The organism is Legionella worsleiensis (assembly GCF_001467535.1).
GTDB lineage: Bacteria > Pseudomonadota > Gammaproteobacteria > Legionellales > Legionellaceae > Legionella > Legionella worsleiensis.
This window is the reverse complement of sequence record NZ_LNZC01000002.1, coordinates 115,161-172,831: the sequence shown is the minus strand read 5'-3', so window position 1 is coordinate 172,831 and position 57,671 is coordinate 115,161. Positions and strand designations below refer to the sequence as shown.

Here is a 57,671-nt window from a genome sequence, read left to right as displayed (position 1 = left end):
TAAAACATAAGAATCAGAATTCCCTTTTTCCAGATTACCCTCTGCCGCTGTGAGGAAAAACAAATAGTTCGCTTGCGAAGAGCATGCCACCCCGCAAAAAAACACTAAAGCCAAAGTTAATAATTTTTTCATGAGGTTATCCTTATTGGAAACGTGTGGACTAAAAACCGATTTAAGTCGATCAAAGAAGATTTTTCGATGATACGTTTTAACTATAGCAGAATAATTAAATGATTTTTGTAACTCCCCAGGTCATTCCTCGCTGCGCTCGGAATGCCCTGGGGAGTTACTGATTTTTTAAATTCATTTGATAAGCGATCAAGCTTCCTCTTCTCGCCAATACACCTCATGCAAATGATGGTAAAAATCTGTGCGATAACAATCAGGTCAATACACTCATCGTTGGTTAAAAACATGGTGTTCCAGCGAACCTAAAGAGCACTTACAGGTTTTGCATGATTATACTTGAACTTAATCCTGGTCTGCTTCATAGTAGGCCTTTTAAATAATTAAGGCAGGGAAATTATGGCTCGCTATTTGATTATTGCTGCAAGCAGCGCTATTGGTCAGTCCGTTGTTGAACTTCTCAAGAATCAGGGAGATGAAGTTGTTACTACTGCGCAAACCAACGAAAAAATTACCCCCGATTTTATTCTTGATGCTGCTGATTTTAATGCCGTAGATAAGGTATTTGAGCAAGCAGGATCTCTCGATGGAGTAGTTAATTGTGCGGGTTCTTTATTACTCAAAAGTGCTCATGCGACCAGTTTTGATGAATTCCAAAAGACAATTAATGCATCTTTAACTACTTCATTTGCTACTGTACGTGCCGCTGGTAAACGAATGACTCAGGGGGGATCGGTGGTATTGATTTCTTCTGCTGCAGCATTGACCGGATTGGCAAACCATGAAGCCATAGCAGCAGCTAAAGCAGGGGTTATTGGTTTGGCGCAATCTGCTGCCGCAACTTATGCCTCCTCTCGTTTACGTATTAACGTTGTGGCACCAGGTATGGTTAAATCGTCATTGACTCATGCGCTGCTCAGTAATGAATTAGTTGCCAAAGCTTCTATTGCAATGCATGCCTTGGGGCGGGTAGGTGAGCCTTGCGATGTAGCTCGAGCTGTTTTATTTTTCCTGAATCCTTACAACAGCTGGGTAACAGGGCAGGTACTTGCGGTAGATGGCGGTTTAAGTTCTATTCGTCCCAAGCTTAAGATGTAATTTTATTTTCTTTCAGGACAAATGATGACGAGATTGTGCTTTATCTTGGGTGACCAACTGAGTGAGTCGCTTCCTTCACTTGCCGCAATAGACAAGGATAAAGATGTTGTTTTTCTTTGTGAAGTGATGGAAGAGGCCACTTACGTCAAACATCACCCTAAAAAAATCGCTTTTATTTTTTCTGCGATGCGTCATTTTGCTGCTCTTTTGCGAGCAAAGGGTTATAAAGTGCGGTACACCCCTTACGATGATGTGGCCAATACCGGTTCTTTTGAGGCGGAGCTGGTTCGTCTGATAAAGGAAGAAACAATTTCCGAGGTACATATAACCCATCCTGGCGAATGGCGGGTTTTGCAAAAAATTATTGCATTAAAAGGTGGTATTGCAATTCCTCTGATTTTGCATGAAGACGCTCGCTTTTTAAGCACGATAGCAGAATTTAAGTCCTGGGCAAAAGGGAAAAAACAATGGCGTATGGAGTACTTTTACCGAATGATGCGCCAAAAACACAGTATCTTAATGGATGATCACGGCAGGCCTGTGGGCGGCGCATGGAACTATGATGAGCAAAATAGAAAAAACGCCAATCACATTAAAACATTTCCCGAACGACTAGTTCATCCTTTGGATGAGGTAACTTTGGGTGTTTTAAACTTGGTAGAAAAGCAGTTCTCGGATCATTTTGGCCAATTACAACCCTTTAATTTTGCGGTAACTCGTGAGCAGGCACTCGCTGAAGCGCATTATTTTATCGAACATTGTCTGGAGTTTTTTGGTGATTATCAAGACGCCATGCGCACACAGGAAGTCAATTTATATCATTCCAAATTATCCTTTTATTTGAACGTGGGGCTTTTGTTGCCTATGGAATTATGCCGTATGGCCGAAGACGCCTTTTATCATCAATCTGCGCCTTTGAATGCGGTAGAAGGATTTATTCGTCAAATTCTTGGTTGGCGAGAGTACGTTCGTGGTCTTTATTGGCTTTTAATGCCCGAGTACGCCCACAGAAATTATTTGCATGCGCAAAGATCATTGCCGGCACTCTATTGGGGAGGCGAAACTAAAATGTTTTGTATGCAGGAGGTTGTGCGGCAAACGAAAGCAGAAGCCTACTCTCACCATATTCAGCGGTTAATGATTACGGGTAATTTTGCTCTGCTTGCAGGCTTGAATCCTCAAGAGGTATGTGATTGGTATTTGGCGGTTTATGCTGACGCATTTGAATGGGTAGAATTACCTAATACTTTGGGTATGGCTTTATATGCAGATGGAGGGGTAATGGCAAGCAAACCTTACGCTGCAAGTGGTAAGTACATTCAAAAAATGAGTAATTTTTGTAAGTCTTGTACCTATAATCCCGCTGATGTGGTAGGAGAAAAAGCCTGTCCTTTTAATTCCCTCTATTGGAATTTTATGGACCAAAATCAGGAACAATTGAATAATAACCTGCGCTTGCGATTTGCCTATCTTAATTGGGCTAAAATGACCGAGGAAAAGAAAACCGCCATACGCTCCAAAGCCGCTCAAGTATTAACAGCTTTGGATGCTGGACAATTATAGTAGTGAAAAAGGGGCGGTGAGATGCTTTTATTAACTGATAATTACTGGATTCCCGGCAAGATAATGCTCGTCTAATTCTTCTCCGTGTTTCCTAAAAAATGGAATGTGTGGTGTTTCATCTCGTACTTTGAAAAACGACACGGCCTTGTAGGTCATTTTTGCCCATGGGTCGCAAATGACCGCATTTTCACCCCAGGTAAGAATATTCAAGGGATCTGATCTTTTCTTTCTGCCGATGACGACCATTTCATGATGTTTCAAGTGCACGGCTTCGACCCTAACTTCTGGGCAGGTTTCTTCGATGTTGCATACCGCAAAAAACGTCATTTCGCCGCATTGAGCAGCTTGTAACAGCGGGAACAGAAGAGAGGCCTCCAGTTGTTGTGCTGCTATCATGTTCCTAATAGTAAACAATAATAGAAGTTGTTCTTCATAAATTTCCTTGGGCAACGCTTCGACTACGTCTTTTCTGTTTAGAGCGCCAAGAGGAAATCGTTTGTTGATTGCTTCAATTGCCAGCCCGGCAAGCCCAGTGTTGCGGGTGAGTTTGGATGGTTCGTTTTCAAACATAAAAAAAGCCCTTTTAAAACAAGATGATAAATTTAATTACGCCAGTTGCATGAGTTTTTCTGTTGCAATACTTAAAAAACCGCAAATTATCACCACACATATGATGAAAAAATATGAACCATACCGCTATAAAATAAAGCGATAGGCGTGTAAAAAAAAAGCATTATATGCTAAAATAACCCTATACCGTAGCGAATTATAGGCCGTCTATGCTTGTAGAACTTTTGTCTCGTATTCAATTTGGTTTTAGTATCGGTTTTCACATCCTGTTTCCAACTTTAAACCTGGGTCTTGCCGTGTTTCTGGTCATTATGGAAGCAGCATGGTTGAAAACAAGAAATCCCGCCTACCTTGAAATATGTAAACTCTGGACTAAAATTTTTGCGCTGACCTTCGGTATGGGGGTTGTTTCGGGAATTGTTCTGGCTTATCAAATAGGGACCAATTTTGGGCCATTCATTACCCAATTTGGTAATGTTCTGGGTGCATTATTTGCGTATGAAACGCTTACAGCTTTTTTCCTTGAAGCAGGATTTTTGGGCGTGATGCTCTTTGGATGGAAAAAAGTTCCTCCACCACTGCATTTCATCGCAACACTTTTGGTGACTATAGGCACAACCATTTCTGCATTTTGGATTATGTCAGCAAATTCCTGGATGCAGGCTCCCAGCGGATATCAACTGGTTGATGGTAAATACATAGTAGACAGTTGGTGGGCGGTGGTCTTTAATCCCACGTTTATTCCTCGCTTTATTCATATGTTGTTGGCCTCCTATGTGACCACGTGTTTCGTAATCATGGCTGTTTCTGGTTATTATTTTCTTAAGGATAAATTTAAAGACACAGCCAAAATAACCCTGAACTTTAGTTTATGGGCAGCGTTGATTTTGGTTCCCTTACAAATTGGCATTGGTGATGTGGTGGGTATTAATGTTCATCATTATCAGCCATTGAAAACCGCAGCTATGGAAGGTGTCTGGCAAACGCAAAAAGGTGCCCCTTTGGTACTGTTTGCTATTCCGTCTCAACAAGAACAAAAAAACTTTTATGAAATTTCCATACCTAAACTTGCCAGTCTGATTAATACTCATGATTGGGATGGTGAGCTGGTTGGTCTAAGCTCCGTGCCACCTGCGGAGCAGCCCCACATGCTCCCGGTGTTTTTGACATTTCGTCTTATGGTAGGTATTGGTCTTCTGATGCTTTTGACCGCTGTTGTTGGGGTTTATTTGCGGTTTAAAGGCAGGTTGTTTAAAAGTCCCTGGTTTTATAAGTGGAGCCTGGCTTTGGCACCGGCTGGATTCATCGCCAGTATCGCCGGGTGGTTAACCGCTGAAATCGGCAGGCAGCCCTGGGTGGTTTATTCCCTGATGAAAACTAAAGATGCGGTGTCTTTTGTCGGCTATGAAGAAGTACTTATCTCCTTTACTCTGTTGATTGTCGTCTACGGAATTGTATTTGGATTCTATCTGTACTACCTCTTTAAACTCATCGCCCATGGACCGGAACAATTAAAAGAAGACGATATTGAATATCATGCATTCCAGTACATGACCGATATCCCCGAGGAGAAAAAATAATGCTGCCACTTATTTTTGCTGTACTTCTTGGATTTATTATCATCATGTACGTGATCCTGGATGGTTTTGATTTAGGGGTAGGTATTCTTTTTCCTTTTACCGCAAATGAAAAAGAGCGTGATGTGATGATGAATTCCATAGCCCCGGTTTGGGACGGTAATGAAACCTGGCTGGTTTTTGGCGGCGCCATGCTTTACGGCGCATTCCCCAAGATCTATGGCATATTATTACCCATTTTGTATATGCCTATTATGCTCATGTTGATAGGTTTGATCTTTCGCGGGGTTAGTTTTGAATTTCGTTTTAAGGCTAAAAAAACAAAACCAATCTGGAACTGGGCATTTTCAATCAGTTCTGTTGCGGTTGCATTTTTTCAGGGAGTCATTCTGGGTGCTTTTGTGCAAGGTTTTTCCATCGAAGAAACTTCCATGACCATCAATAACCCCGATTGGTTAACCCCATTTAGTTTGTGCACCGGGATTGCATTAGTGTGTGGCTATGCGCTCCTTGGGGCGACCTGGATGATAATCAAAAGTTCGGGACGAGTGCAACGTAAAATGATCCATCAATCAAGAGGACTATTAATTCTCGTCAGTTTGTTTCTGGTGTTTGTGAGTATTTGGACCCCATTGCATAGTGATGAAATTTTTCATCGTTGGTACAGTTTTCCCAATGTTTTTCTGCTAAGCCCATTGCCTTTGCTGGCTTTGTTTGCCGTATTTAAAATTTGGCAGAGTCTGGACAATGGCAACGAATACAAACCATTTATTTACAGTATTGTGTTGTTTTTGTGTGCTTACATTGGAATAGGTATCAGTGTTTATCCTTATTTAATTCCCCATCAGATCACGCTTTGGGAAGCCGCAGCACCCGATTCAACGCTGGTGTTTATCTTAATTGGCGTTATCATTATGTTGCCTATACTTTTGGCCTATACCTTGTATGCGTATTATTTGTTTCGCGGCAAGTCGGGAGAAAATTACCATTGACAGGGTCTGATTGTTTGGTGCCCTGTTTAATTCATCAGGGCAATATATCCGTTGAGATAAGCAGCAAACAGCAGCCAAATCAGGTAGGGTATTAATAACCATATCACCAGTCTGTTGTTTTTTCTCGCTTTAATGAGCAACAGCAGGTTCAAAATAATCAAACCAACCAGCCAAAACGCACTTAAAGTAACCCAATGCAAGCCAAAAAAAAGCGGTGTCCATGCCCAATTCATCACCATTTGTGCCACAAAAAGCGCTGTTAACGTATTCGTTGAATTGTTTTTGTCATGAGCGAAGACAAGCAGGGCTACAAGAGCAAGAAGCGCATACAACAGACTCCAAACTATTGAAAAAACGTATCCTGGAGGGGTTAAAGGGGATTTTACCAGATTCGCATACCAAGGATAAATATTGGCTTGGGTGATTAGACCCAAAAGAAAACCAATACTTTCAAAAAGTACAACCAATAAAACCAGTTTTGTAAATGAGTTAAAGCGCATGGTTAATTCTCCCTATGAGGTATTATTTACTTTTTTTTATTTGTTCGTAATAGTCCAAGGCTTTAGTTCGTGCTTCATTATGTTTAATGATGGGTTTTGGATAATTGATTTTGCGGTAAATTAACGGTGCATTCTCAGACTCCCATGGCGCATGAATGATGTCGTTATTTAATGAAGCCAGTTCTGGAACCCAACGGCGTATATAAGCACCTTGGGGATCAAATTTTTGGCTTTGCAGTACGGGGTTAAAAATACGAAAATAGGGTGCTGCGTCCGCTCCACAACCAGCGACCCATTGCCAACTGGCACTGTTATTGGCTAAATCCGCATCAACTAATGTGTCAAGAAACCAATCTGCCCCTACACGCCAATCAATAAAAAGCCCTTTGGTTAAAAAGGAAGCAACTATCATTCTTACTCTGTTGTGCATATACCCAGTAGCCCATAATTCTCGCATTCCTGCATCGATTATAGGGTATCCTGTTTTTCCTTGTTGCCATTGTTTTAATAAGGCCGCATCGTTATGCCAGGGGAACGCATCAAATTCAGATTTAAAATTTTGATAAGGCAGGGTGGGTACGTGATAGAGCAGGTAGTAGGAAAATTCTCGCCACCCGAGTTCTGATAAAAAGTGTTCGGCTCCAGCCAAATTGGAATGAGGATCTGTTTTTGCGTGCTCAACCGCTCGTAAAATAGTCCAGGGACTGATTTCACCAAAGTGTAAATGAGGTGAAAGATAAGACGTGGCTTTTTTTTCAGGAAAATCTCTATTGATTTTATAGCCATTAATCTGGTGGGAAATAAAGTGTTCAAGCTTTTTAAGGGCACCTTCTTCACCCGGTGTCCAAAATTCTGGAAACTGCGAAGCCCAATTGAGGCGTGGCAACAGATTCCAATCGTCCAGTACATCACTGGCTATTTCAATTGCAGCGGGATAATGGGTAACTACTTGCGCTGGCTTGGAAATCAGTTGTTGACGACAAGTTTTCCAATAGGGGGTAAAGACTTTAAAAAATTCACCATTTTTATTGTTGAAGGTCCAAGGTTCATTGAACAAGCTGCCATTAAAACTATGGACATCAATACCTGATTCTTGCAATTTTGCCTTAATGCGTTTGTCACGCTCTATAGTGTCAGGTTCATAGCAGCGATTCCAGTAAATGGCGTCTATAGTGATTTGACTGCGCAAGTCTGCAAGAACATCCATTGGATTGCCTTTACGCAGAATAAGCTTTAATTGGCCCTGAGTATTTAAGGAGTGACTTAGTGCCTTAAGACTGTGATGAAGCCACCATGCTTGCGCCTCGCCCAGCACACTGTTTTTATCATCCAGAATGTAGATAGGGATTACGTGAGTGTGTTGGGTACAGGCAGCAAAAAAAGCCGGGTTATCCGTTAATCGTAAATCCTGTCTAAACCAAATTAATGCGGTACTCATGCTGTCCTCATTTCATGTTTTGGGGCGATCTTGCGGTTATTTGCGTCGAGGCAAAAAAACGAGCTCTAGCCTTCAATTCTGCCAATTGAATTTGCGCATGCAAGCTATTGAGTTGAACCTGGGTGGTTGCTTGCTCTCGTTGATTGACCAGAAATAAAGTACTGTCTCCCTGGTAAAACTTTTTCGTTTCCCCTTCTTGTACCTTTAATGCCAGTCGCAGTTCTTTTTTAAGTAAAGATACCTGGCGTATGCCTCGGTTAATTCCTATCAGAATATTGGATAATTCATTGTGTAATTGTTCATATAAAAATTTCTTTTCAACTCGAATTTGACGTAATTCGCTTTCTGCCTGGATCAGATTCCCTTTGGCTTCTCTTTGCAATAATGGAAATTTAAAGGATACACCCACCATCGCTGCCTGTGGAATTAATAAAGGATATCCTCCTGTTCCATTTTGCTTGAAGGTATAAGCGGTTGCATCCAGTTGGGGTAATAGCTCATTGCGTGCCTGATTGCGTTTTAGCTTCATCATGTTGGCATAAAAGTTAAGTTTTTTAATTCCAGGATGCTCTATTAAGGGCAAACCAGATCCAGTGGGCGATTTGGTAGGTTGAGCCAAAGCGGGTAAGCTTGTTTCTTCTGGGATAAGAGGCTTGCCTCTAGGGTTACGAAAATACAGGGATAAATTAATACTCGCCTGTTCAAATATCATCTGACCCTGGTTGAGTAATTGTTCTCGCTGGATGATTTGTTGTAAATTTTCACTGACTGCAAGTTGAGGCAAATCACCCTGCTGTGCTTGTTGTTCAATCGCATGTTGTCGTGTTTCTGCCAACTCTAAAAGTTGCTTAAAGGTTTTTAACTGAAGTCCTGCCTCAACCCATTGCCAATAGGCTTTAATGGCTTCCTGATATATTTTAATTTTTATTGCTTCAGCATCTTGCTGTTTCATGAGAATCAATTGAGCAGATGAGAGTAATCCGGTTCGCTCTTTATCTATTAAGCGGTCACGAACCAGTGGCAATGAAAGTCCTGCTCTGTATTCTCCACCGGAGTTGGTTAAAAAGTTTTGATAGTAAATAGGCCAGTCTCCCTCGCCATTTCTGTAGCCAGCAAATAATTTGACCCCATTGTAAAGGGTAGGTACAGTGAATTGAGCATCGCCGTAATTATTAATGTATCCCCCCGCCGGTTGCGAGCGGGTAGTGGCTTCTAACATGGGATCAAATTGTCCCTTCGCATTGACCAGGACGCCGCTTGCCTTAACCACTTCAAGATGAGCTATTTTAACCTGGGGATAGTGCAGGTCTATGCTTTGCAACACGTCCTCGAGGCGTAATGCGGGTGGTTTTTTTGAGGCATGCCCAAACGCAGAACAGATAAGGACTAGAATCAATCCGCTAAGGGTGAATAATGTTTTGAACGGTTGTGATTTCCTCATGAACCAGCCTTCTGTGCCACGCTTTCAGGAGGAAACCCATTAAACTGACGCCATAATTCATACCATAAAGGAACCTCGCCCAGTTGCACCCAACCATGGACACGTACCCCTTGTCTTAAAAAGGCGGGCTCAGGCCACGGTTCATCCGGAACGATAACGGTTCGAAACTGTCCCATGCCATTATCTGTAGGATCTATAAATGCTACACGGCCACCAAAAGTACCTACAGCGATTTGCGGCCAGCCTCTGAATTGAATTGCCGGCCATCCTTCGAACTGCAGTCGTGCCTTTTGATTTAGTCTAACGAATGGAATGTCATTACCATCTATCCACAGCGCAACGGCTCTGGAGTCCGTTTCAGGAATGATTTGCGCCAGTATTTCACCTTCTTTAACCACTACACTTTCCTGGCCTGACAGGCGTTTAAAGATAATACCTGGAACATGCGCTTTAATCAGCTGAGTTTGCTGCCTTGCGATACGTACATCGATATTTACCTTGTCAATATTGGCTTGTGCCAGATCGTTTTGATACTTTGCGTATTCAATTTGTGCCAATTCGTATTGCCGTTTTGAGTTAATACCCTGTTGATATAGGTTTTTTTGTCTGTCTAAATTTGCTTTGCCAGCGACTAATGATTGTTTCGCTGCTTCAATACGCATTAATAGAGCTTCTTTTTCTAACTCCAATCGTTTAAGCAGTTCAGGATCGTTGTCAGTAATTTCGACTATTGGATCGCCTGCTTTAACCTTTACTCCTTCATCGACAAACCATTTTTTTATTCTGCCATAGATAGGGGAGTTGACCGTGTGTAACCGTTCAGTAGGTGAAAAAGCGATGACTTGCCCACTACCCAGGGCAAATTGTTGCCAGGGAGTGAAACTTAGGAACAGGATTAAAACAAGCAATACGAAAAAAATAATCCTGGCTATCTTGCGGGGATTGGGTAATTTACCAATCATTTGATAGGCATGAAGTTTCATGAGAGCACCAGACGGTTAGATAGAGAGCTCATGTTGGGATACAAAGTGACAATGATTAACAGAGTTTTAGGCAACTGTGTTAAATGAACAAGCAGCAAATCAACATCCTGCGGAGCCAGTCGGTCAAAGAGGTGATCGATAATAATCAACTGCGGCTTGGCAAGCAGGGCACGAATCACCATCAATTGAATGAGTTCACGTTCGGTAAACACGCTTTCCCAATCATAAATCATTGTTTTTAAGCCATCAGGTTGATTCATTACCTTGTCCATAAGTTCAAATGAAATTAACAGTTTTTTAAGGTTCTGTATGGAAAATGGTGTTTGATTCAGTCGTAAATTGTCATAGATACTGCCAGCAAACCAGTCTTTATCTTTAAGCAACAGAGTATGTTCACGCAGAGAGCGCCTGTATTCCTCGTTGCACAGAGTATCGTTGATGTAAACGGTCAGCTCGCTACTGGGTTTAAAGCCTAACAGAAAATCGATGACAGATTTTTGTTTTTGCGTTTCATTCACGCAAATTAACAGAGGGTTTTCATGAGTTGCTGAGGCTTTTTGTTGGTGGTCAGCGATTATGGTAATGGTGTTTATTGGAAGAATCAGATCGCCTAATTCGGTATTGATGCGTTCGGTTGGAAGATTTAAAACCGTATCGATTTTGTGCTCGGACGCAACCAGATCGTAATAATTTTCCAAAAGAACCCCAAATCGTTTGAATGCATAAATCAAAGCACCAAGGACGATTTCAGCAGCGACTAACTGGCCTAGACTTAACTGGTTATTAATAACAAGATAGCCTCCCAAACCAAGTAAAATACTACTGGCCAGTGCAGAAAGCAGATAAAAACCAATTTGATGTTTAATGAGTTGTCTAAAATGCAGGTTGCGTGCTTTTAAAAATGCCACCAAACGCCTGTCGGTTTGTTGGGTTGCGTAATGATGATAATGATTAAAACGAAATAAAAAACGATTCGTAAGGAGTTCCTCAAGCCAGGCGCCAATCTGATGTTTTTCAGCACATTCCTTTTCGGCACTGGCCAAGCCTTTGCGATAAGGTAAAAATACAATCAGCAGGATGCTTAGTACGATAAATCCATCAAAAATAAGAAATAGAGGATGATACAAGAGCAGTAAAATAAGACCAAAAAAAAGCTGTAAACTGAGGTTGATGCCATAGAGCAACAAACTGGCTAAAGCTTTATTAATAGTAACCACCTCAAAAAAACGATTAACGAGTTCTGGGCCGTGATGCGATGAAAAATTATCCAATGATAAATGAGTAAACTGACGGGAAAGATTAAGGCTTATCCGCACCATTAATTTTTGTTGAATTACTTCAACAATAATGATTTGCCAAATATTAAGGGCCCCCAAAGCAACCATTAATACCAGAACCATCACACTCAGGGTTAGAACCGGTTGCAGTAATTTACCAAAGGCAATCAGATTAACTAAAGTTTGTGCTGCAATCGGAATACTTAAGCTCAAAAAACTGACGATTACGCTTATCATGACAATAGATGAGATGGTCGCTTTATCCAAAACCTCAAAAATAGAGTTCATTTCCTGTTTCATCTAATGCCCAAGCTCCCTTGATTAGTGTTTCAATTTATCCATGATAAAATACTCCAGGGAGTCAATTGCTTTATTTGCCGCATCTTTTTTAATCAAGGATACATGAATGTCCTTTAAAGGGGGCAAAAAATAATCGTCCAATCGGTCGAGATAATTTGGAATCATACTGCGCTGAATGGCAGTGATTCCCAGCCCCGCTCTTACTGCGGCCATTTTGCCAGTATAACTTGTACTGCTGAATGCAAGGCGCCATTTAAGGTGGTGTTGATTCAGCGATTCAATAACGTTACCTCTGTACACACAGGGTGTTGGGGAGAGAATTAATGGAATAATTGATTTTTCATGCAAGGCAGGAAGCAGTTCTTTTTTTCCTACCCAGTCAACCGGTTCATTCCAGAAATTGACGCCCTCAGTGATTTGGTCTTTTTCATTGGTTTTTATCAAGATAAGATCAAAATCTCCTTGATGAAACCGTTCAATTAAATTCAAGGTTAAATCGCATTCTACATTGAGCATGATTCGGGGGTGAAGTCTGGAAAATTCAACCAGAACATCCGAAAGGATCATGGATGCGAAGTCTTCGGGTAAACCAAAGCGTAGCTCACCCTGGAGTTCAGGTGTTTTAAACCTGTCCAGTGACTCTCGGTGCAGTTCGTAAATGCGTTTGGCGTAGCCTAAAAAAAGCTCGCCATCGGGAGTCAGGGATAATTCTCGTCCACGGTTGATAAGCTGTTTTTCAATCAGATTTTCCAGTTTAGCGATTTGCTGGCTTATTGCCGATTGGGTACGCCCCACCCGAACAGCCGCTTTAGTGAAGCTCTGAGTTTCAGCCACCGCTAAAAAACACTGTAAAGTTACCGTATCCAATGACATTAAAATTCCTGATAGCAAACACACTTAATTTTTTAACTGTATAAGCGTGTCTAATGTAGATTTATTGTAGCAAAACACTTTCTAATACGAAATCATCCAACAGCCTTGTTTGCGATTTTTTAAGTCTTTTTTAATTTATATCCTCTAAAACCGTTTTGGCATAGTGTTTATTGCCTTTGTTTTTTTCGCCATCTACGCCAACCCCAAAAGCTTAAGAGTATTAATACAATGAATGCAAAACCACCAAGTATGTAATAAACGGTTAATTCGCTGGCACGTTTCATCGCAATTTCTTTTTGGACGTTTTCTTCGATTTCACCTGAAGATAAGCTGGTAAACGTGCCATTTTGAAACGCTACTGCGAGATTTCCGGTGAGAAGTCCAAGTTTATAAGAATCGTTTAACAGGCCAAGCGCAAGCCCTAATTCTCTAGGTGAGTAACCGTAAAGGATGAGTTGCGTCAAACCTGCTTTTGTTTCTGGACTACGAATATTGATAAATCCAACATCCTGAATTTTGCTAAATGCATTGATAAAAATTGAATTATCAATTGCTCTCAGTGTCGGGTTTGATGTGGTGTTGAGATTATCAGTTAATTGTGACATGGTTTTTTTAAGAGTATCAATGACCGGGCTATTGGTGACACCCGCATCGAGATAAACCAGATTATGTGTCTTTAGGTTATCATTAAGAGACTGTGTATCGGTTATTTTCAGGGAAGTGTTGTTAGTGAGCATCATTGAAAAATCAATCATGCTTTTGATAAGTTGTTGGTCTTGATACACGCTGGGATCTGCCGGTAAAACCAGCAAAACGTCACCGTCCATAAGTGCAGGATAGGATTTAATCTGCGCACTAGGGGGGGTATCGGAGCTTGAAAATTGCAGGGTGCTGTTGTCATCAACAGTGCCCCACGCTTGACTTAAATAATCTCGAGTGCAAAAGGCTTCCGATAAGATAAGGGTGAATGTGACCGTGATGGTGTTTTTTCCCATTTTTAATTGTTTGGCGGGCAAATCCACTTCCATTCTATTCGTTTGGGCTGAATTGGGTTGCAGCACCGCACCATCAACTGGAAACCCATTAACAGAAATGCTGATTGTTGAGGCTTTGTCTTTTTGTAAAAAAGGGCTATGGCTGTAACTTAAAAGCAGTTTAACGGGCTGATTAGCGTATTGAGCGGAAAGATTAAACTGATAATTGAGCTGGCTTTGACCTGAACCAAAAATGATTGCATCGTTGTACCCCAGTTCTTTAAACGAGATTTTAGTTTTTGCTTTAGGCTCGGGCGTTGTTTGCGCTAAAGGTTCTGCAATAAAAAAATAGGGATTGTTTACCATAAAATGCATTTTGCGGGAGTTTATGGCTTCTACTGCGGTTAACAACCCGTCTTGATTATTTGCCGAAATGACCAAGGTTGGACTTTGCCCACTGGTGCGTAACCAGATGAATCCTTCTTTTTCGTGCAAGGGAGTTCCGTCATTTTTAACCCAGGTAGCGTTTTTTAATTGCAGTAGTTCGGGAGTACCTAATAATGAAAAATCAATGGATTTTGGTGTTCCAATAATAACTTTAGGTCTTTTCGTGTCCGATGAAAATAACTCCTTAATGGGGTGTGCATCAATTTCTACTCCACGCCAGCTCGCTTCCTTAGCCAGCACGTTAGAAAAATTAAAATAAGGTGCAAAGTCAGCAGCTTTTAGCTCGTTGGGAAGATAAAACGAAATTTTGTCTGGAAAAGGGGCATCTTTATGAATAAAAGGATAGGGGAAGTCTTTCAATCCCCAGCCTTTTTGCTGTTCTGTAAAATGATAGGTAATGGTAGAATTTCCCGCTAAAGTAACCCAATTGCCTGGATTTTCTGCATCTTCACAGACTTGATTGCTCAGTTTCAGGTAGGCTACAAGTCGAACGGTAGTGATTTTGGGCGTTATGTAGTTTTTAGGAATGGTCATTTTCCATAAAACAGGTTGATCTTTAGTGTTGTCGAGCTGCATGCTTTCTACAGGAGTATCGCCTACCATTAGAGTTAATGACGAGGCATTTTGCAAAAGAGGCGAGAATTCGATTAACAGATTTAAATCAAGACTATTGACCTGCCATTGTTCGGGAACAGGAATATAAAAAGTATAGGATGGTTTATTTCCCTCAAGCACCGCAGTGTCTATCTTTGACAATTGATTCAGAGTAAATGTTTCAACGGACGATAGCTCAGATAACTTTGAGGCATCTGCCGCAAAGACAAAAGAACCAAACAGACAACCAAGCAACAGGATATAAAAATCTTTTAATCTAATATTCATTATTTCTGGCTCGTCCATGAATTAATTGTTACTTTATACAGAATATACTAAAAACTCAAATGAGATAATTAGATGAGCAAAGCAAAATTAACAGGATATGTATTCCTGTTTCTTTGTATTGCAGGGATCATGATTTATTCTGCCTTGGAGAAAACACACTCTGTTCAGCGGGATATCCCAACTTTGTTCAATTTCTATTATACCTATAAAGACAGCGATCCTTTAAAAGCCAAAGAAGCTCTTGATCTAATTCTGAAACAGGATCCGACTAATAAAACAGCACTGTACGCTAAAGGTACCTGGTTTATCCAGCAGGGCGATACCCATTCGGCTTTAATTTTCTTAAAGGAATATAATACCTTGCATCCCAATGATGCGGTCATTGAGCTGGAATTAGCGAAATTATACATCATGCTGAATCAGCTTAATGAAGCAAAGCCTTTCCTTAAAAAATTAATCACATCCAACAAGCCAGACGTTAGAAAAAAGGCGACTGTTTTTTATCAGACCCTTTTTCCACAAGAAATCCTTCAAGTCCCCCAAACACAGTTAACTTCTTACATAGAACCAGTCTACATCAAACCCAAACAAGATTTTAAACCTTTGTATGCAAAGGTAGAGGAAATCATCAAGCTGCAGCCTGAATCCGCACGTCGATATTTGCTCATGATTCTTGCTATGGATCCTGAACAAAGGCAAGCTTATTTAAAACTGGGTTATCTGGAATTGCAACAGAATAACACCGATAGTGCGCTTGGTTATTTTCTTAAAGCGTACGCACTAAAGGCAAGTGCTCGGCTGGCATTACAGATTGGGTATCTCTATGCCTTGAAAAAAGACAAGGATAAAGCGCAATACTTTTTTAATTACTGCACGTTGAAGGGTAATGCACAATTAAAACAACTGAGTTCAAAAGCTCAGGAATATTTAGAAAACAATAATTTTGTAAATCAAAATGGTCTGATTGCAAGCATACCTCTTAGCCCAGAAGACATTCTGTGGAATCGTTTTTATACAACCAAATCCCTGCACCCTGAAGTCGCATTAAAAACCATCAATACGCTATTGGCCATGCATCCTGATGATCTACGCACTCTAAAAGAAGCAGCCTATTTTGCTGTAGCGCAAAAAAATACCCAATGGGCATTGGATCTCTGGTTGCATGCTTATCAACTAGAAAGCAATCCAGAATATGCTTTGAGCATTGCTTATCTGTACGATGCCCAGCAAAATAAACCCAAAGCCTTCCATTATTTTGATCTGGCTTCGCAGACGGCAAATAAAGACATCAAAACCAAAGCTGAATTGGCTATGACTAATATGGGGGGAAGTCAGTTTAAATTCTTGCCTAATCCTTATTTTGTTGAGTTTTACTCTGCGCCTTTTTATTTTAGCCGTTTTGATTTAGGAGTTTTACCGACTATAACTCGCGCAGGTATCACCTTAAACGAAACGCATCATACCGATGCTTATTTGACTTGGCGCAGAACCAAAGATAATCGCTCGGGAACGGCACAGGATTTACTGATTCAAAATTCTATTTCCCAGATTTTTGAGGATAATGTGGCCATATATGCGGTTGGTCTGCGTACTTATCCCTGGACGACTCTGCCGCTGCAATTATTTGTAGAGGCAGGACAAGCAGAAGATCTGGTTTACAGAAACAGACCCAAGTGGAAAAATGATCTTAGAGGCGGTTTGGTCTATTTTAATGCCTGGGGCGAACTTCCGACCTGGACGGAGCGATTGAGCTTTCCGTTCAAATGGATAGCTTCCCTATATGCTGATGTGATTTACTATTCTCGTTATGATGATAACATTATAGGAACATCATGGTTTCGGCCTGGGCTTAGAGTCGCCACTTTTCAAAGCGCATCGTTAGATTTTTATTTGGCGAATTATTTAATTCTTGATAAGAATAAAGAGTTTTATAATAACGTGTATGCTCTCGGTCCGGGAATGGCTTTTAAACCAACAAACAGGATTAATGTACTTTTGCGGTTGGAGTCTTTGCAAAACTACTACATACCAGTGAGTAGCCCAACTCCAAATCCTTACAGATCGAAATATTACAATAATTTGGCTATGGCTGAAATTTATTTTCGTTTTTAATCAACCATAATAAGTAACATAAACGGTGTTTTTAACTTTGAGTTGGCCATGCCTAGTGAATTTATTTTATTCATCTATTTTTTAATGTGGTATTTTCTGGTAATTCTGGCCTGCCTGTTTATTATTTCAGGAATTGATGATCTTTTTTTTGATGCATATTACTGGATAAGATACCTTTTTCGCTTGTGGAAAACCCGTCATTACAAACCACTAACCTACGAACAACTGGCAGCAAAACAAGAACAAATGATAGCAGTGCTTGTTCCTTGTTGGCATGAGGCTGGGGTTATTGCGACCATGCTTAAACACAATTGTTACTCAATTGATTATTCCAATTATTATATTTTTGTGGGCGTTTATCCTAACGATCCTGAAACCGTAAAAGAGGTTCAAGAGGTTGCCAGTCAAATTAAAAACGTTCAATGCGTTATTGGTGAAAAACCAGGGCCTACCAATAAAGCGGCAAATCTCAATGGCGTATATCAATACGTCAAGGAATTTGAAAAAACATTACCGTCTCCTTTTAGCATCTTTGTTTTTCATGATTCAGAGGATGTGATTCACCCTATGTCTTTTAAGCTTTACAATTATTTAATGCCTCGTAAAGAAATGATTCAAATTCCAGTATTTCCGCTGGTAGTGAACTATTGGAATTTTACTCATTGGCTTTATGCCGATGAGTTTTCAGAAATACACACCAAAGACATTGTGGTTAGAGAAGCGATTCAAGGTCACGTGCCCTCTGCGGGGGTGGGTACTGCTTTTTCACGCCATGCTTTAAAATTGCTTGAAGACCCTAACACCCATACGCCATTTGCCATAGACTCCTTAACCGAAGATTATAGGACTTCATTAGCCATTAAAATGCACGGTTTGAAGCAAATATTTGTTGCAGAGACTATATTACGCATGAAATGGCAACCTAGAGGCTTTTTTCGCAAAGGTTATGTCCAAAAGCCGGTACGAGAGTACATTGCAACCCGTGAATTATTTCCTTTAGAATACAAAAAAGCAGTCAGACAAAAAGCTCGCTGGATTATTGGTATTGTATTTCAGGAATGGCAGAGTACAGGATGGCCTAAGTCATGGATAATAAAATTTACTCTGGCACATGACAGAAAAGCCTTTATTACCCATTTTATTAATGGAGTGGGTTATTTTGTATTTTTTTTCTGGTTAATTTATTCTTTGTGCACTTATGCAAATCCTCAATATCCCTCTTTGCAAGAACAATTGAATTTGCACCCTTGGGTTTGGGATCTCATCGTAATCGTTACCTTTATCATGATTGAGCGCTTAATTCAGCGAATGATTGCCGTAAGAAGAGTGTTTGGGTGGATTCCCGCATTTTTATCCATCCCTCGCTCTTTTTATGGAAATATCTTAAATCTTCATGCTTTGATTCGCGCTTACCATGTTTATTATTACACCCCAAAAACTCAGGCCTCAAGCAAGCAACCCACATGGGATAAAACAGATCATCAATTTCCCGGTAGCCATCTCCTTACTCCCTATAGAAAGAAATTGGGTGATTTATTGCTCGAGAATAAACGAATTAGCAAGACTGATTTGGATAAAGCTATTATCGAGCAACATAAGACGGGTATGCTTTTAGGACAAGTATTGATTAAAATGAAACTCATAACAGCACATGAATTGCTGCAGTTGTTATCTACTCAGTACAAACTGGATTTAGTGGGTAAAAGTACGCTAAAAGACAATAAAGAACTTTCTATCCCTAAACAGTTGATTGATTGGCTGCTTGAACGAAATGCCGTTCCTGTTTCTTATAATGAAAGCAAGAATATTTTGACCATAGGTCTTGAAGATCCTACCAATGAGTTATTGATTGAAAAAATCATCAACCACGTCAGACCTTATAAAGCTTATTTTGTTCTAATAGACCCGGGCTCTTGAGTATTAGAATAGCTTTTCTTGCAAAAACGATACAATACGTTCAGCTGCGTGACCATCACCATAGGGAGAGACTCCCCGAGACATTTGGGCATAGAGTTTTTTATTCGTTAATAATTCATTAACCGTTCGAATGATTTCGTTTTGTTCGGTTCCAACCAAAAGCCCAACGCCTTCTGAAATAATGGCGGGTCTTTCGGTAGTTTTGCGCAATACGAGTACGGGTTTTTTTAAAGCGGGAGCCTCTTCCTGGATTCCCCCTGAATCTGTGAGGATCAACAAAGATTTATTCATCAAATGCACAAACTCACTGTAGTTGAGAGGCGGTAATAAGTGTATGCCGGGTCTGTTGTTAAGAAGTGAAAAAATATCATGTTGGACATTAGGATTGGGATGTACAGGTAAAATAAAATTAAGATCCTGGTGTTGATGGGATAGTTCAATAATTGCCTGACATATTTGTTTAATCTGTTCTCCAAAATTTTCCCGACGATGAGCGGTGACAATGATGATATTAGACCACTGTTGGAATGAGTTGGTGTCTGGAATAGAATCGAGCACCCAATAAAGCGTGTCTATCACTGGATTTCCAGAAACAATAATGTGAGCGGGATCTATGTTTTCTCGGATTAGGTTGTTCTTTTCTATTTCTGTAGGAGCAAAATGCCAGGTAGCCAAGGGGGCGGTGAGTATCCTGTTTATTTCTTCAGGGAAGGGTTCTCTGGAATTATAGGTACGCAATCCTGCCTCAATATGACCAAATGGAATATGGTGGTAAAAAGCAATTAAAGATGTAATAAAAACAGTGCTGGTATCCCCAGCTGCAAGCAGCGCATCAAAGTGATTATTTTTTACCAGAACATCGAGCTGTTTGCACAGGTTGCCCGTTAGCTCACCTAAAGATTGATTGGTTGTCATGCAGTTTAAATCTGCATCGGGTTTTAAATCAAACAGCGCTAACATGTTGTCTAGCAGACTACGGTGTTGCGCTGTGTTAATGAGAAACACATCCGCCCATGATGATTGTTTTAGCCTGGAAATAATGGGCGCCATTTTGATAAGCTCAGGCCTTGTTCCAATAACGCAGCCAATTACCTTCTTTTTTTGTTTGCTCATAAAATACGTCCCTTTGTCTGTCCTGACTTTAACTATAGTTTATTCCTGCTTTTTATCATGCACCACCTGCGATGATTTTTACAGTCCCTTTGTTATTTGTCTGGTTTGGAGTGAACACCTGGTCAGTATTTTCATAATATCCATAGCGTTATTAGAAACGCTAATTATAATATTAAATATTTTTAATTTTACTTATATCAGTTTATCTAATATATTTCAGCTGTGGCAAAATAATTTCTAATGGGGATTAATGTGAGTAATGTGTATTTAATTTTTTGTGGCCTGATGCTGGCTTGCCCATTTTTTGCGCTTTTCTTGTGCTCTGTTTTGACTCTGTCGAGCCAAATTGCGGCTCGATGTGCCGGATATTTAATGGGTGCAGGATTTTTGGTCGGAGTTGGATTGCTGTCTTATATCTCCTGGTTCAATGATTCTGTAACCAGTTTATTCATTACCATTAATCCGTTGAACGTGTTATTGAGTTGTCTGGTTTTGTTGGTTAGTTTTATTGTGCATCGATTTTCTTTGCGATACATGCACGGTGACAGACTCTACAGACGTTTTTTTCTTCTTTTGTCCGCATTGACCTTAACAGTACTGCTTATGGTTCTTGCTGATAATCTGTATTTATTTTGGGGTTCCTGGACATTGTCCAATGCGTTTCTTGTCATGCTGATGGTTCACAAAAAAGAGTGGATTGCATCCAGACAATCTGGTTTGTTAGCTTTTTATACCTTGGGATTAGGCAGTATTTTGTTACTGGTTGGGTTGATTTTATTGGCTGTAAGTGATGCTACATGTTCTTTAGACGTTGTGAATCAGCTAAAAACAGATCACATTTTCCTCCATTCTGTTTCATTAGGTCTCATTGTGGTTGCGGCACTCACCCAGTGTGGTTTGTTTCCTTTTCATCGTTGGCTCATCAGTTCCTTGAATTCGCCAACCCCTGTCTCTGCTTTAATGCATGCCGGACTGGTCAATGGTGGTGGTATTCTTCTGGTTAAATTCGCTCCCTTAATGATGGCGCAACAGGGATTGTTATATGTTCTTTTTATCGTGGGAGCAGTTTCAGCAATCTTGGGTACCGTTTGGAAATTAATGCAGCATGACATTAAACGAATGTTGGCGTGTTCTACCATGGCGCAAATGGGTTTTATGATGATGCAGTGCGGTGTGGGTTTATTTGCTGCGGCTATTGCCCATTTGTGCTGGCATGGTTTGTTTAAAGCGTATCAGTTTTTAAGTTCAGGTTCGGCAGTGAAACAGCAGAAATCAGCGGTCGTTGAGCTGCCTGCTTCTTTTATGATGGTCGTTATTTCTTTTGTTGGAGGTCTTTTGGCTATGTCTACTTTTGCCTGGGCAACCAACAAGTCTTTTACGATTTTTGATGCCAGCACTTTTGTTCTCTTTTTTGCCTTTATTGCTGGCTCGCAGCTGATGCTCACCTGGATTCGCACCTACCGAACTCTTTTTAGTGGAGTTACTGGATTAGTGCTTGCTGCACTTTCAGGGTTGATGTATGGCATGAGCATTCATTTGGTTGAATGCTTAATTCCAGGCATATCGACACTGCAAGCGCCACAGCTTTCAACCGTTCATTGGGTCATTATGAGTTTGTTTGGGTTTTTATGGTTAGCATTTAACTTCGGGCTGTATCAAAAATCAGGTCAATCAAAATTAGGATGCTGGCTTTATATGACTTTATTTAATTCAAGCCAGCCCTCTGCAAAAACGGTGACTGCTTTGCGCAGCGATTACAACTACTAAACGCATTAAGGAGAGTTTTTATGACCAGTGCAAAAATGTTAACGAGACGAGATAAATCTGAGACTGAAGTTAAAAAAACAGGAGCAACCCGGCATCAGGTTAAAACTACAGCTATTGAAATACAGGCTCTGGTGCACAATGCGGCCAAGAACATCGCCCCTGTTTGGCCTCTCGAAACGTTTATTGCGTGTAATCCATTGCAAGGCTTTGAATCACAATCTTTTGCAGATGCACTTGCTCAAGGCCAGTTCAGACGTCAAAGTGCTGAACGAAATCCTGGATTGGAAGACGTTAATCTGCAAATGATTAAATGGTGTGGTGGTTTTTTTGATGCAGGGCAGGGCAGTATTGATATGCCCTATCGTGACAAAGGCTTTTATTATGGTTTTTTAAAATTAGCGGCTTTTGACAAGCAGTTGCATCAAAATAAAAAAGAAGCGAAACAATGGCTCCAACAACTTCCTGAATCCGCAGAAGAGGCCATCAAAATCTGTCTGTTGCGGCTTAATGTGGTTTCGGGTCAAGAAGAAGTCTTTTTGTCACAAACATTGCGCTATCTTCCGGGTTGGGCGGGCTTTGTAAAATGGAAAACCGATTGGCAAAATGTAAAAAGACCACAAGAAAAACAAGTGACTCTTGCTGATTTTCTTGCCGTTCGCCTGGTTATTACCTGTTTGCTTTGGCCTGATGCAGCTAAAGAAAAAAAAAGTCACGCAGAAAATGGTTCTTTGGTGCAAAAAATCCTGGCGCAGTTACAACATAACGAGGCATCTTACAGGGAAAAATTATTAAACGTACTTTTGCCCGAGATAAAGAACGTCGGCGCACGTATTCCTCGCCAACAGGCTCAGTTAGTCTTTTGTATTGATGTTCGCTCTGAGCCATTTCGCAGAGCTGTAGAGTCTCTAGGACAATACGAAACATTGGGTTTTGCCGGATTTTTCGGTCTTCCTGTGCGTATTGATGAATTTGATAGTGATAAAAATAAGGAATGTTGTCCCGTTTTGTTAAAACCCAAATACTCCGTTAAAGAAATGCCCGCTGCAGCAAATAAGGATGATTTCGAGCGTTATCAGCGAGGAAAGGCATTTATAGGTGGGTGTAAAAATCTGTATACCCAGCTAAAGCAAAATATTTCAACTCCCTTTGCTTTGGTAGAATCCTTGGGACTTTGGTGTGGTTTGACTATGGCTCTAAAATCGCTATCGCCAACATTAAGTACCCGATCATTATCAGCCATCAACAGATGGTTCAAACCGGCTGTGCCAACCAAAGTGGCTTTTGAATTATGTGAAACCGATAAGGAGCAGGGTTTGTCCTTGCAAGAGCAAATTAATTACGCTGAAACGGTGCTGCGCTTAATGGGGCTGACATCTGGATTTGCCAAACTTATCATCCTGTGCGGGCACGGAAGCAGTACTGAAAATAATCCCTATGCTTCAGCCCTGGATTGTGGTGCATGTGGTGGAAATCATGGCGGCATCAATGCTCGATTACTGGCTTCTATTCTCAACAAACCAGAGGTGCGCAGGGGATTGGAAGACTGTGGAATGCACATTCCTTTGGATACAGTGTTTTATGGGGCGCTGCATAATACCACAACAGACGCAGTTGAACTTTATGCCGATGGTGTAACAAAAACGGTTTATCCAGAGCTGTTAGCTCAGTTACAAGAGGATTTAAAGACGGCACGTTGGATAACCAACAGGGAGCGTGGCGATAAGTTAAACAGTGATGCGCCTTGTGAAGACATTTTACGCAGAAGTATGGATTGGTCTGAAACACGACCTGAATGGGGTTTGGCACGCAATGCGGCGTTTATTGTTGCTCCCAGATCATTGACTAAAAACGTCAGCCTGGATGGCCGTTGTTTCTTGCACTCTTATCGTTTTGATGAAGACAGTGAAGGAACTCTACTTGAGACGATTTTAACCGCTCCTATGGTCGTAGCCGAGTGGATTAATACCCAATATTTGTTTTCTACCCTTGATAATGTGGCTTTTGGCAGCGGCAGTAAAGTGACTCATAATGTGGTTGGAACTGTTGGCGTGATGCAGGGCAATGGTAGTGACCTGATGCACGGGCTTCCCCTGCAATCAGTAATGAGTAGCGATACAGTTGCCTATCATCAACCGCAGCGCTTGCAAACTGTAGTTTATGCTCCCAAAGAGCTGGTTTATCAGGTCGTTAAAAAACATTCCATTTTGACCACTTTATTTTTAAATCAATGGGTCTTTTTGTTGGTGATAGATCCCAATGATCAGGGGGTTTATCAGTTGAGTCCGGCAGGCGAATGGCATTTGGTCAATTAGTATTGGGGAGAGAAGAATGAGTATTGTCAAAGTTCAAGAACGAAAAGACATAGGAATCAATTTACATCCTATGAAAAAAATTGAGATTATTGTCGCTGGCGATCAGGAGCATTTTATTACTTCCATGATGGAAGAGGCCTGTATTAGCGGATTTACGCTGATACGTAATATCTCGGGTAAAGGGCATCATGGTTTTCATGAGGGCAAGGTGATGTTCAACGAGAAATCTTCTTTGATTTTATTTATTGCTGTAGCACCTGAAGAAGAGATAGCTACTTTGGCTTTGGGAATGAAAACCTTGTTTCAGAATCAGTCTGGCGTTATGTTTGTCTCTGATGTTTCGGTTGCCAGGCTTGATTATTTTCATACGATGAATACGTGATCATGTATTATAAAAATCATTGTGTTTTATTAGCATCAAAACATCAAAAAGAGCAGGCAATCGCCCCGCCATTTGAGAAGGTTTTATCTTGTTCCTTAGAAGTGCTTGAATTTGATACCGATCAGTTTGGTACGTTTACAGGGGAGATTCCTCGGGTTCTAAGCCCTTATGAAACCTGTTTGCTTAAAGCCAAATCAGCAGCAGAACAGCACGGTTTTTCTTGTTCTGTTGCCTCTGAGGGAAGTTTTGGGCCTCATCCCTTATTACCTTTTATTGCCAGTGCTCAGGAAATAATGGTGTTTGTTGATAGGGAGCATGACTGGGTTATTGCTGAGCAATTAGTCAGTCAAAAAACAAATTACGCAATGCAAACGATTAATCAGAAAACCGATATTGAGCCTTTCTTGCATCAGGTTCAGTTTCCATCGCATGGATTAATCGTTCAGTTACAGTCTGACAAGCGTGTGCTTGCGAAAGGAATTAAAGACAGAGATCTCTTGTTTCACCATTTGACGGCAGGTTTTCAACATGATGATGAGCTTATTGTAACCACCGATATGCGGGCTATGATGAATCCTCTGAGAATGGAAGTCATAGGCGAACTGGCAAATAAACTAGCCTTAAGGATTGCTTGTGTTTGTACTCAATGCTCCAGTCCTGGATTTGGGTTTAAATCCACACATGGTGCACTTCCTTGTGCTTGTTGTGGATCTGCAAGTTCATTTTATGCTCAAGAGGTGTGGGGATGCATTACTTGTGATCATCAAGAGTACAAGATGCGAAAAGACCAGTTGCTTGAAGCCGATCCGGCTTACTGCAACTATTGTAATCCTTAGCGTTTTTTCTTTGCGCCCAGTGCTGTTAAGCGGGTTCGTGATGGGTTATGATGCCATTTTTTTTAAAAGAAGCACTTATGAAGAAAGGTTTGTTACTAATTAATCTGGGTACCCCAGATTCAACAAATAGTTCCGACATCAAGCGTTATTTGCGCCAATTTCTGACTGATGGGCGTGTCATTGATTTGCCGGCGCTGCTGCGTTATTTTTTGGTTTATGGATTAATCGTGCCGTTCAGATCCAAAAATACCGCCCATGCGTATCAATCAATATGGACCCCTCTAGGGTCTCCTTTGAAAGTATACAGCCAGGATTTAGCAAAGGTAATGCAACAGATTTTGGGCGATGAGTACACGGTGGCTTTGGGCATGCGTTATGGCAATCCATCTATAGAGCAGGCTCTTGGCGAATTAGCCTCATGTCAGGACATTACCGTTTTACCCCTCTACCCCCAGTATTCATCAGCTGCTACAGGTTCTTCCATAGAAGAAGTGATGCGTATTTTAGCTGCAAAGCAAGTGATTCCTTCACTGCGCATTATTCGTGATTTTTATAATCATCCGGCATTCATTACCTCCCAAGCGGCAATGGTTCAGGAGCATTTAACCAGTCAGCATCATGTTTTATTCAGTTATCATGGAATCCCTGAGCGCCATATTCTCAAAGGTGGATGCCAATCTGTATGTTCGCAAAATTGCCCATCAATAAACACCAATAATCAGGGTTGTTATCGGGCACAGTGTTATGCAACCAGTCTTTTGTTGGCACAGCAATTAAATTTAAACCCGGGTCAATACACCACATCATTTCAGTCACGATTGGGGAAAACGCCCTGGATAAAACCTTATACCGATGAGGTGTTGTCTGAACTAATCAAGCAAGGAGTTCAACATCTTATTGTGGCGTGTCCCTCCTTTACGGTAGATTGTCTGGAAACTTTGGAAGAGATAGGGATGCGCCTTAAAGAACAATGGATGCAACTCGGTGGCAAGGAATTTATTCTGGTTCCTTGTTTAAATGCCAATCCTCAATGGGCCAAAGCGTTGATTGACCTGATTCAATAACATCGTTTTCTTATTCTAAAAAGGCCTCTGTGAAGAGGCTCAGTTATTAAATAACAGACAAGCCTCTGATTGGTTTATCTCACAGAGGAACTGGCGCTGCTTGAGTCTGATCCTGGATTTGAGTAGGTTAATCTATCGTTTTGCTCATCAGGATTTAATAAAGACATTCCCGATTCCTCTCTTAGAGTCGATCTCAGTACTGTGTTGAGCATGTCATCAATTCCCCCGGCATCATCACTTGTTCTCTCAGATGGGTGGGTAAAAAATCGAGGGAATTCACGGGGTAATGCGGTTTTTATAAAGCTATTGTTGATTAATAACTCAAGATAACTGAGGAGATCCAGAGTTTCTTCATAGGCTTCTAAAACTCCTTTAATGAGATCTGTCTGTGACGCACTATGAGGCGTTGGCGTGGTGTGTTGCCTCGCTTCTATCAGGGCTTTTTTGAATTCAGGCAAAGTACCCCAACATCCTTGCTCATAAAATTCTCGGCCAAAATTACGCCTGATTTTTTTTTCTATTTTTGCTGTATTACTTAATTCAATACCATCAAGAGCGTTTAGTGAGGCAATCCAGAACATTTGCGCAGTCGCTCCTCTTTGTCCTGAAAGGGGCTGAACGGCCAATTCAATTAGTTGATGTAATAAATGATGGTCTCGTCCTTCATCTTTTCGCAAATCAATTCCATGTTCTTCTCGTGTTTCATGAAGGGCGGTTACTAGAGGATGTTCTATAAAAACATTAAAGTCATTTTCAATTAAACGACTCACCATCTGTTGATAAACCTGATCGCGAAACAGCGTTCCAACAAATTCCTGGACGCATTCATACCCCAGATCTGGAACTGGTTTTCCAACCTCAAGAGCTAAATGCTTTTCTCCTTTAGTGACCAGAATGTCCTGGATTCCGGCAGGTAAAGTAATTGTAACGGGTCCAACCCGGTTGGATTTAACGCAACCCCAAAGAATGTCGCTACCTTGACGAGTGTAAGGCAAAATACCGCAACGCATGGTGGGGACGGGATACAGTCCCTGTTCATTTTTTACTAGAGGTATAGGAGCATATTCTGAGGTACGATGAAGCTTTATGGTTTTGGGCATGTTTTCTCTTCCTCTTCTTAAGATAAAAAATTTTAGAGAGCAACATCCCTATCACCAATACAGATTTAGTGGTTTCATTTGGAACAATTTATTTTGGCATAAAGCAAAAAATGAGCATAGAGTAACATGATTTCTGCGGAATTAAAATTGTATTTTTTGTTCTAATTTTTATCATTTTTATCGACCTTAAGCTGGTAAAGCCTGGTGACATTGAAACAGCCCATCGCTGTTTATTCTCAACATAAAGAAAGCCCCTCATTATGTTAGTGTAAGTAGTTTGCCCATTTTTTGGTAAAATAATTAGCACTATTCTGGTGATGAATCTTCAATTAAGGATAAAAAAAGAGCAGCAAATATATTTAATATACACAAACTGTGGTATAGTACACCATTTTTTTTTGAATGGTTGATCTAAAAATGAAAAGATTGCTTGATGCGGTTAGGTCGGGGACGTTGGATGACGTCAAAGCATGCATAGATAAAGGCGCCGATATAGACTGTACGGATTTAAGCGGAAATACGCCGTTGATGCTTGCTGTTTTACGTCAGCATGTTGTTATTGTTCGTTATTTACTTACAAAAAAACCTGAACTGTTTAAAGGCAATAATAACCAGGAAATACCGATATCTGCTGCCATAGGAAAAGACGAACGCATTATTCGCATGCTGGTTACTCAACACGCAAGGGTTGAGCATTTGGCTGAAATCAACCGCACTGATTCTAAAGAGATTATCATCAACAAGCTGATTACAACCTTACTTTATAAAAGTAAACGTAATGGTTGGGATGATCAACATTGTATTAACCTACGGTATTACATCACTGCACTGGACTCTTCGTTTGAAGATATGAATGAAAAACAATACGAATCATACATTCGAACACAAGAGACAAAGCACCGTGATTTTTTTGGTTCCTGGTTATCGGACGATTCGGACTCAGAAGAGGAAAGGGAATTTCTTGCTCAACCAGCGAAAGACAGAGAGGACGCATTATCTGAGGCCCGGACTTATCAAGAGCATGCGCAGCGTAAGAGTCTTTTTTACCGGAAAAAAAACAAGAACAAGCAGCGTGGCGATTTAAAACATATCAGCGAAGCGTCACGTGTGTTCGAACTCGGAGAGCGAATGCAGGTTCATCATCCTCGGTCAGTGGATATGGATGATGTAAGGCGCGATCTCGATAGGCTTAACGAACTTATAAAAGCAGGAGCCTCAATAAAAGAAGCACAAAAAGCGGTAGTAACACAATTTAGAGTAGCGCAATATAGAGGTATCACTTATTTAACGTCCAAATGGAACAAGCCTGCTCGTGAAGGCCACAGAAAGGCCGATGAGCTTGGGCAACCACAGTACAGTACTTCAGTCTATAAGGCTGCTCGTATTGATATTTTTAGAGATTATGCACGGGGAAGGCGTTCTCTTGATGATCCAGATACTCTTAAAAGAGTAACCCGAATAGCCAATACCCTGCGTGAATTGTTATTAACTTTTCGTGAACCCCGTCCGATTACATGGAAGGGCTACAGCTACTCGACTTATGCGTATTTTTTACAAAATCTTTATACTCAAGCCTACGATAAATTTCATCTATTCATTTCGCAAGATCCCATGCTCAGCGAGATGCTCATTAACGATGCCAACCCATTTCTTTCTACTGGTGCTGTACCGCATCATGCCGATAAATATGCCTACGGTGCCAAGCCCTATAAAGGCCATAAAGACGAACGGCTTAGACCACGGTGGAATAAATCCGGTAGGGCCGAGCGCCCATATTCTGGCGCAGTTTATGTCTCCTTGCATCCACTGACAGATTTTGATGTAGACGGTCCTTTACATATTCCAACATTAACCTGGGATGCTGAAATTCGGCTCAGTAATGAATTGAATATTATTCCTGAAAAGGAGTCTTGTTTTCCTTCCTTTTTACAGGAAGGACGGGTTGTTCATAAACATATCGCAAAATATCCGTCATTTTCAGGGCCATACAAGCAAATTTATTTGGCAAAATACGGGATTGATGAAGCGCTTTACACTTCGTTACAGCAGATGTTAGAAGATGCTGCACCTCATACTGATGAAATGGTTGCTTTTAAACAGACTTTGGGTGAATGGTTGTGTGGATTTCATGAAGTACGCCTAATCGAAATAGCTCGTAAGAAAGCCGAAGAAGAGGACTGTGTTTTGATTTATCAAGGGATAGGAAAAAGCTTTACTTTGACCCCGCCTACTGATTCACCTCATTGTAATACCAGTGCGAATACCGATGCAGTTAAAGCACCAATCAAACAAAGAGAGAGGTTCCGTAAATTAATTGCTCGAGGCACTGGCGAAAAGATTTCTCGCCTGACCAATCCAAGAGACTATAACCAACTGTTTAAAAAACTTGACCCTGCATTACTGGACTCTCACGGATTAAGTAGTGTCCATGAAGATCATAATGAGATGCTCTCATTACCCATGGCATTTGCGCTTAATGCTTTGAAGCACAAACGCTATTTCGCTTTGGACTACATGTTGCGTAACCCGTATTTTAGCAAATGTTTAAATAGCCCGTATCATTCTGTGAATACTGACAGGCTTTTAGGTGCATCTTTGGTTCATTTGGCATTAGAGAATAGAGATGAAAAGGCGATGAGGCTTTTCATGCGATACGATACTTTGCGGTTTTGGATGTGTAATCAATCGGTTATACATCGTTTTGCAACGGAAAAAACCTACGAAAAAATATCACCTCTTGCATTAGCGATTATTAACAATCAACTAAGCATGGTTGGTTTAATGTTAGCCAGTAAGCGATTCAACCTGAAAGAAAAGGTATCTTGTGTGAGTGAACGAACTTTTGTTGCAGCCCAGGATGATAATTTTGTTGCTTTGTGTTCTGATGATAGTGAATACGAGGATGTAGCAGAAGAATCCTCTTGTCTGGAGTTGGAAACCATCTCAAAAACATCAAAAGCCAGTTTAGTGCAATTAGCTATTGAGTACGCAAATCCTATAGTGGTGGTGATGCTTTTGATTGCCAAAGCCCCGGATGCAGTTAAGGGACGACATCAAGAGCAGGAGTTGAAAAAAGCCAGACAAACGCAACTGATGTTGTTTTTTTCAAGATTACCTAAAAACGAGGAATCTTTGTTCACTGATTCTCAATGTTTTAGAGAGCTTGGCTTGAGGAATTGATGAGTCGCTTGCCAACCCTTAGCGAATCACTAATAATGAACCTAGAGAATAAACTCAAGGATTGCATCATGAACAAGAAGTTCCTGAAAATAATAACTACGGTTTTGTGTTCGTTATTTTTATCAAGTGAAATGCCTGCGGGTTATGCGTGCACACGTGCCGTGTATTTAGGCTCTGATAATTTGGTTATTACTGGCCGTTCTATGGATTGGAAGGAAAGCATGCAGTCCAGTATCTGGGTTTTGCCAAGGGGTATGAAACGCAGTGGGCTGGCAGGAGCCGGCTCACCCGAGTGGACATCAAAATACGGCTCAGTAGTGACCTCTATTTATAATTTTGCAACAGCTGATGGAATGAATGAGCGAGGATTGGTGACCAACATGCTGTATTTGGCAGAGTCGGACTATGGAGGTGCCAAAGAGGGGCATCCTCCTTTGTCAGTGAGTATTTGGGGGCAATATGTGTTGGATAATTTTGCGACGGTTAATGAAGCCGTAGAGTCCATGTCCCAAAATACCTTCCAGATTATTGCGCCTAACCTGCCTGATGGAACAGCCAGTACGGTTCATTTGTCCTTATCGGATGCAAGCGGTGATTCTGCTATTTTTGAATACATTAAAGGCGAACTGGTTATTCATCATGGCCGTCAATATCAGGTAATGACCAATTCCCCCGCCTACAGTAAACAATTAGCAATCAATGAATATTGGCAGGATGTTAATGGTTCGGTGTTTTTACCGGGAACAATGAGAGCCGCCGACCGATTTGCCAGAGCTTCATATTTGATTCAGTCTATTCCAAAACAAGTGGATAAAAATTACATTCAGAGCGTGCCTGAACAAGCGTATACTTATCAAGCAGTTGCTGGCGTTTTAGGTGTTATACGCTCAGTCTCTGTTCCTTTGGGTATTGCCGATCCGGGAAAACCTAATCTTGCTTCAACTATTTGGCGTACTGTAGCTGATCAAAAAAATCGTGTTTATTACTTCGACTCTTCAACTTATCCCAATATTTTTTGGGTTAATTTAAACAAAATCAACTTTGCTTCAAATGCTCCCGTGCTTAGCCTTGCAGTTGAAGAGGGTGTTTTTTACGCTGGAGAAGTATCCAAGCTGCTAAAACCCACCCAACCTTTTAAATTCTTGCCTGCCCAATAAACCATGTTAAATCGTTTGGGCTAATAGACAGTTTGGCTTAAGGCTTAGTTATGGTTTCTCTGGAATATTCCCGGAGCAAAGCCCGGCAAGCCTTACCCGAGCTATACTGTGCTTATTTGTTCCTCACTTAATAATTCTTTAATACATTTTGATGTATTATATCATGAGTATTTTTTGTCTATACTGAATTTGAATGGCCCACCTTTTTTGAAGAGGATTTAATAATGTGGAAATGGCTTAAGCAACAATTCACTAAAATCAAGAATTTTTTTGTAGCTCTGTTTCGACGAGAAGATCCTGTGGATGTCTCTGCAGCGAGTGACGCCTCTGTGTCTGAAGGCGGCACTGCGCAACAAGATAGCCCTGATGCAGCTCAAGATAGCCAACAAAACCATTCATCAAGAACTATAAACAAAGCGCTCGGTGAGGCTAACAATCCCATTATTCAACTTAAAAAAAACATGTTAACTAATGTTGAAGATGCAAAAAAATTGTTGCTAAGAACTGATTTAAAGGATCATTTGAGCCCCGAGGAATTATGCGAATTAATTCACACGCATCGCTCCAGCTTAGACATAAACTTTATTGAATACCGTCTTTATGCAAATAAGATTTCATTATTAGAACTTGCTCACCATTCAGCAAAAAACGCATTGTTGTTATTAAAGAGTCGTTTTTTAATTTTATTTAAGGCGGATGAGTTAGCACGTATTTATGATACCCATGCTCAGGATCAGAATTTTTATTCTGCTCTTATTGAATCAAGCAAGAACAATACACAATATCCCAATCAATCGTATATACCCCCAGTCTCCTTTATTTTAGATACTGCGCGCATAGAAAAGAATTCTATTCAGGTCATTAAAATCATTGAACAAAATCCTATCCTTAGAGATTTATCAGGCTTGAGATTAAATCCAAAACCGGAAAAAGTAAATTATCATGGAGCTGGTAACTTTTCTGTGCCTGAAAGTGCCGCTGTGCAGCAACATAGAGCCAGTGCTGATGCGGCGCCAGGTGAGGCTTCCGATCCCATTAGTCAACTGAAACAAAATATGTTTACCAATGTTAGAGATGCTGCAAAATTATTCCAACGAACTGACTTAAAGAAGCATTTGACACCGGAACAACTGTGCGAGTTAATATACATGCACCGCAGAAATTTAGACCCACGCTTTATTCAACAAAGCCTTAAAAATAACCAAGTTTCATTTTTAGAGCTTGCTCAAAATTCAGCAAAAAACGCATTATTGTTATTAAAGAGTCGTTTTTTGCGTGTATTCAGGGCAGATGAATTAGCACGTATTTATTATACGCATAGACATGATCAGGATTTTTATTCTGCACTGGTTGTAAAAAGAGCGCCTGAAATGAGCTATCCTGATGCAGAACACATACCGCCTGTTTCTTATATTTTAATTAATGCGCACAAAGAAAAAAAACTGGAAACTGTTTTTAATATTATTCGACAAAGTGCTACCCTTTTGTTCATTTTTTATAATGAGTGCAATCAACAACCAAATAATAAACCCCGTCAGGCAGCTGCAGAAGTACCCAAAATAAATCCTTATGCAGTTTTGGGCTTAAAAAGAGATGCAGATGATAAGGCGATAAAAAAAGCATTTCGTGAACAAGCTCGTTTGTTTCATCCAGATAAATGTGAATCTGTAGCTGGTAACCGCTTCAAAGCTGCTAATGAAGCGTATCAGTGTTTAATGGATCCTGAAAAAAGACGGGCTTGGGATGAAGCACACCCAGAAGAAACATCAGCACCTTCTGTCAGACGCTGAGGTAGAAATTAAAAAAAATCAGTGATGGACGCACCGATATGGGTGAACTACATCACATACAAAGAATAAGGGCACAAGCAGTGCCCTTATTCTTTGTATCCGCCTTGTAAAACAGTTTGAGCTGCTTTATCTAAAGCGTGGTGAGGGTGATGAGAAAGGAGATGACTCTAGTCTATCCAATTGTTCGACAATAAGCGCCAATGCAAATAATTTATCAACAGTACGCTCCATAATCGGCGCATAATTGGTTCTAATAAAAATATGCTCAGACACGTTATTTTGAGGCTTGATATGACGGGATGAAAATTCAAAATCGATGTTAGTACTGGATTTGAATATCTGGTGTTCAAGCTGAGATTCTTTGTTAAATACTCGGAGCAATTTTTGAAAAAATTGCTCCAGTGGTGATGGTGTAACAAAAACAAATTGAGGAATACTTTTTTCCTCCATGGGCTTGAAGGTTTTTGCTGCATCTAAAGAATTAAAAAAGAAATATTCGGCCGGGAATGGGGGAGTAGGTCTATAAAAATTGTATTTGTTATTGGTTTTTTGAAAAGAATGAGTTTTGGATTCTTGTGTTTGCGTTTTGGGGAAATCGTATTGTCGGTTTTGCTGTGATGGTCTTTGTCGTTGTTGTTGTTGTTGTTGTTGTTGTTGCGATGCTTGTGCGGATGCCTGGGATTCAATACGAACCCCCTTCTCGTCAATTCTGCCTTCATCATATTCTTTGCGTTTTGTTGCATCCTTTAAAATTTGATAGGCATTATTCAATTCCTTAAATTTTTGTTCAGCTTCTTGCTTATTTTCAGTATTTTTATCGGGGTGCAAACGAAGTGCCATTTTTCTGTAAGCCTTGGCAATTTCAGCTCCGCTGATGTTTTCATCAGTAATTTCCAGTATTTCATAGAGTTTTTTTGGCATAACCTTCCCCTGTTTGTAGATTTACAAAGAAACGATCTTAAATAATCAATTAGTAAAAACATAATACAAAAAGGTGCTTATATCAAGCATTTTGATTTTTATTTGATCTTTTGCGCCTGTATACGTTGCTACAATAAATCCAAAACAATTTTTTAAAATGGGGGATGATTTTTCTTTAAACAGGATATCCCCACTAAAAACCGGGTCAGAGAACCCGCTAGTTCAGTGGTTTTTTGTCAGACATGAAGAATTTTTTTAGATGTTTTATTTCCTATAGACCGTTGGGTCTTTGATTCCTGCGTCGATAAACCCTTTTTTTCTGAAAGAACAACTATCGCATGTTCCACAAGCAGCTCCGGTGTCTGGATCAGCATTATAACAGGATACTGTCATAGCATAATCAACACCATTTTTTATTCCAAGCTCTATAGTTTGAGCTTTAGTTAGGTATAAAAGAGGGGTGTGGATGGATATTTTCTTGCCTTCAACTCCATCCTTAGTCGCCAAATTAGCCAGTTTTTCAAAGGCTGAAATATACTCAGGTCGGCAATCCGGGTATCCTGAATAATCAATAAAACTAACTCCAAGAAAAATGTCATGAGCGCCTATGCTTTCAGCGTATCCAAGTGCAATAGAGAGAAATATAGTATTTCTCGCCGGTACGTAGGTGACAGGAATAGTATTTGAGTTATTTTCCAAAAAATCAGGCACATGAACATCATCTCTTGTTAAAGCCGAACTGCCAAACATATCGTTGGGTAGGGTGATAATTTTATGTTCCTTAACTTTAAAATATTCGGCTATTTTTTGAGAGGCATTTAATTCGGCAGCATGCCGTTGTCCATAGTAAAAGCTTATTGGATGGCATTCATAACCATTATTTTTTGCATAGGCAAGAACAGTTGTTGAATCTAATCCACCGGAAAATAATAAAACTGCTTTTTTCATAAATTATACCCTTTAATAATCCCAATATTTTGATTCATTATACTTGATGTAGGTTGAATCGAAACAAAACAGGTTAAATTGTGTATTTCTACGGTCAATATGAATACAGTTGATATGAGGTTGTTATTATTATTGATTCATCACCTCTCTTCTGAGCATGGCTTTTGTCTCAGGATCTTAAGTTGGCCCTGTCTTGACTTTTGATCCAGTATTTTCTGTTTAAAACGCCTTGAGCGACGCTTCTTTTGCCGTTTTAGTTTTTCTAGTCTTTGCTGTGCCCGGCTTTTTTCATCGCTGACCATTGCATGGATTTTTTCACAGAGACGCATTCTCGCAAAATAACGATTACCCTCACGGCTCCTGGACTCCTGACATTTTATTTCAATGCCAGACGGAATATGCTTCAAGTAAACCGTCGAAGCCGTTTTATGTAGTTTTTGCCCCCCCTTACCACTACCTATAATAAATTTTTCAACAACATCACTCTCGTAAATACATAATTTTTCCATCCACTCTACTAACTTATTTTGTTTATCGCTATTTACCATCGGGAAGGCTCAAATTGTTGAAGTAATTTCTTTATTCTTAAGTCTATCAATTAAATTACAGAATGGAAGTACGAATAGATGGCAATAAAAGACGGTAAGAGCCAGGAAATATTAACAACCTGAGGGTTGAGTTATGTCCTTGAGGTACTGGAAGTGTCGCCGTTTAAATCAACGTATTTAATCGATTTAAGTTGCCGAATCAGATATTTTTAAAGTGATATTAAAAATTGTATTTGACTCGAATAGTTTTTATTGATTAATATGGCGTCGGAATGGAAACTATGGAGTTGTATCATGATGAAAAAAAATAAAAACCAACCAACAAAACTAATGGAATACTTTCCCTCTTTTAATCTAAGACATCAAGTTTTATTCCTTACACTTTTTTTACTTTACTTAATTTATTCAGATTATTTTTAAAAGGTTATTTTGCTTTTAAATTTTTTAGAATGATGTGATGGATTTTGTAAAGGATTATCTCGTGAATAAAACGTTGTTATTTTTTGTTATTTTTTTTATTAATTCCTCAGTGTCTTATGCTCGACCGCAAGTGCAGATGATGTTTACGGCTAGTCCACCATCGACTGTTTTTTTGGGGGAAACGGTGCGAATTCCAATGCAAATGGATTGGTGGGCATCAGTCAAGATTTCATTGCATAATGGGCAATGGACTTTACCAGCAGGTGTTAGCATCGAATACATTACTGGATATTGCCCCACATTAATGAGCAGTATAATTTTAAATTATCCTTATACCTGTTACTTTAACATAGTTATTTCGGGTAATTCCTTTGGATCAGTTTTTGGACCTCTGGGATTCGATGGTTGCAAATCTTGCTCTGGCATAGAGCATGTGTTTTACACACCGCCTTTTTTAGTTAGAGTAATTCCTCATGCCATATCGATGTCTGCAATTCCAATTCAAGAAGCCACTGCTAATACATATTTTGAATATAACCTTAAATCAGCAGTAAAATTTTATAATGAAAATACTAATGCGGGTTTCCCTCCATATGGCATTATTACACCATCAAAGCTAGATGGATTACGTTTTGATCAGAAAAAATTTTCTATTGTTGGAACACCAACGCACCCAGGTACTTATCTGTTTAAAGTTGGAGCACAAAATACATATGGTACTGCAGCACAAGTAGATTTGAGGATACAAGTTCAAGTTAATGCAAAAGATAAGCCTGTTTTTAAACGAAACCATCCAATTCCAGGTGCCTCTCCTGGTGAAAAATACTCTTTAAATCTTATGGAGTTTATTGAACCACAAGCCGGGTTCATGCAGACCAATCAGATTTCAGTTCGAATTGATGAGAGCAAGAGTTATCCCGAATGGCTAAAAGTTTTAGATGGGGCCTTGCTTGAGGGTATAGTACCTTCAGACCAGGCTGGCAAAGAAGTACAGGTTACACTTGTTGCCTCTTCAAATACCGGGGGAGATTGCTTAGAACCCTTGACGCTCAAAATTCCTGTTGCTCATGATCCAACCAAAAAACCAGTAGTTAATCCGTTTAAATTGGAAAAATTGGCAAGATCAGATATTTATGACGATTTGTCTGGTTTCATTAGCGATCCTGCTCACGATCCTGATCTTAAATTAATTTTAGAGAAGGTCGAGCCCGCAGTAACCTGGCTAAACATGTCTTCGCTTAACCCAATGGTATTGGAAGGCACTGTTCCAGATGATGTTACAGGTCAAAAATATTTACTGACTTTTCGTGCAAGTACTCCTACTGGTGGTAGCTCTGATCCTGTAACTATTCCCTTGCAAATCAGTAAAAATCCACGCAGTGCACCACGGTTTAAATCTGATACGCCCATATTGCCCATGCTTTATTCAGGACAGCCATATATTTATGATTTTACAGCAAATAATGATGTATATCCTGAATATGAACAAATTCCTTATACAATTAAATTTGCTAAAGACTTTACGCCACCAGCCTGGTTGCGTTTAGAAGACAATAGGCTGATTTCAGATTATGTCCCAGAGAATATTAGTCGATTAGTTAATATCAAAGTAGTCATTAAAAATATACCCGGTGGTAAATCTGGAGAAATTCAATTGATATTACGAGCAATGAAATAGCATTTTTTAAAATTTTAGACTTTAGAGCACGTTTGTTAGAACGTGCAGATTAATCGGATAATTTAAAAATTCATATCAGGATGTATTATGACACAAATATTCACCGGAGAAGGGTTGGGTCTGCAAGGTTCCTCATTAGGTCTGGGTGGTTATGGACCAAAAGGTATTGCGGCATTAGGGCAGAGTGGTGAGTCTGTTTACGTCAACGCAGCAAATGGCAATTTGGTTTTGCGCCAATCTGATGGCTTTCTAGCCGATATTGGGTTTGGTCTGGATTTATTCCAAACCTACAATTCGATGGGGGATTCGGGATCAAATTGGCGCTTTAACATGCAATCCAAATTAGAAATCTCAGGTGAACCTAATGTTTCTGGTGCAACTGTCACACGTGTTTCTGAAGACGGTCACACAAGTCGTTTTGTTTATGATGCCAAAAAACAATGCTATATACCAGAAGAGGGCGGGACTGCTCGTCTTACTTACAGTCAAAATGGCTGGATCTATCGTGAGGGAGCACAAAAAACTTCGTGTCATTACAATCTGGAAGGCCAACTAAGTGAAATTTGCGATTTGGATGGCCATAGTGTTGCATTTACTTATGATCACGAGCAATTGATCGGGATAACCGACAGGAGCGGGAAGCAAACCATTACTTGGTCATTTCGGAATGGTTTATTACGTGAAGTAAAAACCATCAGTGATGGAGTTACGGTACATAAGTTGAGTTATGAATACGATGATCAAGGACGGTTACATAAGGTAAGCCGTGATTTAGGTCAGGGAAAGACCTTCTGGATTACTTACAATTATGTTGGCGATTCTAACAGAATCAGTGACATCAAACAGTCCGATGGGACGGCTCTTCACATAGAGTACGATGCTCAAGGCAGAGTAAAAAAGTTGGTTGATGGTGAGGGTCGAATTAGTCTTTACGATTATCAAAAAGGAAAGACAACAGTAACTAATGGTTTGGGTGAGTCCTGGACCTATTATTATGACGAACACAATAAACTGACCGGTATAGATGGGCCTGAGGAATACAGGATCCGTTATTACTATGAAGGAGCTTTATTAAGTTCTATTGTTCAGGGTAATCAGGTCTGGAATTTTCGTTACAACGAAGAAGGTGATTGCGTCTGGATTGAAGAACCATCAGGCCAGGTGACGCAACGAGTTTATGATTCAGCGCATCATGTCATTTCTGAAACCAAATATCAACGCTTTGATGGGAACCATCATCCAGTAAAGCCGCAAACTACCCGATATGTTTATGATGAACGAGGTCATTTACGTTTTACAATCGCAGCCGACGGAACCGTTACTGAACGGCGTTATGATGAAGAAGGACAATTAACCAGTACACGTTGTTATTTACGAACTGGTTATGAAGTGGAATCCATGGGGCAGGATGAGTTACTTGGGATACAGGAATTAGAATTCTGGGTGACCAGACAAAATCCTCAGGACACCAGTTTGATTGATTTTCGCTACGATTGGCGTGGTCAACTTATTGAAGAACTGCATTACGCTCAGGTCGATTCACAAGGGCATGGAATTAATTCCAGCGCAGTCACTACTCGTTGCCGTTACGATGCAGCAGGACGTTTGGTAGAAAAAAGTAATCTTGTTGATGGGGAGTGGTGTATTACTCAATATTTTTATGATGATTTGGGGCGTCTTACTCAAAGCATTGACAATCAAAACCACAGTCAACGTTTTGAATATGATGATGCGCATCAGCGAGTGATTCAAACCGATGCTAATGGGTTACAAACCGTGCGTTTATATGACAGAAGCGGTTTATTGCTTTCAGTCATGCGCTTGGACAGCAGCCATGCTTATGGCAGTACGATTTACAAATATGATGCAGCGGGTCGATTGATTGCAGAAACTGGTGTTGATGGTCTGACTACCTATACATTTTATGATCATCAAGGACGAATTCAGGCTCAAGTGAGTTCCAGCGGTCAGTTGACAGAATTTTTTTATAATGATGAAGGTTTGCTTTTAAAAAAATGTCAGTACGAACAACATGTTTCAACCCTTGGCTGGTTGGAACATATTCCAACTTTTGAATCGATTAAACCAAAATTCAGTTCCAATGATCGCATCACGCAAATTGTTTATAATAAATACAATCAAGTGGCTTATCGCATCGATGCGCAGGGCGCTGTGATTGGTTATGAATACAATGCCCAGGGTCAAGTAGTTGCAACTACTGCTTACGCAAAAAGGCTTTACCCGTTTAGTCCAAATCAATTACTGACTTGGGACAGCATTCACTTGGTTTCAGATGACGCAGATAGAAAAGTTTACTACTACTATAATATACTAGGACAATTAGAAGCCAAGCTTGATGGTGAGGGATATGCCACTGCGTATCATTATGACCGCCAGGGTAATCTGATCGAAACCATCCGTTACATTAACCCGGTAACAAACCAATTTAGTGAGGATTGGTCGCAAGACAAACCGAATGCTTCAGGACGTGATATTCACCTTTACAGCCTTTATGATGCACGCGGACTAAAAGTAGCTGAAATTGATGGTGAAGGATATCTTACTGAATATCGTTATGATTCAAGAGGTTTGCTGCAAGAAAAGTGCTCATACGAAAAAGCAATTGAGCAAAGTATTTTAATTAATGAAACAACGACATTAGAACAAATCCGCCCGCAAGCACAAAATAATGATCATCTTATCACATATCAATACAATGATTTGGGTTTACTAGTTCAAGAAAAAAGCCACACCGGCCTAATAACTACTTATGATTATGATGAAATGGGTCAATTAGTAGTAAAAACCTTAACTGATGAGCAAACCCATCTGGCAAGGCAACAACGCTATCGGTACGATGCTTTGGGGCGTGTTATTCAAAGTCTTAATGAAGTTGGGTGTGCTTTGTTAGAGAAAGGGTATTCCTCTCAAGAGCAAATCGAGTTAATTTGGCAAAAACACAGCAGTTCTTTTGAATACAATAATTCCGGTTTATTGCTGAGTAAAACCAATGCGTTGAAACAGACAACCCGTTATTTTTACGATGAAGCGCAACAACTAAAATATACAGTCAATTCTGATGGTGCAGTGCTGGAAACCGAATACAACTCCTTTGGTCAGGTTGCATCAACCCGGGCATATGGTGCTTATTTAGAAATCAATCCGTCTGAATTAAGTACTGATGAGTTAAGTCAGCATATACAAGCACTAAAAGACGATCGTTATGATGAATACACTAGCTATGAGTACAATACGATTGGCCAGGTAATCGCACAACACAATGGAAAGCGAGGTCAGGTAAGAATTCAATATAATGTTTTTGGTGAAATAGAATTTAACAGTAAACGCATTGACAGCACTAGATCAACTGATGCTGTATTTGAATACGATAAACGAGGTTTGTTAATCCGGCGTATCGATGATGTTGGAGGATTATCAAAGACAAGCGAGTTTCGTTATGATGCTTTTGGTTGGGTCAATTCGAGGATTGATGGAAATCTTAACCAAATCGGATATGAGCTTAACAAACGTGGAGAGCAAATAACCATAACCAATGCCAGTAATCAATCCAAATTGATTAGCTATGACGCCTTTGGGAGAGTTTTAACCGAATCAGATTATTCTTCGTCTAAAATTATAAAAATTTTTAGTTATGATGATAAAAATAAAAGCATTACGTTGTCTAATCCTCACGAAAATACACAGGTAATAACACAATTTAATGCCTTTGGAGATAAGGTTTCAATAAAAGATGCTAATGGTTACGTCACCGATTTTCATTATAACGAACAAGGGCAATTGGCTCGGGTAGATTCTCCAGAAGAGACTTTTAAAGAATATAAGTATGATGAGGTAGGTCATCTAATTTGGCAGCACGATGCAGGTGGACAAGTTATTGAGTACAGTTACGATGCGGCAGGCCATCTTTTGTCAAAAACAATTGATCCCAATCATTTAAAAATAACGACCCTTTATCAATACGATGCCTTGGGCAGACAATTACAAATCACCGATGCAAATGGCGGTATTAAACAATTCGTGTATGACGATCAGGGTAATTTAATAAGGACGTGTGTTGATCCAAGCGGGTTGAATTTAGTCACCGAGTTTACCTATGATGACCGAGGCTTAATCTTAAAGCAAACAGAAATTAATTCACAGGGTGTAAATAAATCCACGGCTTATGAGTGGGATAATTTAGGGCGTCGAACAGCGACTGTAATCGATCCTGACGGCTTAAAATTGACAACGACCTATCAATACGATGCCAATGACAATTTAGTGTGTCAAACTGATGCAAACCAACACAGCACTCACTATGTCTATGATGCATTGAATCGATGCCGTTATCAAATCAATGCTCGTGGCGTAGTTACTGAGCATCTGTATGATTCTAATGGTTATGAAAAAGAAACGGTTGTTTATGCTAATCCTGTATCCCAATTGTCACAATATGATGAAACGACTTTAAAATCTGCTTTAAAAAAAGACGAACAACACGATCACTATCAATTTCGTTTATTTAACACTAATGGTCAAGTTCTTGCCAGTTATGATGCTTTAGGTTACGTTACCACCTATTCTTATGACGGTAATGGAAATCTGATTCATATTCTTCAGTGTGATACTCCTGTTTCCCTTGACGAGATGCGTAAGGGAGGCCGACCTAAATTATCAAATGCTGAGGGAAGAGGAACACATTATGTATTTGATGGATTAAACCAACTTCGTTTTACCTGCAGTACTAACGGATACGTTACGGAATCACGTTATGACAAGAATGGGCAATTAGTCAGCAGTACCAAGTATTTTAAATCATTAATTCTGAAAGATAATGCCAATTATACTTTAGATAATGTGATTCAAAAATTAACCCCGAATCCGCAATACGATCAAACTACTCGTTATACCTACGATAATGCAGGACGTTTGATTGCTGAGCTTAGTGCGGAAGGAATTGCCAAATCGTATCAATACGACAATTTGGGCCATGTCGTTGCCAGTACCATTCATTCTACACGAACGGCGTACAGCAATGGTACGTTCAAAATCATTGCCAGTACAAACGATAGGACCAATCATTTTGTTTATGATGCAGCAGGTCGTGAAGTCTATCGCATCAGCAGTGAGGGTCGGGTAGTTGAGCGTCGCTATGATGGGGTTGGTAATGTGCTTGCTCAATTAACTCATTCAATACCGGTGCAGCTAAGTCAATATAACGAACATGACATTAAAAAGGCCTTGATTCAGGATCACGGGGCTCGAGAGACTGTCTATGAATACGATGCTGTCGGAAGACTTGTCTCTCAAGTCAATGCCGAACATGCTGCTACTTATTACACTTATGATGCTGAAGGTAATGTATTAAGTAAGACTGAAGCCAATAAAGCCGTATGGACTTATCAATATGATGAAGTCAATCAACTTGTAGAAACCCGCTCACCCAGCATCAAAGTCACTACGGCTCGAGGTCAGGAATGGCGATCTGTAGTAACTCGCAACAGTTACGACAGCTTTGGGAATGTCATCGCAGTTATTCGCGATGCTGAAGGTCAAAAGCAAACGGTGCTTTACGAGTTTGATAATAAAAATCAAAAAATTAAAACGCTTTATCCAGATGCCAAAGTGAATTCCTCAACTGCCCAAGCCTCCAGTCAGCGACAAGAATTTACTCAGACTTTAGTTGAAGAAATTCAATATAACGCTTTTGGCGAGGTGATAGCAAGCAGTGATAAAGCCGGTCACTGGAAACATTATGTGTACGATAGCCAAGGATTATTGGCTTATAATATCGATACTCTTGGTGGGATAACGTACTTTCAGTATAACTCTTTGGGACAAGTCGTCAGCAAAACTCTGTATGCTAATCGATTAGAAGCGGGTACAGGTTTTAATTACACCGCAGCTGAAGTAAGTAAGTCATTAATCAGCAGCAGCTCCGACCGGCATGAGTATTATACTTATAATTTAAATAATCAAGTTATAGAGGTTAGCCGCGATCCGGTTCTGATGTATAATCCTATAACTAGGCGTTACGATAAAACAATCAATCCTGCTACAAAAACTCTGTATAATGCCTTTGGTGAAGTTATCAAATCTTCAGTACGAATAAATGAGTCTGAATGGGCGGATACCTATACCTATTACGACAAGGAAGGGCATACTACGGCAGTTGTTGATCCGGAAGGATACCTGACCACATATCAGTATAATGTATTTGGTGACGTTGATACCATGACTGAATATGCTTTGGCAGCTCGTGACTGGAATACCGAACATTTTACTCCGGGTCAAACCAGTACAAAAGACAGAACAGTCACTTATACATATGATGCTTTGGGTCAACTCACCGCTAAAACATTAAAGCAAGTACGTTATGAGCGCTTAAAATCTGGCACTAATTCTTATGAAACACTTACTGGCGATCTCACCACAACCTACAGTTATGATGCGCTTGGTCACTTAACATCGACTACTGATGCAAAGGGCAATACTGCATATTGCTATTATGATGAGTTAGGGCAATTAATAGCCAAGGTAGCTCCTCAGACTCGGGAAGGTCGAGGAGTAACCACTTATTCTTATGATGCCTTAGGGCATCTAGTAGAAACACGACGATGGGCTCAAGGTGCTGGAGAAGCAGATGTGGATCACTTTATATTAAAGGGTGCTTCCAGCCAGGACGTTGTGACGAGACAAGAATACGATAATCTGGGACATCTCATTATCGAAACGGATGGATCAAACCATCAGGTTAATTACAGTTATGATGCTAATGGTAATTTGGCACGCAGTTGGCAGACCTTAAAACAGGTTGACGGTAGCACATTTATTCAAGATAAACGATATAGTTATGATAGTGAAGGCCATTTGTTGCAAACTGCAACCTTTAAAAATTCAGGTGGTTTGCATACTGAAGACACCCAATACAATACTTTTGGCGAAGTAGTAGCTAAAGGCAATAACGGCGAATACAGAACTCATTACGACTATGACCGTCTTGGTCGTGTTTGGCGTTCTAACACCCAGGGGTATTATCAGATTTTTGTTTATGATTTAACTGATAAAGTCACTCAAGTGGTGACTTCCAGTAATATTTTTAGTTCTGAAAAGAATCGATATGGATTAGATTTATCAGATGACTCCTTTGAAAATGCAGATTCTTTTGAAAAAGATCGTTACGAATATGAATTGCAAAGACAGAGCAATATTTACGATAAATCAGGTCGTTTGATAGGCCAAAGAAAAGAGTACAGTGTTAATTCCTCTGAAAAAGAAAGAGAAGTCTATTTACAAAACGCTATTCAATCACAAAGCTTAGATCGATGGGGTAATCTGTTATCTCATACTAATGCTTTGGGGTACGTCACCCGATATGAATACAATGCATTCAACCAGCTGATTCAACAAGAGTTGCCCGAGGTGAGCGTCGTTGATGAGCATGGTGTGGGGCGAAAATTAAAGCCAGTTAATTTATATGCCTATGATGAACTGGGTCAAGCTATAGCTATGATTGATGCGAACGGCCATGCGGTAAGTAAAGAGTATGATGCTCTGGGGCGAGTTATTTTAGAGCTTGATGCCAAGGGAAATAAACGTATTCGTCAGTATAATTTGCTGGAACAATTGACTACCTTGACCAATGAACTGGGAGGGATAACCAGTTACACTTATGATCAATCTAATCGATTAATCGCTGTGCAAACACCTAAAACGTATCAGAAGTATGAATATGATGAAGCCGGTGAATTGATTAAGCAAATTAATGGCGAGAACGAGACGAGCAGTTTTTGGTATGATACTACTGGTAATCAAATAAAGCGCCGGGATACTCGTGGCATGGAAACTTATTACGAATATGATGATGCCGGCCATAAGACTAAAGAAACCGATGCTAACGGACGCAGTCAATCATGGAATTATGATGCTCAGGGGAGGTTAAAGCAGCACACTGATTTAGGTGGGCATGTCACATCTTATGATTATAATTCGAATGGATTATTGCTTGAAGAAACTTCTACCGCTGGAAAACATGTTAAATATCACTATCAAGGTGATGGAGCATTAATTCAATATGTAGATGAAGCACTTCATGAAACGGTAAACTACAGCTATGATGTTGAAGGACAGATGATCAGTAAAGAATCGAGTCGAGGAGATACTCTTGAGGATGGTTGGATAAGAGAAACTGATCATTATGAATATGATGCATTAGGACGACTGGTTCAGGTCAGACGCAGAAATCCAGAGGATATCGACAATCGATTTCCAGATAAAGATCATGCGTTATTGTCCATTGATTATGAATATGATGCGGTAGGAAATATCCGTCATACCCATGTTAGCACCAATTATACAGGATATCATTCAGTAGAGAGTGATGATTATTATCTGTTTGATGAAAACAATCGTTTGACAGTCAATAAAGGGCAGTTGGTCAATGGTCAAATTATGATGACCAGCAGCCAGGGCACTACCACAACTTATGATGCGGCAGGAAATATTCAAAAGGCATCGAAGTATGAGCAAGGTCAATTGCAAAATTACAGCTATGTCTACAATAATGATAATCAATTGGAGCTGATTCAAAAGAATGGTGTGAATCTCCAATCCCGATTTTATGATAGATCAGGCAGAGTTGTTCAAGAAAACAATTTTGATGTTAATGGTAATTTAGCGCAACAAAATATTATGTCTTATGATAAGGGCTTACTGAAAGCGCAAAGCACCTTGAGTAGAAAGAATGTTGAATTATCCAAAACGACCTTTGATCATGATAATGTGGGTAATTTGACTGAATTAAAGATGCGAACCAAGGATCAGAATTCCAATTTAAGCTTTACCGTGACCCATTATTACGGTTATGAATACTGGGATAATTATCAGCAAAATAGCGATACAGTAGTTCAAATTGTTGATCAGGGAGGATCAAGCACAGGAAAAAGTACTAAAGCTTATGATGTAAATGGCCATTTAAAAGAATCAACAGATGAACAAAGCAATAGCAGTACCTATTATTTGAACAGTAGTGTTGAGGGAATTAAGGCACGAAAAGATAAGGAGGGTCAAACCAGTTATTTAACGGTTGCCGGAAAAACCATAGGTGATTTACGGTTGGATAATACAGGAGTCCAGCATCTTAATGTTTATGGAGGATTTACACCAACGGGAACCCAGCAAAAAGCCCCGGTCGAAATCGATCAAATTGGGGCAAAACATGGTGCGGAATTATACAGTAACGATGGCGTTTTACCCGAAGCACCACAAGACAATTTAGGTGCATACACTTTGCAAACAGGAGATACTTTAGAACGTATTGCGCTGCAAGTCTATGGGGACAGCAGCTTGTGGTATGTTCTTGCCGACGCTAATGGCATCAGCGATAGAAATGCCCAGGCAGAAAGCGGTGGCCAACTTCATGTCGGTCAACGATTGAATATTCCTCCCGTTGCTAGCGATCAGCAGCACACTAATCGTACCCACAAGAAACTCAATGCAAATCAGGTTCTGGGAAATACCAGTGCTACCGCAAAAGGGATAATGATCCAATCCGCATCGCCACCCACACCTAAAAAAAATAATGGGATTTTTGCAAAAATTGTGGTAGGTGTTATTGGCGTAGTAGCTACGGTAATGACCGCAGGGATACTCGGTGCATTAGCGGGAGCAAGTATTGCGGGGTCTGGTGGTATATTGGCCTTGGGTTCGGCTGTACTGGCAGGTACGGCAGGGACATCGTTTGGGGTCACGTTGGGAGTTGGTTTTGCGGCAGGATTTTTAGGTAATTTACTCAGTCAGAATGTTGCCAAGGCATTGGGTGTGCAAGACCAGATTAACTACAAAGGGGCTCTAATCACAGGCTTGGCCACTGCAGCAACGGCAGGGTTTTTAAGAGGAATAAACAGTAGCTCTTCCCACAAAAGCTTGATAAGCGATCTGGATAATTTATCGGTTTCGAAAACATTCAGTGTTTCAAGAGCCGTACAAATGATGGAACAGAACGCCCTAAGCCAGGGCATTAGTCTTGCCGTGCAAAAACACCAACATTTCGACTGGGCGCAACTCGGAGCAGCCGGTCTTACCGGAGGCCTGATGGGCAGTTCAATGGGGAAAGATTTTAATCAAAAATTAAACCAACTGGACAGAGGCACCGGAATTCTTAGCGCAGAAGTGAATGCCCTAACCCGTTCAGGAGCAGAATCAGCAGCAACAGGCGCCCATTTTAATGCAGTAGATGTTATGACGGATAATTTGGGTAGTTCCCTAGGTGATAGCTTAGTCGGTTTAGCCAGAGTACCTGAATTCCCTGAATCTGAAGAAATAGAGTTTATGGATGAAAATTATCTAACTGACAACGTTCTTGATATGATTCATCCTGAGAGGACTGAGGATAAAGTGTATTTAAATTATATAGGCAAGTTATTAGAAGACGGTGGCGGTTATGGTGACTCTTCATTTGAGTCTGATTTGTCAAAATTAGGTAATGAATTTGATGACTCGAAGCATACAAGCAGAGTTTATTGGGACTCTATGGATAGACAAATGAAAGATTATGTTGAAAATATTTCCGAACGATTGGGTTTAACGTTAAACGATAGCGACAAAAAAGTTGGACTATGGACTATAAAAGCTAAGCATTTAGCCGATCCATATCCCATCCCTATTGTACAAGCAATATCAGATGCAGAATTAACCGATAAAGACTCGCTTAGTCTCAAACAAATTAGAGATATTATTGCTAAGAACAACATTAATTTATTGGGTGAAAAATATCAGGCTGATAAAGTGATATACGAAGCTGCACAAACCTATAAAATCAATCCTAAAGCTTTACTAGCAACACTGCAGCAAGAGCAATCTTGGGCTAGAAATGGAAGGGAGGATAAAGCTATGGGAATAGGTCCAGAAGGACATCCCATAGGATACAAATTTAAGATTGCAATTGAAAAAGCCGCAAAAATTTATAGGCATTGGTTTAATTTTGGAACAGAAAATATGCAAAAAATTAAGCAAAATGGTTTAATAATAAATGAGTACAATGGCGCTCGTTTTAATTATAGGCCTCGAACAGCTGCAGAATTTTCTAAATTAAAATATACACCATGGACATATTATCCCCCCCAAAAAAGCCGACCTTATGATCAGTGGGTTTCTTATTTTAGGAGTTTTAAGTGAATAAAATAATCAGATATTTTTTTGTGTTTTTCATTTTTATCAGTAGTCTGGCTAATGCAAGCGCAGTTAAAGATGGTGTTTTTATTGATACTATGTTTTTAAACGATTACGTAGTTAATGTTTTCTCAAACTCTGATGATTCTCGTAAAATAGCCGATTCATTTTCAAAAAAAGACTCTATGATATTATATTACGCAATAATTGGCGTAATTAATCCGACAAAGAAAATGTATGATGTAAAAATTGTTTGCGTTGACTCTAAAGGTAATCCTGTGTTGCAGAGTACTGTTAAGCAATCTCTTAGTGGTTTTACACGTCATGTAGGTGGAGACATTATTAAAGAATATACGCAAACTTTGAGCATGGATCCTAAGATTGGTGCAATGGTAAAAGATCAGATTGTACCGTTAAAAAATGGAGATTATTTCATTAAATTATATTTTGAAAATAAACTAATTGGTATTACAAGATTTGATTATTCTATTATTGATTGAATTTTGCCTTAATCTGAAGCAACTTTTTGAATAAGTTCGGTTTTCAAGCTTTTTTGGACATGAGAATTTTAAACAAAACCTAAAAAAATGCCCATGATTCCTGTAGTGACTGCCTTTAATCAAGACTATCATTTAGGCTAGTCGCATTATGCTCTGGATAAATAGGATATCGTTTTTTTGCAGTAAAGGTCAACTTTCATATGGCATAAAAATACACAAAATCAGTAGTGTAAATAATATTGACAAAGATGGCAGGGCATATGAAACAGTATTGCACTGATTATAGATAATAATGAAAAAAATCCGGGATATTTTGGAGAAAAAAGATGAGGTTTTATTGCAGTGAACATAGTATCATTCATAAAAATTCGCCCCTACGATCATTAGGTTTCATACTATAGGACTTTTTAATGAATAATATAAAAAAATGGTTGATGCTTCTTTTAATATTGGTATGTGGATTTGGCAGGGCGGAGTTAATAAAAGATGGTGTTTTTATTGATACTTTGTCAATAACTGATTCTTACATTATAGGTCTTTTGAATTCATTTGAACCTGGCTCTAATTTATATTCATTTACAAATAAGGACTCTATAATATTTTATTTCGCAGTAATTGGCGTAATTAACCCGACTAAGAAAATGTATGACGTAAAAATTGTTTGCGTTGACTCTAAAGGCAATCCTGTGTTGCAGGGGACAGTTAAACGATCTCTTAAAGAATTTACACGCCATGTAGGTGGAGACATTATTAAAGGGTATACGCAAACTTTGGGTATGGATCCCAAGCCTGGTGCAATGGTAAAAGATCAGATTGTACCGTTAAAAGATGGAGATTATTACATTAACTTATATTTTGAAAATAAATTAATTGGTATTACAAAATTTCATTATTCTGTTATTGATTAAATTAGTTTTGATTTAATCTGAAGCAAATTTTTGAACAAGTGCGATTTTCCAGTTTTGATAGATATGAGAATTTTTAACAAACCCCAAAAGAAATTCAATGCAAATCAAGTTCTAGGAAATACCAGTGCTACAACAAAAGGTCTAATGATCCAATCCGCATCGCCACCCACACCTAAAAAAAATAATGGGATTTTTTCAAAAGTTGTGGTGGGGATTATCGGTGTGGTAGCCACAGTAATGACTGCAGGGATACTCGGTGCCTTAGCGGGAGCAAGTATCGCCGGGTCTGGTGGTCTATTGGCCTTAGGTTCTGCTGTACTTGCAGGTACGGCAACAACCACGTTTGGAGTCACTTTGGGGGGCGGTTTTGCGGCAGGATTTTTAGGTAATTTGCTCAGTCAAAATGTTGCTAAGGCAATGGGTTTGCAAGATTAGATTAACTACAAAGGGGCTCTAATCACAGGCTTGACCACATCAGCTTATAAATTACAAGAAGCTGGATATGCAGGACATAACCCAAATTACGCAAAAGCACTGATTGCAGTTGCAAATGGCCCCACAATGAAAAAAGCTCTTGATTTTGCGAGAAAATACCATGGATATTAAAAAATTTAAGATTATTCTTTTAATCTTAATATATGTTTGGATAAAAGCATCTGAGGCTTCAGATAAAATTATTGTCGAGCGCTATGAAAACTGGACTCATCCAATTTTAAAAATATTTAAACAATACGGTATTTTACCCTATGAGGTAAGTTATTCTCCGGATGGTACTTGCGTAACATTTTACGCAAAGTTTAAATATTCCCCTGACCCAAGAGCTCCCAATGCAGGAGAATTTTACAAAGTTTATTCAGAGGCAATCGCTGCAAACTCAAATTTTCCATATGTATTAGTTGATAATGAAGATGAGATGCAAATAAATGTTGGCTGGAGAGATAAAGATAAACAATCAATGTTTGTAGATATTGATGATCTCAACTCCGATTCAATCTGTAAGACGGGTTAATGAGAAGTATTTGGTAAAAGAATTTACAGGGTGTATTATGGGTGTAACAATCTTGAAGGTATTATTGTTTCTATTATGTATTTTAAATATACAAATAAGTGGAGCTGCTCCAAAGATTTTAATAAAGCGCTATGAAAATTGGAGTCATCCGGTTTTGTCAGTATTTAAAAAAAATAGGATCAATCTGTCAAAAGTCAGTTATTCGGTGGATGGTACTTGCCCTACATTTCATGTAATATTATATAAAAATCATGAAGTTAAGGATCTCACTACTCCTGATTATAATTCACTTTATTCTGAACTATTAAAAGCAAACTCTTATTTTCCTTATGCTCTGGTTGATGAAAAATATAATGTTAAAATTAACGTGGGCTGGAGGGATAAAAATCACAAGACTATGGCGGTGGATGTAAAAAAAATGCCGTCAGTTTCTTTGTGCTTAGGTAATGAACATGCTCACGTTGATGATTATGCGAATTATGATCCTTTCACTGTTGATAAGGATATGAAAAACCGAATCATGAATTCGCCTTTTAGTGCAGAATTGCGTAGAGGTGATGGCAAAAAATTTATAGTTTACATCTATGCCAATAATGAACAAATTAAATCTGAAGAAAACTACGATTGTGATGGAAAAATTAAACAGGAAATGGTAAAAACTGGCAATTATTATCTTTATCTATACGATGTTTCTTCTAATTCATTTTATCCAGGCAGAATACCTATTTTTAATGAAGATTATAAAAACAGAATGAATGTGTTAGGAGCAAACATTTTTGTCTTATCAAGTGATGATAAGAAACAATCCGATGTTTTGTTGATTAGTCAGTTTGGTAGTTGCAGTGGTGATCATTTTGAGGCTTATGGTTTTACTGAAAATCAACTATTTCTAAAAAAATATTTTTTTATTGCCCAAGAAAGAAAAGAACAGTTTATAGGATATATTAAAAAAGACAAAAAAACTGGAAAATTACTTGCTTATGGGAAATATAACACCATGAAATCACAAAATTTAAATATATTTATATCAAAAACTCCAGGGGCTGTGCAGCTTCAACCATATAAGAATGAATTAGTGGTAAAGAGAGGGGGGTAAAATGAAAGTCTATAATATTTATTTTTTAGTGGCTCTATATTTTATCCCAACTTGCTTCTATGCAAAAACCTAGGAATACAGAGGTAAATGTACATATCAATGATATATGAAATATATAGTTCTCAATTTACTGTTTTTATGACGCCTAATAGTTTGTATGAAACACTATTAGATGTTCATAACGAGGCGGTATGGATTTCTGAACATTGGAAAAAGTAAGAAGATTTAATTGTTTTTGCACAAAGATAATTGGCCTTAGCTTGGGAGTAAGACTTAGATACCCAAGGATGCGATATTTACATGAATTTGATGTGCTCCATGAGAAGTGATCCTCAACGGATTGTCTAATTTTGTCGAGTTTCACATGGATACAAATTTGGGGGAGTCTTTAAATTATTTTTTTTAACTATTATGTGATAAACAAAGGCAGTAATTCACGCTGGCCGCAATTGATGATGAAAAAATTATTTATTTGGGTTTGATTACGTAACTTGAATCTACAAAAAGGGAAGCCTGTAAGTTTGTTTATAACTGACCAGAAAGGAAGCTATTTTGATTGCGCTTCTTGAGCAGCAACAAAATATTCTAAATTTAAACAAATACCATGGATATTTTATACCCCCCATAAAAGTCGACCTTATGACCACTGATTTTCATATTTTAGGAGTTTTAAGTGAACAACATATTCAGATATTTTTTTGTGTTCTTTATCTTTATTAGCAGTCTAGCTAATGCAACCGCAGTAAAGGATGGTGTTTTTATTGACACCATGCTTTTAACCGATCACATAGTTAATTTTTTATCAAACCCTGATGATTCTGGGAGTAGAGCCGATTCATTTTCAAATAATGACTCTATAATATTTTATTTCGCAATAATTGGTGTAATTAATCCGACAAAGAAAATGTATGATGTAAAAATTGTTTGCGTCGACTCTAAAGGCAATCCTGTGTTGCAGGGGACTGTTAAACGATCTCTTAGTGATTTTACACGTCATGTAAATGGAGAAATTATTAAAGGGTATACACAAACTTTGAGCATGGATCCTAAGATTGGTGCAATGGTAAAAGATCAGATTGTACCGTTAAAAGATGGAGATTATTACATTAACTTATATTTTGAAAATCAATTAATTGGTGTTACAAAATTTCATTATTCAATTATTGATTAAATTAATTTTGATTTAATCTGAACACATGTTAAAAAAGTGCAGTTTTCTGGTTTTAATAGACATGCAAATTTTAAACAAAACCTAAAAGCAATGCCTATGATTCCTGCATTGAATGTCTTTTATCAAGACTGTGATTTAGGGTAGTCGCATGATGCTCTGGATAAACAGGATATTGGTCTTTTACAGTAAAGGTCATCTGTCATATGGCATAAAAATATACAGAACTCATCGTGTTAATAATATTGACAAAGATGGCAAGGCTTATGTGAACAATATTGTACATATTCTGGATAATTATGAAAAAATCCTCGGATATTTTGGAGAAAAAGGATGAGGTTTTATTGTTTGTTAATTGGATTCATTTTTAGTATTGAGGTTTATGGAAATGTCCTTAAACCTTGTGAGGCAGTAGGTTTTGACAATCTTATCGAATACATAACTGTCTCGGATGGCCATTTAGGGCTTTCATTTTCTGACCCTCAAGAAGAGCCTAAGCTCATTGAACTGTTTAAAAAATGCATTCATACAGCAGCTGTTTGCATGGTAGATATTGAACTAAATCGAAAAGAAAAGATAGGGTATTGGATAAGTGAAGAATTTATTCCACCAGTAGATGGAAATTTTGATCCTGTAGAAAGAGAACTAATTTTTGCTTTGCTGCAATATATTGATAAAAAGAGTGGTGCTGGGGTTTGTATAGTCGCAAAAAATAATTTTGCTATGGCTATTCCCTGGCACGGTAGAAACTGGGTCGTGACTGATCAAGGTATCAATGATTATGAAATATACGGTTCTCAATTAACTACTGTTATGACGCCCAATAGCTTGTATGAAGCAATGTTGGATATTCACAATGAAGCGGTATGGATGTCTGAACATAGAAGAAAGTAAATGGATTTAATTGTTTTTGATCCAAGAGAATCGGTCTTAGCTTGGCATTGAGACTTAAAGACTTGAGGGGGCGTTATTTATATGAATTTGATGCGTTCTATGGAAAGTTATTCTCAACAGATTGTTTAATTTCGTTGACTTTCACACGGATATAAATTTTTTGGATCAAATCAGATTGTACCGTTAAAAAAACGGAGATTATTACATTAACTTATATTTTGAAAATCAATTAATTACTATTACAAAATTTCATTATTCTGTTATTGATTAAATTAGTTTTGATTTAATCTGAACACATGTTGTGTATTCCGGAGCGAAATGATCACCAATTCCGGCCGCATTTGATCGCAGATTCCGGAAACACTTGATCAGAGATTCCGGCATTACTTGATCGCCGATTCCGGAGCATTTGATCAGTGATTCCGGTTGTATTTGATCACCACCAACACTCATGATAAGACAATTTTTTATACACTATTCGTCTTGTAATCCAAGGCGAGATTATCGTGAGACCATTAAGTATGCGAAAAATTCAAGAAGTATTTCGACAGCATGAACAAGGACACAGTAACCGAGACATTGGGCGGAGCCTCAATATCAGTTCAGGAACTGTATCCAACTACCTGTATCGTGCACGTGTAGCGGGATTAACCTTAATTGAGGCACTGTCTCTGGGTGAGCAGGAGCTGTATGAGCGCTTATTTTTACCATCAAAGGCTAGTTCAACCCGGCGTGTTCTGCCGGACTGGGAGTGCATCCATGCGGAGTTGCGAAAAAAAGGGATGACGTTAATGGTACTGTGGCGAGAATACCGGGAATGTCATCCGGATGGTGTGGGTTATAGCCAGTTTTGTGACCGTTATAAGCGTTATATCAAGCAAATCAGCCCCGTCATGCGACAGGTTCATAAAGCAGGAGAAAAGGTTTTTGTTGATTATGCGGGTATGACTGTTCCATGGATAGAGCCGTCTACAGGAGAGATTCATGAAGCACAAGTCTTTGTAGCCAGTCTTGGTGCATCGCAATTTACCTTTGTTGATATCACAGAAAGTCAATCACTGGAACACTGGATTAGCTCCCATATTCGAATGTGGAACACCTTTGGCGGTGTCACCAAAATTGTAGTGCCCGATAACTTGAAATCCGGTGTGAGCAAGTCGCACCGTTACGACCCTGATATTAACGCAAACTATCAGCATGTCAGTGAGCACTACGGATTCGCTATCGTTCCGGCTCGAGCCGCCAGGCCTCAGGACAAAGCCAAAGTTGAGAATGCTGTTGGATGTGTTGAACGCCAGATTCTTGCCCCGTTGCGACATCATACTTTTACCAGTATTGCTGAGATTAAAAAAGCCATTGCGCCCAAGCTTGCTGCCTTTAATCAACAGTCTTTTCAGAAAATGAATACCTCTCGCCTTGAGTTGTTCGAGACTCTGGACAAACCAGCGCTTCACCCTTTGCCCTCCGAGCCATACCACTATGCCGAATGGAAAAAAGCCAAGGTGAATATCGATTATCACTTTGTTTTTGACGAACATTATTACAGTGTTCCCTATCAGTACATTCATAAGACTATTGAAGTTCGTGCCAGTAGTTCCATGGTGGAATGTTTCCATGAGGGAAAGCGCATCGCCCTGCATACCCGCTCAAAAAAACGCTTTACACACACCACTTTGGCAGAACATATGCCCAGCAGTCATAAGGCACATGCCGAGTGGACGCCTGAGCGAATCCATCGATGGGCATTAAAAACGGGAGACGATACCGCCCGCTATATTGAATACATGATTGCAGCCCGGGCATTTCCAGAGCAAGCTTTTCGTTCCTGCCTGGGGTTGATGAGGCTTGCCCAGCGTTTTGGGGCAGACCGACTGGAGAGCGCATGCGCTATTGCTCTGGAAGCAGGAATGACACGCTATCAACAGGTAGAGCGTCTGCTGAAAAACAATATGGACTTGGTCAGGACGTCATCCAAAACGCCCACTCCGGTCATCCCTCATCACAACAACCTTCGTGGTTCTAATTACTACCAATAGGAGAAACAACCATGTTAAACAATCCAACACTTGATAAACTTCGTTCCTTAAAACTAACCGGCATGGCTGATGCGTTTACAGAGCAACTCAAAAGACCCGTTAATGAACTGGACTTTGAAGAACGGCTTGGTTTATTGGTTGAGCGTGAATATCTGTTACGTGACAATCGAAAAATGGAGCGAAGACTCAAACAAGCCAGACTACAGCTCAATGCCTGCATGGAAGATATAGACTTTAAGCATCCTCGTGGCCTTAACAAATCAGCCATGCTGGAACTGTTTCGCTGCCAGTGGGTATCACAACATCTTAATCTGCTGATTACCGGTCCAACTGGCTGCGGAAAAACATACATCGCCTGCGCATTAGCACATAAAGCCTGTATTACAGGATTCTCTTCCCGATATTACCGTCTTCCACGATTATGGAATGAACTTAAGATTGCCAAGGCTAATGGAAGCTATCCCAACTGGCTGGCATCCATCGCAAAAGTCGATGTACTCGTCCTGGATGACTGGGGACTGGTAGCACCGGATGAAGAACAGAGAAGAGATTTACTGGAAATCCTTGAAGACAGGTATCAAAAACGCTCAACCATCATTACCAGC

Annotated in this window: 39 protein-coding genes (1 of these 39 only partly in view); 25 read left to right on the top strand and 14 right to left on the bottom strand. The window is 39.6% G+C overall.

The features are described 5' to 3' along the window. Window positions 1-132, bottom strand: the beginning of a protein-coding gene (locus Lwor_RS01120; RefSeq protein ID WP_058491954.1) for a hypothetical protein. Its footprint begins 333 nt before the window's first position; the window shows 132 of its 465 coding nt (coding positions 1-132); its start codon is at window positions 130-132; its stop codon lies beyond the left edge, outside the window. 393 nt (window positions 133-525) lie between these two features. Between Lwor_RS01120 and Lwor_RS01110 the strand changes: the two genes are divergently transcribed. Further along, a complete protein-coding gene (locus Lwor_RS01110) occupies window positions 526-1,224 on the top strand; it encodes an SDR family NAD(P)-dependent oxidoreductase (RefSeq protein WP_058491950.1) in 699 nt (232 codons plus the stop codon). 24 nt (window positions 1,225-1,248) lie between these two features. Further along, on the top strand, window positions 1,249-2,787 hold the full coding sequence (locus Lwor_RS01105) for a cryptochrome/photolyase family protein (RefSeq protein WP_058491948.1): 1,539 nt from the start codon (window positions 1,249-1,251) through the stop codon (window positions 2,785-2,787). Between the two features lie 30 nt (window positions 2,788-2,817). Here Lwor_RS01105 and Lwor_RS01100 read toward each other — a convergent pair whose 3' ends face one another. Further along, window positions 2,818-3,357 (bottom strand): hypothetical protein, encoded by a 540-nt coding sequence (locus Lwor_RS01100; RefSeq protein ID WP_058491946.1) that lies wholly within the window; start codon window positions 3,355-3,357, stop codon window positions 2,818-2,820. Window positions 3,358-3,566: 209 nt separating this feature from the next. Here Lwor_RS01100 and Lwor_RS01095 point away from each other — a divergent pair, with 209 nt between their 5' ends. Then, a complete protein-coding gene (locus Lwor_RS01095; protein WP_058491944.1) occupies window positions 3,567-4,937 on the top strand; it encodes a cytochrome ubiquinol oxidase subunit I in 1,371 nt (456 codons plus the stop codon). Next, the gene (gene cydB, locus Lwor_RS01090; protein WP_058491942.1) at window positions 4,937-5,926 is read left to right on the top strand and encodes a cytochrome d ubiquinol oxidase subunit II; all 990 of its coding nucleotides are present in this window, start codon (window positions 4,937-4,939) and stop codon (window positions 5,924-5,926) included. Before Lwor_RS01095 ends, cydB begins: the two co-directional genes overlap by 1 nt. Before the next feature lie 26 nt (window positions 5,927-5,952). Here the strand turns inward: cydB and Lwor_RS01085 are convergent, their stop codons facing one another. The 7 genes from Lwor_RS01085 to Lwor_RS01055 all read right to left on the bottom strand — a co-directional run bounded on the left by Lwor_RS01085 (window position 5,953) and on the right by Lwor_RS01055 (window position 15,041). After that, window positions 5,953-6,426 (bottom strand): TspO/MBR family protein, encoded by a 474-nt coding sequence (locus Lwor_RS01085; RefSeq protein WP_058491940.1) that lies wholly within the window; start codon window positions 6,424-6,426, stop codon window positions 5,953-5,955. 22 nt (window positions 6,427-6,448) lie between these two features. Continuing rightward, window positions 6,449-7,864, bottom strand: coding sequence for a cryptochrome/photolyase family protein (locus Lwor_RS01080; RefSeq protein WP_058491938.1), 1,416 nt, complete (start codon window positions 7,862-7,864; stop codon window positions 6,449-6,451). Between the two features lie 7 nt (window positions 7,865-7,871). Continuing rightward, a complete protein-coding gene (locus tag Lwor_RS01075; RefSeq protein WP_058491936.1) occupies window positions 7,872-9,305 on the bottom strand; it encodes a TolC family protein in 1,434 nt (477 codons plus the stop codon). After that, on the bottom strand, window positions 9,302-10,288 hold the full coding sequence (locus Lwor_RS01070; RefSeq protein WP_058491934.1) for an HlyD family secretion protein: 987 nt from the start codon (window positions 10,286-10,288) through the stop codon (window positions 9,302-9,304). The genes Lwor_RS01075 and Lwor_RS01070 overlap by 4 nt, the downstream gene beginning before the upstream one ends. Continuing rightward, the gene (locus Lwor_RS01065; protein WP_115090923.1) at window positions 10,285-11,865 is read right to left on the bottom strand and encodes an ABC transporter transmembrane domain-containing protein; all 1,581 of its coding nucleotides are present in this window, start codon (window positions 11,863-11,865) and stop codon (window positions 10,285-10,287) included. The genes Lwor_RS01070 and Lwor_RS01065 overlap by 4 nt, the downstream gene beginning before the upstream one ends. Before the next feature lie 21 nt (window positions 11,866-11,886). After that, window positions 11,887-12,738, bottom strand: a complete 852-nt coding sequence (locus tag Lwor_RS01060; RefSeq protein ID WP_058491932.1) for a LysR substrate-binding domain-containing protein — start codon at window positions 12,736-12,738, stop codon at window positions 11,887-11,889. Between the two features lie 167 nt (window positions 12,739-12,905). Beyond that, window positions 12,906-15,041, bottom strand: coding sequence for a cellulose biosynthesis cyclic di-GMP-binding regulatory protein BcsB (locus tag Lwor_RS01055; protein ID WP_058491931.1), 2,136 nt, complete (start codon window positions 15,039-15,041; stop codon window positions 12,906-12,908). A gap of 72 nt (window positions 15,042-15,113) precedes the next feature. On the opposite strand from Lwor_RS01055, the gene Lwor_RS01050 reads away from it, so the two are divergent. Together Lwor_RS01050 and Lwor_RS01045 are read left to right on the top strand one after the other, a co-directional pair. Further along, window positions 15,114-17,153, top strand: coding sequence for a tetratricopeptide repeat protein (locus tag Lwor_RS01050; RefSeq protein ID WP_058491929.1), 2,040 nt, complete (start codon window positions 15,114-15,116; stop codon window positions 17,151-17,153). Between the two features lie 48 nt (window positions 17,154-17,201). Beyond that, on the top strand, window positions 17,202-19,070 hold the full coding sequence (locus Lwor_RS01045) for a glycosyl transferase family protein (protein WP_058491927.1): 1,869 nt from the start codon (window positions 17,202-17,204) through the stop codon (window positions 19,068-19,070). A gap of 3 nt (window positions 19,071-19,073) precedes the next feature. Here Lwor_RS01045 and wecB read toward each other — a convergent pair whose 3' ends face one another. Further along, window positions 19,074-20,183, bottom strand: a complete 1,110-nt coding sequence (gene wecB / locus Lwor_RS01040; protein ID WP_058491925.1) for a non-hydrolyzing UDP-N-acetylglucosamine 2-epimerase — start codon at window positions 20,181-20,183, stop codon at window positions 19,074-19,076. A gap of 252 nt (window positions 20,184-20,435) precedes the next feature. Between wecB and Lwor_RS01035 the strand changes: the two genes are divergently transcribed. From Lwor_RS01035 to hemH, 5 genes are all read left to right on the top strand, one after another. After that, window positions 20,436-21,950 (top strand): proton-conducting transporter transmembrane domain-containing protein, encoded by a 1,515-nt coding sequence (locus Lwor_RS01035; protein ID WP_058491922.1) that lies wholly within the window; start codon window positions 20,436-20,438, stop codon window positions 21,948-21,950. A 20-nt stretch (window positions 21,951-21,970) separates the two neighbouring features. Then, window positions 21,971-24,262, top strand: coding sequence for a DUF2309 domain-containing protein (locus tag Lwor_RS01030; RefSeq protein WP_058491920.1), 2,292 nt, complete (start codon window positions 21,971-21,973; stop codon window positions 24,260-24,262). A 16-nt stretch (window positions 24,263-24,278) separates the two neighbouring features. Next, window positions 24,279-24,644: a P-II family nitrogen regulator gene (locus Lwor_RS01025; protein WP_058491918.1), complete on the top strand. Its 366-nt coding sequence runs from the start codon at window positions 24,279-24,281 to the stop codon at window positions 24,642-24,644. Window positions 24,645-24,646: 2 nt separating this feature from the next. Further along, window positions 24,647-25,480, top strand: coding sequence for a DUF6671 family protein (locus Lwor_RS01020; RefSeq protein WP_058491916.1), 834 nt, complete (start codon window positions 24,647-24,649; stop codon window positions 25,478-25,480). 77 nt (window positions 25,481-25,557) lie between these two features. Beyond that, entirely contained in the window at window positions 25,558-26,544 is a 987-nt protein-coding gene (gene hemH / locus Lwor_RS01015; RefSeq protein WP_058492206.1) for a ferrochelatase, read from the top strand. Between the two features lie 74 nt (window positions 26,545-26,618). Here the strand turns inward: hemH and Lwor_RS01010 are convergent, their stop codons facing one another. Next, window positions 26,619-27,644: a hypothetical protein gene (locus Lwor_RS01010; protein ID WP_058491913.1), complete on the bottom strand. Its 1,026-nt coding sequence runs from the start codon at window positions 27,642-27,644 to the stop codon at window positions 26,619-26,621. A 417-nt stretch (window positions 27,645-28,061) separates the two neighbouring features. On the opposite strand from Lwor_RS01010, the gene Lwor_RS01005 reads away from it, so the two are divergent. The 3 genes from Lwor_RS01005 to Lwor_RS00995 all read left to right on the top strand — a co-directional run bounded on the left by Lwor_RS01005 (window position 28,062) and on the right by Lwor_RS00995 (window position 33,771). Further along, entirely contained in the window at window positions 28,062-30,824 is a 2,763-nt protein-coding gene (locus tag Lwor_RS01005) for an ankyrin repeat domain-containing protein (protein WP_058491911.1), read from the top strand. A 68-nt stretch (window positions 30,825-30,892) separates the two neighbouring features. Further along, on the top strand, window positions 30,893-31,981 hold the full coding sequence (locus tag Lwor_RS01000; protein WP_058491909.1) for a linear amide C-N hydrolase: 1,089 nt from the start codon (window positions 30,893-30,895) through the stop codon (window positions 31,979-31,981). 224 nt (window positions 31,982-32,205) lie between these two features. Further along, on the top strand, window positions 32,206-33,771 hold the full coding sequence (locus tag Lwor_RS00995) for a J domain-containing protein (RefSeq protein ID WP_058491907.1): 1,566 nt from the start codon (window positions 32,206-32,208) through the stop codon (window positions 33,769-33,771). Window positions 33,772-33,897: 126 nt separating this feature from the next. Here the strand turns inward: Lwor_RS00995 and Lwor_RS00990 are convergent, their stop codons facing one another. The 3 genes from Lwor_RS00990 to Lwor_RS00980 all read right to left on the bottom strand — a co-directional run bounded on the left by Lwor_RS00990 (window position 33,898) and on the right by Lwor_RS00980 (window position 36,188). Next, a complete protein-coding gene (locus tag Lwor_RS00990) occupies window positions 33,898-34,692 on the bottom strand; it encodes a J domain-containing protein (protein ID WP_058491905.1) in 795 nt (264 codons plus the stop codon). A gap of 264 nt (window positions 34,693-34,956) precedes the next feature. Next, the gene (queC, locus tag Lwor_RS00985; RefSeq protein ID WP_058491903.1) at window positions 34,957-35,640 is read right to left on the bottom strand and encodes a 7-cyano-7-deazaguanine synthase QueC; all 684 of its coding nucleotides are present in this window, start codon (window positions 35,638-35,640) and stop codon (window positions 34,957-34,959) included. A gap of 140 nt (window positions 35,641-35,780) precedes the next feature. After that, window positions 35,781-36,188 carry a peptide chain release factor family protein gene (locus tag Lwor_RS00980; RefSeq protein ID WP_058491901.1) on the bottom strand — a complete coding sequence of 136 codons (408 nt, stop codon included), beginning with the start codon at window positions 36,186-36,188 and terminating at the stop codon, window positions 35,781-35,783. A 481-nt stretch (window positions 36,189-36,669) separates the two neighbouring features. Here Lwor_RS00980 and Lwor_RS00975 point away from each other — a divergent pair, with 481 nt between their 5' ends. From Lwor_RS00975 to Lwor_RS00920, 11 genes are all read left to right on the top strand, one after another. Beyond that, on the top strand, window positions 36,670-38,286 hold the full coding sequence (locus Lwor_RS00975) for a hypothetical protein (RefSeq protein ID WP_058491899.1): 1,617 nt from the start codon (window positions 36,670-36,672) through the stop codon (window positions 38,284-38,286). Window positions 38,287-38,373: 87 nt separating this feature from the next. After that, on the top strand, window positions 38,374-49,461 hold the full coding sequence (locus Lwor_RS00970) for a LysM peptidoglycan-binding domain-containing protein (protein WP_058491897.1): 11,088 nt from the start codon (window positions 38,374-38,376) through the stop codon (window positions 49,459-49,461). Next, the gene (locus tag Lwor_RS00965) at window positions 49,458-49,955 is read left to right on the top strand and encodes a hypothetical protein (protein ID WP_058491896.1); all 498 of its coding nucleotides are present in this window, start codon (window positions 49,458-49,460) and stop codon (window positions 49,953-49,955) included. The genes Lwor_RS00970 and Lwor_RS00965 overlap by 4 nt, the downstream gene beginning before the upstream one ends. A 410-nt stretch (window positions 49,956-50,365) precedes the next feature. Further along, a complete protein-coding gene (locus Lwor_RS00960) occupies window positions 50,366-50,863 on the top strand; it encodes a hypothetical protein (RefSeq protein WP_058491895.1) in 498 nt (165 codons plus the stop codon). 63 nt (window positions 50,864-50,926) lie between these two features. Next, on the top strand, window positions 50,927-51,298 hold the full coding sequence (locus Lwor_RS00955; RefSeq protein ID WP_058491894.1) for a hypothetical protein: 372 nt from the start codon (window positions 50,927-50,929) through the stop codon (window positions 51,296-51,298). A gap of 160 nt (window positions 51,299-51,458) precedes the next feature. Continuing rightward, entirely contained in the window at window positions 51,459-51,872 is a 414-nt protein-coding gene (locus Lwor_RS00950; protein WP_058491893.1) for a hypothetical protein, read from the top strand. A gap of 10 nt (window positions 51,873-51,882) precedes the next feature. Continuing rightward, window positions 51,883-52,968 (top strand): hypothetical protein, encoded by a 1,086-nt coding sequence (locus tag Lwor_RS00945; protein ID WP_147279848.1) that lies wholly within the window; start codon window positions 51,883-51,885, stop codon window positions 52,966-52,968. Window positions 52,969-53,641: 673 nt separating this feature from the next. Further along, on the top strand, window positions 53,642-54,139 hold the full coding sequence (locus Lwor_RS00940) for a hypothetical protein (RefSeq protein WP_147279847.1): 498 nt from the start codon (window positions 53,642-53,644) through the stop codon (window positions 54,137-54,139). A gap of 330 nt (window positions 54,140-54,469) precedes the next feature. Continuing rightward, on the top strand, window positions 54,470-55,030 hold the full coding sequence (locus Lwor_RS00930; RefSeq protein WP_058491885.1) for a hypothetical protein: 561 nt from the start codon (window positions 54,470-54,472) through the stop codon (window positions 55,028-55,030). Window positions 55,031-55,551: 521 nt separating this feature from the next. After that, window positions 55,552-57,066, top strand: coding sequence for an IS21 family transposase (istA, locus tag Lwor_RS00925; protein WP_058491883.1), 1,515 nt, complete (start codon window positions 55,552-55,554; stop codon window positions 57,064-57,066). Window positions 57,067-57,077: 11 nt separating this feature from the next. Continuing rightward, window positions 57,078-57,671 (top strand): ATP-binding protein (locus Lwor_RS00920; RefSeq protein WP_058491881.1); only part of this gene is annotated, 594 nt, incomplete at its 3' end.

Bases quoted from the DNA above. Each gene is read 5' to 3' on its own strand.
- Lwor_RS00970 (WP_058491897.1), top strand. From the start codon at position 38,374: ATGACACAAATATTCACCGGAGAAGGGTTGGGTCTGCAAGGTTCCTCA.
- Lwor_RS01045 (WP_058491927.1), top strand. From the start codon at position 17,202: ATGCCTAGTGAATTTATTTTATTCATCTATTTTTTAATGTGGTATTTT.
- Lwor_RS01110 (WP_058491950.1), top strand. From the start codon at position 526: ATGGCTCGCTATTTGATTATTGCTGCAAGCAGCGCTATTGGTCAGTCC.
- Lwor_RS01025 (WP_058491918.1), top strand. From the start codon at position 24,279: ATGAGTATTGTCAAAGTTCAAGAACGAAAAGACATAGGAATCAATTTA.
- Lwor_RS00995 (WP_058491907.1), top strand. From the start codon at position 32,206: ATGTGGAAATGGCTTAAGCAACAATTCACTAAAATCAAGAATTTTTTT.
- hemH (WP_058492206.1), top strand. From the start codon at position 25,558: ATGAAGAAAGGTTTGTTACTAATTAATCTGGGTACCCCAGATTCAACA.
- Lwor_RS00950 (WP_058491893.1), top strand. From the start codon at position 51,459: ATGGATATTAAAAAATTTAAGATTATTCTTTTAATCTTAATATATGTT.
- Lwor_RS01065 (WP_115090923.1), bottom strand. From the start codon at position 11,865: ATGAAACAGGAAATGAACTCTATTTTTGAGGTTTTGGATAAAGCGACC.
- Lwor_RS01060 (WP_058491932.1), bottom strand. From the start codon at position 12,738: ATGTCATTGGATACGGTAACTTTACAGTGTTTTTTAGCGGTGGCTGAA.
- Lwor_RS01080 (WP_058491938.1), bottom strand. From the start codon at position 7,864: ATGAGTACCGCATTAATTTGGTTTAGACAGGATTTACGATTAACGGAT.
- cydB (WP_058491942.1), top strand. From the start codon at position 4,937: ATGCTGCCACTTATTTTTGCTGTACTTCTTGGATTTATTATCATCATG.
- Lwor_RS01075 (WP_058491936.1), bottom strand. From the start codon at position 9,305: ATGAGGAAATCACAACCGTTCAAAACATTATTCACCCTTAGCGGATTG.
- Lwor_RS01055 (WP_058491931.1), bottom strand. From the start codon at position 15,041: ATGAATATTAGATTAAAAGATTTTTATATCCTGTTGCTTGGTTGTCTG.
- Lwor_RS01005 (WP_058491911.1), top strand. From the start codon at position 28,062: ATGAAAAGATTGCTTGATGCGGTTAGGTCGGGGACGTTGGATGACGTC.
- Lwor_RS01050 (WP_058491929.1), top strand. From the start codon at position 15,114: ATGAGCAAAGCAAAATTAACAGGATATGTATTCCTGTTTCTTTGTATT.
- istA (WP_058491883.1), top strand. From the start codon at position 55,552: ATGCGAAAAATTCAAGAAGTATTTCGACAGCATGAACAAGGACACAGT.
- Lwor_RS00990 (WP_058491905.1), bottom strand. From the start codon at position 34,692: ATGCCAAAAAAACTCTATGAAATACTGGAAATTACTGATGAAAACATC.
- Lwor_RS01000 (WP_058491909.1), top strand. From the start codon at position 30,893: ATGAACAAGAAGTTCCTGAAAATAATAACTACGGTTTTGTGTTCGTTA.
- Lwor_RS00955 (WP_058491894.1), top strand. From the start codon at position 50,927: ATGAGAATTTTTAACAAACCCCAAAAGAAATTCAATGCAAATCAAGTT.
- Lwor_RS00960 (WP_058491895.1), top strand. From the start codon at position 50,366: ATGAATAATATAAAAAAATGGTTGATGCTTCTTTTAATATTGGTATGT.
- Lwor_RS00980 (WP_058491901.1), bottom strand. From the start codon at position 36,188: ATGGTAAATAGCGATAAACAAAATAAGTTAGTAGAGTGGATGGAAAAA.
- wecB (WP_058491925.1), bottom strand. From the start codon at position 20,183: ATGAGCAAACAAAAAAAGAAGGTAATTGGCTGCGTTATTGGAACAAGG.
- Lwor_RS01010 (WP_058491913.1), bottom strand. From the start codon at position 27,644: ATGCCCAAAACCATAAAGCTTCATCGTACCTCAGAATATGCTCCTATA.
- Lwor_RS00930 (WP_058491885.1), top strand. From the start codon at position 54,470: ATGAGGTTTTATTGTTTGTTAATTGGATTCATTTTTAGTATTGAGGTT.
- Lwor_RS01085 (WP_058491940.1), bottom strand. From the start codon at position 6,426: ATGCGCTTTAACTCATTTACAAAACTGGTTTTATTGGTTGTACTTTTT.
- Lwor_RS01105 (WP_058491948.1), top strand. From the start codon at position 1,249: ATGACGAGATTGTGCTTTATCTTGGGTGACCAACTGAGTGAGTCGCTT.
- queC (WP_058491903.1), bottom strand. From the start codon at position 35,640: ATGAAAAAAGCAGTTTTATTATTTTCCGGTGGATTAGATTCAACAACT.
- Lwor_RS01100 (WP_058491946.1), bottom strand. From the start codon at position 3,357: ATGTTTGAAAACGAACCATCCAAACTCACCCGCAACACTGGGCTTGCC.
- Lwor_RS01070 (WP_058491934.1), bottom strand. From the start codon at position 10,288: ATGAAACTTCATGCCTATCAAATGATTGGTAAATTACCCAATCCCCGC.
- Lwor_RS01020 (WP_058491916.1), top strand. From the start codon at position 24,647: ATGTATTATAAAAATCATTGTGTTTTATTAGCATCAAAACATCAAAAA.
- Lwor_RS01095 (WP_058491944.1), top strand. From the start codon at position 3,567: ATGCTTGTAGAACTTTTGTCTCGTATTCAATTTGGTTTTAGTATCGGT.
- Lwor_RS01030 (WP_058491920.1), top strand. From the start codon at position 21,971: ATGACCAGTGCAAAAATGTTAACGAGACGAGATAAATCTGAGACTGAA.